This is a genomic window from Kitasatospora sp. NPDC003701 (assembly GCF_053587085.1).
Map to the genome: position 1 here is coordinate 1 of NZ_JBSFNM010000016.1, position 56511 is coordinate 56511.

General features: G+C 73.8%; 49 protein-coding genes, 2 tRNA genes and 1 other RNA gene (1 of these 52 only partly in view). 21 read left to right on the forward strand and 31 right to left on the reverse strand.

The window, feature by feature from the left end; translation table 11 throughout:
- Positions 1–1868 (forward strand): transglycosylase domain-containing protein (locus ACWDRR_RS17215; protein ID WP_449773014.1); only part of this gene is annotated, 1868 nt, incomplete at its 5' end.
- 133 nt (positions 1869–2001) lie between these two features.
- Here the strand turns inward: ACWDRR_RS17215 and ACWDRR_RS17220 are convergent.
- Positions 2002–2457 (reverse strand): GatB/YqeY domain-containing protein, encoded by a 456-nt coding sequence (locus tag ACWDRR_RS17220; protein ID WP_449773015.1) that lies wholly within the window; start codon positions 2455–2457, stop codon positions 2002–2004.
- Between the two features lie 378 nt (positions 2458–2835).
- Between ACWDRR_RS17220 and ACWDRR_RS17225 the strand changes: the two genes are divergently transcribed.
- The 3 genes from ACWDRR_RS17225 (at position 2836) to ACWDRR_RS17235 (ending at position 5041) form a co-directional block, all read left to right on the forward strand.
- Positions 2836–3777 carry a metallophosphoesterase gene (locus ACWDRR_RS17225; RefSeq protein WP_449773016.1) on the forward strand — a complete coding sequence of 314 codons (942 nt, stop codon included), beginning with the start codon at positions 2836–2838 and terminating at the stop codon, positions 3775–3777.
- A 100-nt stretch (positions 3778–3877) separates the two neighbouring features.
- A tRNA-Pro gene (locus tag ACWDRR_RS17230) sits at positions 3878–3951 on the forward strand.
- A 280-nt stretch (positions 3952–4231) separates the two neighbouring features.
- Positions 4232–5041 carry a hypothetical protein gene (locus tag ACWDRR_RS17235; protein ID WP_449773017.1) on the forward strand — a complete coding sequence of 270 codons (810 nt, stop codon included), beginning with the start codon at positions 4232–4234 and terminating at the stop codon, positions 5039–5041.
- 68 nt (positions 5042–5109) lie between these two features.
- Here the strand turns inward: ACWDRR_RS17235 and ACWDRR_RS17240 are convergent, their stop codons facing one another.
- Complete coding sequence (locus ACWDRR_RS17240; protein ID WP_449773018.1) at positions 5110–5541, reverse strand: winged helix-turn-helix transcriptional regulator; 432 nt, start codon at positions 5539–5541, stop codon at positions 5110–5112.
- A gap of 94 nt (positions 5542–5635) precedes the next feature.
- Between ACWDRR_RS17240 and ACWDRR_RS17245 the strand changes: the two genes are divergently transcribed.
- Complete coding sequence (locus tag ACWDRR_RS17245; RefSeq protein WP_449773019.1) at positions 5636–5986, forward strand: DoxX family protein; 351 nt, start codon at positions 5636–5638, stop codon at positions 5984–5986.
- Between the two features lie 358 nt (positions 5987–6344).
- Complete coding sequence (locus tag ACWDRR_RS17250) at positions 6345–6938, forward strand: DUF5994 family protein (protein WP_449773020.1); 594 nt, start codon at positions 6345–6347, stop codon at positions 6936–6938.
- Between the two features lie 43 nt (positions 6939–6981).
- Here ACWDRR_RS17250 and ACWDRR_RS17255 read toward each other — a convergent pair whose 3' ends face one another.
- Both ACWDRR_RS17255 and ACWDRR_RS17260 read right to left on the reverse strand, forming a co-directional pair.
- Positions 6982–8190: a PP2C family protein-serine/threonine phosphatase gene (locus ACWDRR_RS17255; RefSeq protein ID WP_449773021.1), complete on the reverse strand. Its 1209-nt coding sequence runs from the start codon at positions 8188–8190 to the stop codon at positions 6982–6984.
- Positions 8191–8430: 240 nt separating this feature from the next.
- Entirely contained in the window at positions 8431–9387 is a 957-nt protein-coding gene (locus ACWDRR_RS17260) for a ScbA/BarX family gamma-butyrolactone biosynthesis protein (protein WP_449773022.1), read from the reverse strand.
- A gap of 121 nt (positions 9388–9508) precedes the next feature.
- On the opposite strand from ACWDRR_RS17260, the gene ACWDRR_RS17265 reads away from it, so the two are divergent.
- The 4 genes from ACWDRR_RS17265 (at position 9509) to ACWDRR_RS17280 (ending at position 13554) form a co-directional block, all read left to right on the forward strand.
- Positions 9509–10135 carry a ScbR family autoregulator-binding transcription factor gene (locus ACWDRR_RS17265; RefSeq protein WP_449773023.1) on the forward strand — a complete coding sequence of 209 codons (627 nt, stop codon included), beginning with the start codon at positions 9509–9511 and terminating at the stop codon, positions 10133–10135.
- Positions 10132–11121: an NAD-dependent epimerase/dehydratase family protein gene (locus ACWDRR_RS17270; RefSeq protein WP_449773024.1), complete on the forward strand. Its 990-nt coding sequence runs from the start codon at positions 10132–10134 to the stop codon at positions 11119–11121. Before ACWDRR_RS17265 ends, ACWDRR_RS17270 begins: the two co-directional genes overlap by 4 nt.
- Positions 11122–11343: 222 nt before the next feature.
- Positions 11344–12120 carry a TetR family transcriptional regulator gene (locus tag ACWDRR_RS17275; protein ID WP_449773025.1) on the forward strand — a complete coding sequence of 259 codons (777 nt, stop codon included), beginning with the start codon at positions 11344–11346 and terminating at the stop codon, positions 12118–12120.
- 285 nt (positions 12121–12405) lie between these two features.
- The gene (locus tag ACWDRR_RS17280; protein WP_449773026.1) at positions 12406–13554 is read left to right on the forward strand and encodes an IS701 family transposase; all 1149 of its coding nucleotides are present in this window, start codon (positions 12406–12408) and stop codon (positions 13552–13554) included.
- Between the two features lie 26 nt (positions 13555–13580).
- Here the strand turns inward: ACWDRR_RS17280 and ACWDRR_RS17285 are convergent, their stop codons facing one another.
- From ACWDRR_RS17285 to ACWDRR_RS17295, 3 genes are all read right to left on the reverse strand, one after another.
- Positions 13581–13946, reverse strand: a complete 366-nt coding sequence (locus ACWDRR_RS17285; protein ID WP_387880765.1) for a MerR family transcriptional regulator — start codon at positions 13944–13946, stop codon at positions 13581–13583.
- Positions 13947–14197: 251 nt separating this feature from the next.
- Positions 14198–16609, reverse strand: coding sequence for a PKD domain-containing protein (locus tag ACWDRR_RS17290; protein WP_449773027.1), 2412 nt, complete (start codon positions 16607–16609; stop codon positions 14198–14200).
- Between the two features lie 238 nt (positions 16610–16847).
- Positions 16848–19268 (reverse strand): right-handed parallel beta-helix repeat-containing protein, encoded by a 2421-nt coding sequence (locus tag ACWDRR_RS17295; RefSeq protein ID WP_449773028.1) that lies wholly within the window; start codon positions 19266–19268, stop codon positions 16848–16850.
- Between the two features lie 351 nt (positions 19269–19619).
- Here ACWDRR_RS17295 and ACWDRR_RS17300 point away from each other — a divergent pair, with 351 nt between their 5' ends.
- The gene (locus ACWDRR_RS17300) at positions 19620–21497 is read left to right on the forward strand and encodes a prolyl oligopeptidase family serine peptidase (protein ID WP_449773029.1); all 1878 of its coding nucleotides are present in this window, start codon (positions 19620–19622) and stop codon (positions 21495–21497) included.
- Positions 21494–22156: a hypothetical protein gene (locus ACWDRR_RS17305; protein ID WP_449773030.1), complete on the forward strand. Its 663-nt coding sequence runs from the start codon at positions 21494–21496 to the stop codon at positions 22154–22156. Before ACWDRR_RS17300 ends, ACWDRR_RS17305 begins: the two co-directional genes overlap by 4 nt.
- 10 nt (positions 22157–22166) lie before the next feature.
- Here the strand turns inward: ACWDRR_RS17305 and ACWDRR_RS17310 are convergent, their stop codons facing one another.
- The 10 genes from ACWDRR_RS17310 to ffs form a co-directional block, all read right to left on the reverse strand.
- Positions 22167–22958: an SURF1 family protein gene (locus ACWDRR_RS17310; protein ID WP_449773031.1), complete on the reverse strand. Its 792-nt coding sequence runs from the start codon at positions 22956–22958 to the stop codon at positions 22167–22169.
- Positions 22959–23072: 114 nt separating this feature from the next.
- Complete coding sequence (locus ACWDRR_RS17315) at positions 23073–24452, reverse strand: hypothetical protein (protein WP_449773032.1); 1380 nt, start codon at positions 24450–24452, stop codon at positions 23073–23075.
- Entirely contained in the window at positions 24445–24978 is a 534-nt protein-coding gene (locus ACWDRR_RS17320) for a SigE family RNA polymerase sigma factor (protein ID WP_449773146.1), read from the reverse strand. The genes ACWDRR_RS17315 and ACWDRR_RS17320 overlap by 8 nt, the downstream gene beginning before the upstream one ends.
- A gap of 403 nt (positions 24979–25381) precedes the next feature.
- Complete coding sequence (locus ACWDRR_RS17325; RefSeq protein ID WP_449773033.1) at positions 25382–26434, reverse strand: aspartate-semialdehyde dehydrogenase; 1053 nt, start codon at positions 26432–26434, stop codon at positions 25382–25384.
- The gene (locus ACWDRR_RS17330; RefSeq protein ID WP_449773034.1) at positions 26431–27711 is read right to left on the reverse strand and encodes an aspartate kinase; all 1281 of its coding nucleotides are present in this window, start codon (positions 27709–27711) and stop codon (positions 26431–26433) included. Before ACWDRR_RS17330 ends, ACWDRR_RS17325 begins: the two co-directional genes overlap by 4 nt.
- Positions 27712–28021: 310 nt before the next feature.
- On the reverse strand, positions 28022–28732 hold the full coding sequence (locus ACWDRR_RS17335; RefSeq protein WP_360637438.1) for a DUF5063 domain-containing protein: 711 nt from the start codon (positions 28730–28732) through the stop codon (positions 28022–28024).
- Positions 28725–29324 carry a recombination mediator RecR gene (recR, locus tag ACWDRR_RS17340; protein WP_449773035.1) on the reverse strand — a complete coding sequence of 200 codons (600 nt, stop codon included), beginning with the start codon at positions 29322–29324 and terminating at the stop codon, positions 28725–28727. The genes ACWDRR_RS17335 and recR overlap by 8 nt, the downstream gene beginning before the upstream one ends.
- Before the next feature lie 286 nt (positions 29325–29610).
- Positions 29611–29952: a YbaB/EbfC family nucleoid-associated protein gene (locus ACWDRR_RS17345; RefSeq protein ID WP_329488611.1), complete on the reverse strand. Its 342-nt coding sequence runs from the start codon at positions 29950–29952 to the stop codon at positions 29611–29613.
- A gap of 204 nt (positions 29953–30156) precedes the next feature.
- A complete protein-coding gene (locus ACWDRR_RS17350; RefSeq protein WP_449773036.1) occupies positions 30157–32307 on the reverse strand; it encodes a DNA polymerase III subunit gamma and tau in 2151 nt (716 codons plus the stop codon).
- Between the two features lie 69 nt (positions 32308–32376).
- Positions 32377–32473, reverse strand: an RNA gene (ffs, locus tag ACWDRR_RS17355) — signal recognition particle sRNA small type.
- A 142-nt stretch (positions 32474–32615) separates the two neighbouring features.
- On the opposite strand from ffs, the gene ACWDRR_RS17360 reads away from it, so the two are divergent.
- Positions 32616–32700: transfer RNA gene (locus tag ACWDRR_RS17360), tRNA-Ser, on the forward strand.
- Positions 32701–32788: 88 nt separating this feature from the next.
- Here ACWDRR_RS17360 and ACWDRR_RS17365 read toward each other — a convergent pair.
- Positions 32789–33871: an alpha/beta fold hydrolase gene (locus tag ACWDRR_RS17365; protein ID WP_449773037.1), complete on the reverse strand. Its 1083-nt coding sequence runs from the start codon at positions 33869–33871 to the stop codon at positions 32789–32791.
- 100 nt (positions 33872–33971) lie between these two features.
- Here ACWDRR_RS17365 and ACWDRR_RS17370 point away from each other — a divergent pair, with 100 nt between their 5' ends.
- Together ACWDRR_RS17370 and ACWDRR_RS17375 are read left to right on the forward strand one after the other, a co-directional pair.
- A complete protein-coding gene (locus tag ACWDRR_RS17370) occupies positions 33972–34697 on the forward strand; it encodes a TetR/AcrR family transcriptional regulator (RefSeq protein WP_449773038.1) in 726 nt (241 codons plus the stop codon).
- Positions 34698–34854: 157 nt separating this feature from the next.
- The gene (locus ACWDRR_RS17375) at positions 34855–35982 is read left to right on the forward strand and encodes an NADH:flavin oxidoreductase (protein ID WP_449773039.1); all 1128 of its coding nucleotides are present in this window, start codon (positions 34855–34857) and stop codon (positions 35980–35982) included.
- Positions 35983–36106: 124 nt separating this feature from the next.
- Here the strand turns inward: ACWDRR_RS17375 and ACWDRR_RS17380 are convergent, their stop codons facing one another.
- The gene (locus ACWDRR_RS17380) at positions 36107–36796 is read right to left on the reverse strand and encodes a DUF4386 domain-containing protein (RefSeq protein WP_449773040.1); all 690 of its coding nucleotides are present in this window, start codon (positions 36794–36796) and stop codon (positions 36107–36109) included.
- 77 nt (positions 36797–36873) lie between these two features.
- Here ACWDRR_RS17380 and ACWDRR_RS17385 point away from each other — a divergent pair, with 77 nt between their 5' ends.
- Complete coding sequence (locus ACWDRR_RS17385; protein ID WP_449773041.1) at positions 36874–37551, forward strand: TetR/AcrR family transcriptional regulator C-terminal domain-containing protein; 678 nt, start codon at positions 36874–36876, stop codon at positions 37549–37551.
- Positions 37552–37675: 124 nt separating this feature from the next.
- Complete coding sequence (locus ACWDRR_RS17390; protein ID WP_449773042.1) at positions 37676–38944, forward strand: ATP-binding protein; 1269 nt, start codon at positions 37676–37678, stop codon at positions 38942–38944.
- A gap of 47 nt (positions 38945–38991) precedes the next feature.
- Here ACWDRR_RS17390 and ACWDRR_RS17395 read toward each other — a convergent pair whose 3' ends face one another.
- Positions 38992–39927 (reverse strand): AraC family transcriptional regulator, encoded by a 936-nt coding sequence (locus ACWDRR_RS17395; protein WP_449773043.1) that lies wholly within the window; start codon positions 39925–39927, stop codon positions 38992–38994.
- A gap of 62 nt (positions 39928–39989) precedes the next feature.
- Entirely contained in the window at positions 39990–40916 is a 927-nt protein-coding gene (locus tag ACWDRR_RS17400) for an NADP-dependent oxidoreductase (protein WP_449773044.1), read from the reverse strand.
- A 265-nt stretch (positions 40917–41181) separates the two neighbouring features.
- On the opposite strand from ACWDRR_RS17400, the gene ACWDRR_RS17405 reads away from it, so the two are divergent.
- A complete protein-coding gene (locus ACWDRR_RS17405) occupies positions 41182–41691 on the forward strand; it encodes a carboxymuconolactone decarboxylase family protein (RefSeq protein WP_449773045.1) in 510 nt (169 codons plus the stop codon).
- 103 nt (positions 41692–41794) lie between these two features.
- Here ACWDRR_RS17405 and ACWDRR_RS17410 read toward each other — a convergent pair whose 3' ends face one another.
- Entirely contained in the window at positions 41795–43318 is a 1524-nt protein-coding gene (locus ACWDRR_RS17410) for an alpha/beta hydrolase (protein ID WP_449773046.1), read from the reverse strand.
- A gap of 93 nt (positions 43319–43411) precedes the next feature.
- Here ACWDRR_RS17410 and ACWDRR_RS17415 point away from each other — a divergent pair, with 93 nt between their 5' ends.
- Together ACWDRR_RS17415 and ACWDRR_RS17420 are read left to right on the forward strand one after the other, a co-directional pair.
- The gene (locus ACWDRR_RS17415) at positions 43412–44356 is read left to right on the forward strand and encodes a helix-turn-helix domain-containing protein (RefSeq protein ID WP_449773047.1); all 945 of its coding nucleotides are present in this window, start codon (positions 43412–43414) and stop codon (positions 44354–44356) included.
- A 178-nt stretch (positions 44357–44534) separates the two neighbouring features.
- Positions 44535–45251, forward strand: coding sequence for an ArsR/SmtB family transcription factor (locus ACWDRR_RS17420; RefSeq protein WP_449773048.1), 717 nt, complete (start codon positions 44535–44537; stop codon positions 45249–45251).
- Between the two features lie 58 nt (positions 45252–45309).
- Here ACWDRR_RS17420 and ACWDRR_RS17425 read toward each other — a convergent pair whose 3' ends face one another.
- From ACWDRR_RS17425 to ACWDRR_RS17440, 4 genes are all read right to left on the reverse strand, one after another.
- Entirely contained in the window at positions 45310–45801 is a 492-nt protein-coding gene (locus ACWDRR_RS17425) for a DinB family protein (RefSeq protein WP_449773049.1), read from the reverse strand.
- Complete coding sequence (locus ACWDRR_RS17430) at positions 45801–46598, reverse strand: VOC family protein (RefSeq protein WP_449773050.1); 798 nt, start codon at positions 46596–46598, stop codon at positions 45801–45803. Before ACWDRR_RS17430 ends, ACWDRR_RS17425 begins: the two co-directional genes overlap by 1 nt.
- A gap of 204 nt (positions 46599–46802) precedes the next feature.
- Positions 46803–49487, reverse strand: a complete 2685-nt coding sequence (locus ACWDRR_RS17435) for a terpene synthase family protein (protein ID WP_449773051.1) — start codon at positions 49485–49487, stop codon at positions 46803–46805.
- A gap of 242 nt (positions 49488–49729) precedes the next feature.
- Entirely contained in the window at positions 49730–50521 is a 792-nt protein-coding gene (locus ACWDRR_RS17440; RefSeq protein WP_449773052.1) for an SDR family oxidoreductase, read from the reverse strand.
- A gap of 142 nt (positions 50522–50663) precedes the next feature.
- Here ACWDRR_RS17440 and ACWDRR_RS17445 point away from each other — a divergent pair, with 142 nt between their 5' ends.
- Positions 50664–51245: a TetR/AcrR family transcriptional regulator gene (locus tag ACWDRR_RS17445; RefSeq protein ID WP_449773053.1), complete on the forward strand. Its 582-nt coding sequence runs from the start codon at positions 50664–50666 to the stop codon at positions 51243–51245.
- Positions 51246–51313: 68 nt separating this feature from the next.
- Here the strand turns inward: ACWDRR_RS17445 and ACWDRR_RS17450 are convergent, their stop codons facing one another.
- From ACWDRR_RS17450 to ACWDRR_RS17470, 5 genes are all read right to left on the reverse strand, one after another.
- Complete coding sequence (locus ACWDRR_RS17450) at positions 51314–51655, reverse strand: DoxX family protein (protein WP_449773054.1); 342 nt, start codon at positions 51653–51655, stop codon at positions 51314–51316.
- A gap of 111 nt (positions 51656–51766) precedes the next feature.
- Complete coding sequence (locus tag ACWDRR_RS17455) at positions 51767–53290, reverse strand: hypothetical protein (protein ID WP_449773055.1); 1524 nt, start codon at positions 53288–53290, stop codon at positions 51767–51769.
- Complete coding sequence (locus ACWDRR_RS17460) at positions 53287–55263, reverse strand: hypothetical protein (protein ID WP_449773056.1); 1977 nt, start codon at positions 55261–55263, stop codon at positions 53287–53289. The genes ACWDRR_RS17455 and ACWDRR_RS17460 overlap by 4 nt, the downstream gene beginning before the upstream one ends.
- Positions 55260–56081: a TIR domain-containing protein gene (locus ACWDRR_RS17465; protein WP_449773057.1), complete on the reverse strand. Its 822-nt coding sequence runs from the start codon at positions 56079–56081 to the stop codon at positions 55260–55262. Before ACWDRR_RS17465 ends, ACWDRR_RS17460 begins: the two co-directional genes overlap by 4 nt.
- Before the next feature lie 90 nt (positions 56082–56171).
- Positions 56172–56511: the final stretch of a helix-turn-helix domain-containing protein gene (locus ACWDRR_RS17470; protein WP_449773058.1), read on the reverse strand. Its footprint extends 971 nt past the window's final position; 340 of the gene's 1311 nt are visible here — the last part of the coding sequence; its start codon lies off the right edge, out of view; the stop codon is at positions 56172–56174.

Sequence of the window (56511 nt, forward strand, 5' to 3'; positions counted from 1 at the left end):
TGAAGAACGTCAACGTCGAGAAGGCCGGCGACGACCAGGCCGCCGTCCTGGAGGCCCAGCGCAAGACCCTGGGCCGCAAGATCCAGGAGCTGAAGGTCGCGATCAAGCTGGAGGAGGACCTGACCAAGGACCAGATCCTCACCAACTACCTCAACATCACCTTCTACGGCCACCAGGCCTACGGGGTCGAGGCCGCCGCCCAGCGCTACTTCAGCAAGAGCAACAAGGACCTCACCATCGCCGAGGCCGCCACCCTGGCCGGCATGGTGCAGAACCCCTCGTCGTTCGACCCGGTGCGCTACCCGGAGAACACGGTCAAGCGCCGCAACGTCGTGCTCGACAAGATGGTCGAGAACAAGCACATCACCCCGGAGCAGGCCAAGGAGGCCAAGGCCGCCCCGCTGGGTCTGAAGTACAAGGACCCGCAGAACGGCTGCATCACCGCCCAGGCGGGCATGGGCTTCTTCTGCGACTACGTCCGCCACGTGGTCAAGCAGGACCCGGCGTTCGGCAAGAGCACCGCCGAGCGCAAGAAGTTCTGGGACCAGGGCGGCCTGAACATCTACACCACCCTGGACCCGGACAAGCAGGCCGCCGCCCAGAACGCGGTGACCTCCAAGGTGAAGGTCACCGACCCGGTGTCGGCCGCCGCCACCATGATGGAGCCCGGCAGCGGCAAGATCCTGGCGATGGCCCAGACCCGCCCCTACGGCCTGGACCCGAACAAGAACCAGACCGTCGTCAACCTCAACGTCGACGCGGCGATGGGCGGCGGCAACGGCTTCCAGACCGGTTCGACGTTCAAGCCGGTCCTGGCCGCGGCCGCGCTGGAGTCGGGCATGTCGCCCACCCAGCCGTTCCCGTCCGAGAACCGGATCGACTACCCGACGATGTCCACCTGCTCGGGCACCTGGAAGAACACCGCCAAGGGCAAGGACCGCAGCGTCGGCAACGAGTCGCCCAGCGAGGTCGGCCCGTACGAGCTGAAGCAGGCGATGGCGCTCTCGGTCAACACCTACTTCGTGCAGATGGAGCAGCAGGTCGGCCTCTGCGCGATGAAGCAGATGGCCAACAAGCTCGGCATCAGCCAGACGGCCAAGGGCGACCCGTTCGTCGAGGTGCCCTCGATGGTCCTCGGCACCCTGGAGCTCTCCCCGCTGACCATGGCGAACGTCTACGCGACCTTCGCCGCCCGCGGCAAGTACTGCACCCCGATCGCCATCAACAAGATCACCACGGTGGACGGCAAGGACGTCCCGGTCCCGCAGTCGACCTGCAGCCAGGCCTACTCCGAGACCACCGCGGACAACCTCAACACCGTCCTGCTCAACGTGACCGAGAAGGGCACCGGTGCCTCCCTCGGCCTGGAGGGCGGCCGGCAGATCGCCGGCAAGACCGGTACCACCGACGAGAAGAAGGCCGCCTGGTTCAGCGGCTACACCCCGCAGGTCGCCACCTCCGTCTGGCTCGGCGGCCCGGCCGGCGGCGTGAAGATGAAGAACATCAAGATCGGTGACACCTACTACGGCAGCGACGGCGTCTTCGGCGCCACCGGCCCGGGCCCGATCTGGCAGCTGGCGATGAACCAGGCCCTGCGCGGCGCTCCCATGGAGAAGCTGCCCACCCTCGACATCCCGGACCCGGCGCCCAAGCCGGACCCGAACGCCAACCCGTCGGGCACGGCCACACCGCCGAGCGGCGACGCGGCCGCGGCGGGCGGGAACCCGGGCGGCAACCCGGGTGGGAACCCCGGCGGCAACCCGGGTGGCGCCAACAACGCCGGCGGGATGATCGGCGGGGGCTTCACCCTCCCGCCGGGGATCATCGGCGGCGGGAACGGCAACGGGAACGGCGGCGGCCACCACTGACCGGCCCGCACAGCGCACGGCGAGAGGGGCGCCCTCCGAGCGATCTGCTCGGGGGGCGCCCCTCTCGCTGCGTGCGCGGCACTGCGCCGATGCGTGCGCGGCGGCGCGTGCGCGGCGGCGCGTGGGCAGGACGTCAGCCGGTGAGCGCGGCCTTGACCGCAGCGGCCACCCGGCCGCCCTCGGCCAGACCGTCCACCTTCGGCTTCACCAGCTTCATCACGGCGCCCATACCCTGCGGGCCGGTCGCACCGCTCTCGGCGACGGCGGCGGCCACGATCGCCGTCAGCTCCTCGTCGGAGAGCTGCTTGGGCAGGTAGCCGGCCAGCAGCTCGCCCTCGGCCCGCTCCCGGGCGGCCTGCTCCGTCCGGCCCGCGGCGTCGAACGCCTCGGCCGCCTCCCGGCGCTTCTTCGCCTCGCGAGCCAGCACCTTCAGCACCTCGGCGTCCGAAAGCTCCCGCTTCGCCTTGCCGGCGACCTCCTCGCTGGTGATGGCGGAGAGCGTCAGCCGGATGGTGGCCGAGCGCAGCTCGTCCCGATCCCTGATGGCAGCCGTGAGGTCCTCGTGCAACTGCTCCTTGAGCGTGGTCATGGCCCAGAGTCTCCCACCTGCGGCGTTCGACTGCCCGGCATTAAGCACGGAGCCCGCGCGCGCTGCGGCCGCCACGGGAGGGTTCCGCCCCGACCCGGCGACCCCTCGCCGCGGTGACCCGGCCGGTGAACGGGCGATCGGGCCGCCCCCCGGAGTGCGCGCCACGCCCAGCGGCGGCGCCACGGTGCCCCGGTTCCGCCGGGAGCGCCGCAACGGCCCCGGGGAACGCGCCCGGCGGCCCGGCCACCGGCGGGTGGCACCGGGGGCCGTGGTGGCCGGGCCGGCCCCGCACCGGGGGTGCAGATGGACCACAGCAGCGTGTCCCCCCGCACCCACCGGACGTTCACCGGCTGATCCACCGTCTGAGAGCATGGAGCGATGCGACCGCTGTACTCCGTCCCCCTCGGAATCGCCGCCACCGGCGCCGCCTGCCTCGCCTACTCCGCCGGGTACGAGGTCCGTTCCTTCCGGCTCCGCCGGGTCGAGGTCCCCGTCCTGCCCAAGGGCGCCCGCCCCCTCCGGGTGCTGCAGGTCTCGGACATCCACATGGTGAGCGGCCAGGGCAAGAAGCAGCGCTGGCTGCAGAGCCTCGCCGGACTCCGCCCCGACCTGGTGGTCAACACCGGCGACAACCTCTCCGACCCGCTCGGCGTCCCCGCCACGCTCGACGCGCTCGGGCCGCTGATGGACTTCCCCGGCGTCTACGTCTTCGGGTCGAACGACTACTACGGCCCGGCCCGCAAGAACCCGGCCCGCTACCTCCAGGCGATGCGCAGCGGCGTCCACGGGATGAACAACCCCGACGGCACCGCGCGGCGCGGCATCAGCGGCGCCGTGCACAACCCGTGGGAGAAGCTGCGCGACGGCTTCGACGCGGCCGGCTGGCTCGACCTCACCAACACCCGGGGCCGGCTGAACATCGGCGGCCTCGACCTCGAGTTCACCGGCCTGGACGACCCGCACATCCGCCGCGACCGCTACAGCGAGGTCACCGGCGGCCCGTCCGCCGACGCCGACCTCTCGCTCGCCGTCGTGCACGCGCCCTACCTGCGCGTCCTGGACGCCTTCACCGCCGACCGCTACCCGCTGATCCTGGCCGGCCACACCCACGGCGGCCAGCTCTGCGTCCCCTTCTACGGCGCCCTGGTCACCAACTGCGACATCGACTCCAAGCGGGTCAAGGGCCTCTCCACCCACCAGGCCGGCGGCCGCCGCGCCTTCCTCCACGTGTCGGCCGGCTGCGGCACCAACCGCTACACCCCGGTCCGCTTCGCCTGCCCGCCCGAGGCCACCCTCCTCACCCTCACCCCCTCCCGCTGACCTGCGGCGGAGGCCCGCCGGGAATCGGATTTCGTCTCTCGGCAAGCGTCCGGTAGAGTTCTACTCGTTGCGAAGGAGACGGAGCAACAAACCGCAGGACCGGGGTGTGGCGCAGCTTGGTAGCGCGCTTCGTTCGGGACGAAGAGGCCGTGGGTTCAAATCCCGCCACCCCGACCCAGTAAGACCAGCTCAGGGCCGGTCTCCCGCAAGGGAGACCGGCCCTGACTGGTTCTCCCGGTCCGCCAGGGAAATCCTGGGAGGACCGGCCGCAGAGCGGAACTCCCGGCCTCCTGCTGAGGCACCCTCAGCAGGGCGGCCGGAACCGCGACCGGCGAGCCCGGCGACATCCGTCGGCGGACTTCGAGTGACGTGAGCCACATCCGGGTCGACCCCAGGGCCCTGGCGGCTCCGGAGCACAGCAGGATCACGCCGATCCACCGACACGAGGGCTGACATGCGTGTTTCCATCGCCACCGCACCCGGCGGCCCGAACCCCAACGAAGACTGGGTCGGGGCCACGCCGTCGCTCGCTGTCGTACTGGACGGCCTGAGCACGGTCGGCCTGGACACCGGCTGCCGGCACGGTGTGCCGTGGTACGTCGGCCGGCTCGGAGGCCACCTGATGGCCGCGCTGGCCGATCCCGGCCGGACGCTCGCCAACGGGCTCGCCCAGGCCCTCGACCAGGTGGCGGCCCTGCACTCCGACTGCGACCTGGCCAATCCCGGGACACCGTCGGCAACGGTCTCGATCCTCCGCGCCGGCGCCGGGCGATTCGACTACCTGGTGCTCGCCGACTCGCCGATCGTCTTCGAGCGGGGCGGCGAGTACCTGGTGAAGACCGACCTGCGGGTGGACACCGTCGTGCCGGACCTCCGCGCGGAGACCGAGCGCTTTGCCACCGGCACGCCGGAGCACACGGAGAGTGTCCGGCGCATGGTCACGGCTCAACGGCTCACCCGCAACACACCCGGTGGCTACTGGGTGGCCGCCTCCAGCGGCGAAGCGGCCGGCCACGCGCTCACGGGGGCGATCCCACAGGTCGGCGTCAGCGCAGCCGCTGTGATGTCGGACGGCGTGTCGGGGCTGGTCACCGACTACGGCGCGGCGTCCTGGCCGGAGGTCTTCGCGACGCTGAGGACGGCCGGTGCCGACGGGTTGATCTCCCACGTCCGCGACGTGGAAGCCACGGATCCGGACGGCGTGCGCTGGCCCCGCTACAAGGTGAGCGATGATGCGGCTGTCGCGTTCTGCCGGATGCCGTGAACCGGGCCCAGCCCCTGGCCTGCACCTGAGGCAGGCTCACCACGACATCGGTCGCCCACTCCTACCGATCAGAAGCGGTTCGGACTCCCGTCAGCAGGAGAGGCCTTCACCGAGGCCGCCTGATCCACCTCGGTGATCCCGGCAGCCTCGGCCGCTTCCCGGAAGGTGACGACCGCCTCGCCGTTCTCCCGTGCCCATGCGGTGAGCATTCTGATGGGCTCCTCCAGGGTTCGCCCGAGTTCGGTCAGGCAGTACTCCACGCGCGGCGGCGCCTCGGCGTACGCGTGCCGCTCGACGAGCCCGTTGGCCTGGAGCCGGCGCAGCGTCTGGGTCAGCACCTTGCGCGAGATGCCACCGCTCAGCTCGACCAACTCACCGTGGCGCAACGGGCCTTCGGTCAGCGCGAAGAGCGTGACCATCGACCACTTGCTGGCGATGATCTCCATGGCCAGGAGAGCGGGGCAGTCGGCGAGGAAGGAGATTCCGGGTCGCAGGCTCATGCTCGAAAGTTACCTGAAGGTACCTGTCGACTGCCTATCGTCATCGAGGTGCGCACCCCCCTCTACTCGCATCTCGCATGATTGAGGTTCAGCCGTGTTCATCTCCCTTGCCGTCGTCACCGTGGTCATGTCGGCGCTTCTCCTGATATCGGCCGGGGCCAAGTCTCTGCGGACGCGGCACATCACCGAGCAGATGTCCACGCTCGGAGTGCCGCAGAGCATGATGGCTCTCCTGATCGGCGCTCAGGTCGCCGGCGCGGCCGGTGCGATCGCCGGCCTCCGGTGGGGACCCGTCGGAATCGCCGCCGCGATCGGCCTGACGCTCTACTTCGCCGGGGCGGTCGCCTTCCACCTGCGCGTCGGCGACCGCAAGGGCGCGTCCCCGGCGGCGGTCCTCACGCTGGCCTCCGTCGCCCTGATCGCGCTGCACGCTGCCACCCTCTGATCCGCCGGGACGACGCGGACCGGGCGGCATGGACCAGCGGCCGCACCCGCTGCCGAGCGGCTGATGGCGCCTCATGGTCGTCCGTCGGCGCCGTCGTCCTGATCCCTTCCCGCCGCCCGCACCCGCCCGCCCGCCGGCTGCGGGGCCGGATCGCGCACCGGGTGGGGGCGGCGGGGCGGTCGGTGTCCCGTCGTGCGGGAACCGGTGGTCGCGACCGTGCCGGGCCCGGGCGGGACGGGGAGTAGCCTGGACATCACCGAAGGCACTTCGCATGCCGGCACCGGACACTGGCGTCGTCTCCGGCGAACGCTGTGCCGGACCCGGCCCCAGGGTCGGGCCCGGGGACGGGCCCCTGGCCATGACTGTGACCCTCGATCGTGCGACGACCACCACCCCCCTGGAATCCACCGCGCGGCTGCTGCTCGCGCCCGGTGGCGTGCGGCCCGGCCGGCTGGACGGAGCCTGGTGGCCCCGCTCGCGCGATCTTCTCCTCGAACTCCCCGCCCTGGCCGCCGAACTCGACGGGCGGTGGGGCCGGATCATCCGGATCACCGTGAACCCCGCCCAGTGGCCGGTCGTCCCTGCGCGCATCCCCGTCACGGGGCACACCGTCCATGCGGGCTGGTTCGGCATCGAGCAGGACGAGCACACGATCGCGCTGTACTCGTACGCCCCGCTGAGGCTGAGCCTGCTGGTCGTCCCGCCCGGGACGGATGCCGTCGACGCCGCCCGCCTGATGTCCGAGGCGGCCGGTCCCGCCAACGGCCGGACCGCGAGTGAACTGATCGCCGCGTACGGGGACGCCGTGCACGGGGAGGGTGGCGCGGCGGACGGGCAGGACGGTTCGGACTTCCTGCCGTCGGCCCTGACCCCCGCCGACGGCCCCGGCGAGGCCGGCCGGCGCGCGGCCGTCGCCCGGGACCGGGCCGGGTCCTGGCCCGTACCCGCGTAGCCGCGCAGCCGGTGGGCGGACGAGCCGCCGAGCCGGTGGCGGCTCAGCGCCACTCGATCAGGAACAGGGTGGCGTCGTCGCTCGTCAGCCCGCCCCGCTTCTCCTTCAGGAGGTGGGAGAGCGCGCGCACGACCGCCCGCACGCCGTCCTCGGAGCGCTCGGCGCGGTTGACCCAGTCGATCAGTTGCTCCTCGCCGAACTGCTCCCCGCCCGCCTCCCGCTCCTCGACCAGGCCGTCGGTGAAGCAGAGGACCCGGTCCCCGTGCCGCAGCACCCGCTCGCTGATCACCGGCTCCTCGCCGCCGAACCCGACCGGCAGCGTGGTCGCGCTCTCCAGGCGCTCGACGACGACGTGGTCCCGGACGAGGAGCGGAGCGGGATGCCCGGCGTTCACCCACTGCAGGTGGCCGGTGGCGGTGTCCAGGCGCATCATCTGCGCGGTGACGAAGTGGTCGGGCCCGAACTGCTCGGCGATGGCCCGGTCCATGAACGCGTAGATCTCGGCCAGTCCGATGTCGGCGCGCCTGGCGTGCCGGTACGCGCCGATGGCCACGGTCGCCATCGTGGCGGCGTCCAGACCGTGGCCCATCGCGTCGATCGTGGCCACGTGCAGGACGTCGTCGTTGAGCGCGTAGTCGAAGCTGTCGCCGGCCACCTGGTAGGCGGGTTCGAGGATGCCGGCCACGGCGACCTGCGGGAGGGTCATCGCCAGCGGGGGCAGCAGGGACCACTGGATCTCGGCGGCCACGCTCATCGGTTCGAGGCGCCGGGCCTGGACGATCCGGTCGGTGTAGCCGGTCCCGGTCGTCAGCAGCTCCGCGACCAGCCGGGCGAACCGGCGCAGGATCCGGCGGTCGTGGTCGTCGACGGCGTCCAGGGTGAGCACCAGCACGCCCGAGACGTCGCCGCCGCCCAGCAACGGCAGGTGCAGTCGCACCCCGTCGGCCCGCGGCACCTCGACGGGGGCGCCGCTCAGGAAGGCCGCACCCGCGGCGGAGCCGGCGATCGGCTCCGGCTCCCCGGCGAGCAGCCCCGGGCCGGGCAGCGGCATGAGCATCAGCTGGCCGTAGTCCGGCAGGAGGACGGAGACGTCACGGCCGCCGAGCCCGGCCAGCTCCCCGGCGATCGACGGAGCGATCAGCCGGGGCGGCAGTCGGTGGGCCAGGTCCAGCAGCCGCCCCAGGACTCCTTCGCCGAAGCCCTCCGTCCGGTCCGGCTCCGCCGCGTCGGACCGCCGCTCATCCGCGCTCACCGCCGCACCTCTCCCCACCGCGCGGGGAGCACGCGGCGGACCTCGATCGGCCGCGGCGATCACCGTGCGGTTCGCCGGGCCGGTCCCTCCATTACGCCCGACACCGGCGCGGTTCGCTCTCCGCCGGCCCGGACGGCGGGTGCGGGGCGGCGGGTGTGTGCGGCCGGAGCGTGGGGCAGGCGCGGGCGTCCGGGGCGGCCGGCCGTCACCGGCCGGTGGGAGCCGGCCGGGCGCCGGCGGTCACCGGACGGGGTTGTCGGGGTGGGGCACGACGGTGACGACGGTGGAGCAGGACACGGTCTCCGGGCCCTGGTGGAGGGTCACGCCGATGCGGTCGCGGCCGGCCGGGTCGCGGGGCAGCCGGGCGGCCTCGACCAGGCAGGGCTCGTCGAGCTCGACGTAGCTGGTGAAGACGCACTCCATGGCGACCGCCAGGACGGGGGCCGGAGGGCAGAGGGCCTGGGCAGCCTGACGGCAGGCGTCGAGGAGCAGCGCGCCGGGCACGTGGTCGACGGGGTGGTCGAAGTAGACGGGGTGGGACGTGTCGACCCGCAGCTGCCAGCGCCGGGCGTGCTCGGTGGCGGAGAGGGCGACGTCCTGCGAGGTGGCGGCGCCGGGTCTCGCGGCGCGTATCGGGGGCCCCGGCGGCACGGCGCGCGCCATCATCCCGGCGGCGTCGGCACGCTCGCCGCGCAGCCGCCGGTAGATGGCCGGGGCCTGGACGGTGAAGCGGGTCTGGGCGGTGGCGAGCGGCTCGCCGGCCCGGCTGACCATGTAGGACAGGCTGAGGGCGCTGACCCGGTTGCCGCGGCGGACCACGTCCTGGCAGACCACGTCCAGCCGGACGTCGTCCCAGCCCTGCTCCGAGGGCCGGTCGACCAGGAGCAGCTCGGGGACCAGCGCGAAGCTGAAGCGGTCCCAGACGAGGTGGTGCCCCAGCGGGACGTCGAAGGCGGCGTGGGACAGCAACGGGAAGCTCTGCCGGATCGTCTCCACCAGGAGCATCGGGTCGTAGAGCCCGGTTCCACCGCCGAGGGCGGCGCGGACGCGGGGCCAGCGGGCGGTCACCCGGTAGGTGTCCGGCCCGGTGGGCTCCCAGCCCGTGAGCAACACCTCCTCGACCGCGCGCTTGTGGACGAGTTCCTTGGGCACGGTGGTCGCAGCGGTGATGGTGCTGCCGTGGTCTGTGCGATACATGTGTGTACTCCCCCAGAATGGCCACTGGCGTGGTTGGTGGAGCCTCCGTTGTGTACGCCGGGCCCCGCTGCAAATAACGTAGAGGTCGTTCTTTTTGTTTGTCGAGGAGTTTGGAGTCACTGTGACGCGAGCGAAGCAGGACCGAGCCGTACGCACCCGCGGGACGATCCTGCGCGCCGCCGCACACGTCTTCGACGAGTACGGGTTCAGCGGTTCGAGCGTCAACAAGATCATCACACAGGCGGGCACCACCCAGGGGGCAATGTACTTCCACTTCCGGTCCAAGGAGGAGTTGGCCAAGGCGGTGATGGACGAGCAGGCCGCCGACCTCGAACTCCCGGACCGGCCGGCCGGTCTTCGGCAGCTGCTCGACCTCAATCTGTACCTGGCCGACGAACTGCGGGACAACGTCCTGCTGCGCGCGGGCGTCACCCTCGCCGTCGAGCAGGGCCAGCTCGGCCTGCGCGACTTCCGCCCGTACGAGATGTGGGCCGAGCAGTTCTGCGCCGAGCTGGAGGAGGCCCGGAAGGCCGGTGAACTGCTGCCCGACGTCGACTCGGCGGAGTTCTCCCAGGTCCTGGTCGGGGCGTACACCGGCACGCAGGTCATGTCGCACCTGCGCAGCAACCGCGCCGACCTGCCGGAGCGGATCTCCCGGCTCTGGTGGTACCTGCTGCCCGGCATCGCGACCCCGCCGGTCGTGGAGTCGCTGCGGGCCGTCCTCGCGGAGCGCGGACACCGCGCATGACCGGACCGCGCATCCTGCTGACCGGAGCCGGCGGCTTCATCGGCTCGGCGGTGCTCGCCGCGCTGCGCGAGCTGCCCGGGACCGGCCCGGTCCGGGCCCTCGCCCGCTCCGCCGCACCGGCCGGGACGGTCCGGGTCGCCGGGGACCTCGCCGACCCGGCGACGCTGCGCGGCGTGGCCGACGGCACCGACGTCCTGGTCCACCTCGCCGCCGCGGTCTCCGGCGACGAGGAGTCCTGCGCGGCGGTCAACGTGCACGGCACCCGGGCGCTGCTCGCGGAGGCCGCCCGGGCGGGCGTGGGCCGGATCGTCCACCTCTCCACCACCGCCGTGTACGGCCCCGGCCCGCACCGCGGCATCGGCGTGGACGCGGTGACGCCGGCCCCCGTCTCCGCGGCCAGCCGGACCAGGCTGACCGGGGAGCGGGCGGCGCTCGACGCCGGCGCGGTGGTGCTGCGCGCGCCGCTGGTGCTGGGCGCGGGGGACCGCTGGGTGGTGCCCTGCCTGGCCGAACTCACCCGCCGGGTGCCGGCCCGGTGGGACGGCGGCGCCGCCCTGCTCTCGCTGGTCGCGGTGGAGGACCTGGCCCGGCTCGTCGCCGGGCTGGCCGTCGGCCCGGACCCGGCCCCCGGCGGCATCCACCACGCCGGCCACCCCGAACCCGTGAGCAGCGGAGCACTGTTGGACACCCTCGCCGACCACGGGGTACTGGCGCCCGTCTCCGGCCCGGACTGGCCCTGGGAGCGCTGCGTGGCCGAACTGCGGCGGGTGCCCGGGGTGTTCAGCGAGCGGCAGTTCGCGCTGCTGGCGCAGGACCACTGGTACCGCAGCGCGGAGATCTGGCAGCTGGCCGGCACCGACCCCGGACCGGGCCCGCTGCACCGGCTCGCCGCGGCCGCCCCCTGGTACCGGGAGCACCTCGCGCGGACCGGCGCCCCGGCCACCGAACAGACTTCCGGGGAAGTTGCCAAAGCTGCAAGCGGATGACGTGCGTGCAGTGCGTATGCGGCCCGCTCCGCGTAGCGTCGGGACTCCGTCGGATCGGCTCGGACCGACGCAGGGGTCCCGGCCTTTCCGCCCACCCCGCTCCGTCCGCCCGAAGGAGCCACTCCCGCTCATGCGGTTCGTCAGTCCCTCGCTCCAGGCCGTGGAGCCGGTGCCGACGCTCGGCCGGTGTGCCCGAGCGGCCCGCCCCAGCGGCGGTGGGCGATGAAACAGGAACGGGCCCAGCACACCCGACGGGCCCTGCTGCGGGCCGCCGCCGGTGAGTTCGACCGGCACGGCTACGCGGGCACCTCGCTCTCCCGGGTCAGCCGGGCGGCCGGGGTCACGATGGGCGCGCTGACCTTCCACTTCCCCACCAAGGCCAGCCTGGCGGACGCGGTGCGCGCGGACGCCGTCGAGCTCACCCGGGCGGCGGTCGGGGCCCCGGCGTGCGGGGTCCCGGCGGGCGGGGTCCCGGCGGGCGGCGGAGGTGCGGGCAGCGGGGGTACGAGCGGCGGAGATACGGACGGCGCGGACGGCGGCTTCGGCGCCGGGCTCGGCCCCGGCTTCGGCCCCGGCGAAGTGGCGCGGCTGACCGACGTGCTCACCCGGCTGCTCCAGGAGGAGCCCAGCGTCAGCGCGGCGGCCAGGCTCGCCTGGGAACAGCCCGGAGCGGCCGACAACTGGTACGCCAGCTGGATCCCCGTCCTGCGCCGGCACCTGGCGCAGGAGCAGTCCCACGTCCCCTCCCGGCGGGGCGACGGGCCGGGCCCCGAGGCGCACGGCGCGGTCGGACCGGTCTCCGGGGGGTGGGAGGCCTGCGCGTCGGCGGCCGCCGACGCGCAGGACCTCGAAATCCTGGTGCACTGCCTCGTGGTGGGCTCGGAGGCGCTGCGGCGCGGGGTCGTCCCGGTGGGCGGGGAGACCGCCCCCAGCGGGGAGGAGCTCCGGCAGCGGCTGCGCCGGCTCTGGCACCGCACCCTGGCCGGGCCCTCGGCCTGACGCAGGCCGGCCGGCGCCGCGTCTCCCCCTCCGGCCCCGCCGACCCCTCGTAACCCGCCGGTCCTCCCCCGTACCGCGCGGTCGGGCCCGGCACGGGCGCGCGGGGCGGCGCTCCCCGGTGGCGCGCGCTCTGCGATGGCAGGTGCGCGCCGGGGCGTACGCACCCCGGCACACGAACTTGTCAGAATCTTGCCAGGGCCCGCCTCGGAGTCCAAAACAAAGCGATCGTTCGCTATTCTTCTCGGGACGGCCTCGCACGGCACCTCACGATCCCGGGGAGCTCACATGGACGCGCAACACCTGCCGCCGGCCGGCGAAGCAACGGTCTCCCGGTTCGCCGAGCAGGTCTTCGCCCACCTGCCCCGGATAGACCAACGCCGCTGGGCCCACGCGTACCTGCGCGGCCTGCTCGCCGCACCGGGCCGCAAATCGCTGTCGAACATGGCCACCAGCCTGACCACGAGCCGCACGGCCGCGCTCTCGCTCCAGCAGTTCATCAACGGCAGCCCCTGGGACTGGCGTCCGGCCCGCCGCGCGCTGGCCCGCCTCACCACCACCGGGGCGCGGCCGGTGCGGGCCTGGACCGCCACCCTGGCGGTCATCCCCAAACGCGGCGACCAGGCGGTGGGCGTCCACCGCCGCTTCGTCCCGGAGTTCGGCCGGACCATCAAGTGCCAGGCCGCGGCCGGGATGTTCATCGCCACCGACCGGCACGCCGTACCGGTGGACTGGTCGCTGCTGCTGGACGCCGACTGGACGGAGGACCAGGGCCGGCGCGCCCGTGCCCGGATCCCGGACTCCGTCACCCCGCGCCCGGCGGACCGGACGGTGCTCGACATGGTCGACCGGCTGGCCGCCCACCTCCCGGTCGCCCCGCTGGTCGCGGACCTCACGGTGGTCGAGGACCTGCCGCCCCTGATGTCGGCGCTCGCCCGCCGGGGGGTCCCGTACCTGCTGGAGGCCCGGCCCCACCAGGCCGTCCGCCCCGTCCTCCAGGCGACCACCGGGCGGTTCGGCCGGATCCAGCAGGACGCGGTACCGGTCGAGACGCTGTTCCCGCGCCAGCGGCCGCGCACGCCCGGCAGTCCGCAGCCGACGCTGCGCTGCGTCCCGGTCCTGACGCCCGGCGCCCAGGGCGCGTCCGTCCACCGGCTCTGGGTGCAGGACACCCGCGGCGGCAGGCCCCGGCGCTACTGGCTGACCAACCTCACCGAGGACGCGCCCGGCGTCCTCGCCCTGCTCGGCACCGCGACGACCACCCGGGACGCCGTGGACCGGCTGGGCGCCGACTTCGGCCTGCTGGACTTCTCCGGCCGCTCCTACCTCGGCTGGCACCACCACATGACGATGGTCTCGGCCGCGTACGCGCTCGGCCACGACCGGCCGGACCTGACCGGGACGCCGGCGCGGGAGGTCTTCCGGACCTCCGCCTGACCGGCCGGGGCGGCGGGGGGCGGGCCTCAGGCCACCAGGGCCGAGGCCTCCGCCTCCCGTGCCGCCGCGACCATGCCGGCCAGCGCGGCCCGGCTCGCCCCGAGGACCAGCATCTGCCGGTCCAACACGGCCAGCCGGCGTTCGAGCACCTCCAGCACGCACGAGTCCACCGTGGACTCGCCGCTCACACAGGGCAGCACGTCGCGGATGGCACTGGTCGAGAGCCCCGCCCCCAGCAGGGCCCGGATCCGGCGCACGACCACCGGCGCCTCGGCGCCGTACCGGCGGTGCCCGCCGTCGCGCCGCCGGCTCTCCAGCAGCCCCTGCTCCTCGTAGTACCGCAGCAGGCGCACGCTGACCCCGGTCTGCGCCGACAGTTCACCGATCCTCATGTGACCCTCCGAACGCGCGCCCGCGCATCGCACATCGACGGCGATTGTAACGCGACGGGCACGACCGACCACGGGACCGCACTCGGATGCGGCGGCCGATCCCCGTCCACGGGAGGCGATCTGACGATCCGTCCGTCCGGATCCGTGGGCCCGGACGGCGAAGGGCCGGTCGGCCGGCAAGGGACGTCGCTGCCCCTTCCCGGCCGCCCGAAGCCCCGCCGGTCGAGGCGGTCGAGGCGGTCGAGGACCCGTCAGCCGAGGATCTGGAACACCGAATCCGCCTGCCCCGCGTACGCGTTGCTCAGGGCGAAGGTCCGGCTGCTCGGGCGGAAGATCCCGAAGGTCGCCCGGCCCTGGCGGAGCCAGTCGCCGACCACCGGCAGGTCGCCCTTGACGCCGTAGGAGGCGGTGGAGACCGTCCCGTTGTCGTGGCGGAGGATGAACAGGTTCGGGTCACCCGGGTTGCGGCCCGGCCGGAAGACGCCGAACTGGGCGTGGCCCGTGCGGTCCCAGTCGCCGACCAGCGGGATGTCGGTCGGGTCACCGAAGCGCAGCGTGGTCACGCTGCCGTTGTCGTGCCGGACCGCCAGCAGGCTGCTGCTCGGACGGTAGACCGCCAGCTGGTCATGGCCGTTGTGGTCCCACGCACCCACCGCCGGGAGGTCGCCGGGCTCGCCGAACGGCACCGCGGTCACCGAGTAGTCGGCGTGCTTGAGGCCGAAGGTGGCGGTGCTCGACCGGTAGATGCCCGCCTGCTCCGGGTTGCCGGCGTCCCACTGACCGACGGTCGGCAGGTCACCGGGCTCGCCGAAGAGGTAGCTCATGGACGCCCGGCCGGTCGTCTTCTGGTAGGAGACGGCCCACTGGCCGTTGTAGAAGAGACCGACCTGGGAGTTGGGCGCACCGAAGCGACCGGCGACCGGGACCCCGTTGGTCGGGCCGAGGACGTACGGCCTGGTCGTCGCGGCCGCCGAGCGCCCGTGGTCGTCGAGGATGGCCAGGGTGACGTTGAAGAAGCCCGAGGTCGGGTACTCGTGCGTCAGACCGGTCGGCAGGGAGCCGTAGCCGACCGAGGCAGGCGAGCCGTCGCCCCAGTCGACGGTGTACCGGTCCACCGGCCAGGGGCTGCGGCTGCCGTCCGCGATCCCCACCGTGGTGGTGCTGGAGTCCGCCTGCGTGACCCAGAAGGCGGCGTAGAGGTCGTCCACCCGTCGGGTGGTCACGGTGCTGGTGGCCGTGCGGACGACTCCGGCGGTGCTGGTGACGGTGAGCGTCACGGTGTAGGTGCCGACCCCCGCGAAGTCGTGGTCGACCGTGAAGTTGCCCGCACCGAGCGAGGTCAGCGGGGCGCTGCCGTCGCCGAAGTCCAGGGTGGCGCCGGCCAGCGACCACCCCGGGGTGACCGAGCCGGTGACCTGACCGCGCAGCGGGCGGCCGGCCACCGGGGTGTCCGTCGCGTGGACCGAGGCCGAGATCAGGTCGTGCGTGTCGACCGCGCCACGGTCGTGGTACCCGACGCCGGTGCCCTGGTTGGCGATGTTCGGATCGTCGACCCTGGCCAGGCCCCACAGGTCGGTGTCCAGCTGCCCGGGTGCGTCGGCATCCGCCGCGTCCGTCACGCCCTCGGCGGCGGCCGGGACGAAGTACTCCCCGCTCTTCGCCAGCCTGGGGTCGACGGACAGGTCGTGCCCGCCCTGCCCGGTGGCCCGGAACTGGCTCGCGGACGGGTACGCCGTGCCGCCCCAGGAGTAACCGGCGGTGCCCGTCGCTGGGTAGACCACGTTGTAGTCGACGACGGTGCCCGCGACGGAGCCCGCGGAGACCACCAGACCCGTACCGGGAACCGGGCTGCCGCACGTCGTGCTGCGCACGGCGCCGGTGACGATGTTGTTCTCGACCGCGGCGCGCGGGGAGTCCCCGAGCAGGGCGACGCTGTCGCCCTGGCAGTTCAGCGTGACGGTGTTGCCGGTCACCACCGTGCCGGGGGCATCGGTGACGACCAGGCCGCCGGCCTTGTTCTCGGAGAGCTGGCTGGCCGTGACGACCGTGCCGGTCGCCCCGGCCTCGACCACGAGCCCGGCCGTTCCGCTCAGCCTGATCAGACTGCGGCTGACCGTGACGCCCTTGCTGGCCCCGGTGATCCGGACACCCGGCGCCGGGGCGGGGAAGTTCGGCACCCCGTCGGTGACCCGCGGCCGGCCCGCGGCGACGACGTGGTCGCGGTCCAGCACGACGCGCTCGGAGTCCTGGACGAGCACGGCCTCCTGCGGGGACCCGAGGTAGAGCTGGCTGAGCACGATGTCGTGCACGCCGGAGAGCACGAAGGCGTGCGGGAGGTCCCTGGTCTCGGGGGTCTGCCGGCTGGTGCCCACCATCACGCTCGGCTGCGAGATGCCCCAGGCCCCCTTGAAGGTGATCGGCCGGCCCTCCGTGCCCGAGCGCTTGACCGTCACCTGCTCCGAGTAGTCCCCGTTCCCGGCGATCTGCACCGTCTGACCGGGCTGGGCCACGTCGGCCGCGGCCTGGATGGTGCAGTACGGCTGCGCCTGGGTGCCCTCGCCGGCGTCCGAGCAGTGGGCGGAAGCCCGGTTGTCGACGTACAGCACCGACGCCTCGGCCTGGGCCACCGACGGCAGCGCGGTGCCGGCGACGACGGAGCTCACGATGGCAGCGGCGATGCCAACGCGACGGCTTATTGACACAGTTGATTCCTCATGGTCGCAAGGGGTGCCGATCGGAGCGCTCGCTCGCGAACGTCCGGACGATCCGTACCGGCAGAGCGGACAGCAGTATCCACGAGGCCTCCACGGCCCGGTGACGAGGGCGCCCCGGAATCTCCGCACGGGAGCCTCCGGGGCGCCCCGGTCCCACGGCCGCCGCCCGGGAAGGCGGCGGCCGCCGTCAGTACCTGGTGATCCTGAAGACGGAGTCGCCGGCCTGCGCGTAGGCGTTGCTGAGGCTGAAGACCGCCTCGCTCGGGCGGTAGACGCCGAAGGTCGTCCGCCCCCGGCCCAGCCAGTCGCCGACCACCGGGAGGTCGCCCTGGGCGCCGTAGGCGGCCGCGCTCACGCTGCCGTCGTCGTGGCGCAGCGCGAAGGTGCTGCTGCTCGGCCGGTAGATGCCCAACTGGAGGTGGCCGACGCCGTCCCAGTCCCCGACCAGCGGCCGGTCGCCCGGCTCGCCGAAGCGCGCGGTGGTGACACCGCCGTCGTCGTGGCGCACCGCGAAGGTGCCGGTGCTCGGCCGGTAGATCGCCAGCTGCGCGTGCCCGTTGCCGTCCCAGGGGCCGGGCACCGGGAGGTCGCCCTGCTCGCCGAAGGCCACCGCCGTCGCGCTGCCGTCGTCGTGGCGCAGGGCGAAGGTGCCGGTGCTCGGCCGGTAGACGCCCAACTGGTCGTGGCCGCCGTCCCAGTTGCCCGTGACCGGGATGTCGCCGTACTGGCCGAAGGCCGCCGTCACGGCCGGGCGACCGGTGGTGCTGCTCGTGGTGAGCGACCACTGGCCCTCGCGGAAGACCCCGACGTACGACGTCCGGCCGCCGGCCCAACGCCCCGCCACCGGTGTGCCGCTGACCAGTTCGGGCGCGTTGCCGCCGAACTGCCGCAGGCTCGTGTAGTCGAAGGTGCGGCCGTGGTCGTCCGTGAACACCGCGCGCAGCGTGTAGCCGCCACGGCTCGGGTAGTTGTGCTTGATTCCCGCGTTCAGGGTGGCGATGTCGGTGGCCAGCACGGGGGTGCCGTCACCGAAGTCGACCGTCACCCCGGCGAGCGGCCACGGGCTGTCGATTCCCCCCTGCAGGGTGTAGTGGAGCTCGGGGTCGCCCCCGATGAAGCCGAACGTCATCCAAGGACGCGCCATGTCGGGGACGGGGTCGACCCGGGCGTCGATCGCGACCGTCCGGGTGGTGCCGCGGCTGTTGACCGCGGTGACCTCCACCCGGTAGGTGCCCGGCCCCGGGAAGGTGTGGACGATCACGCCGCCGTCGACCGCCTGGCTGGTGCCGTCGCCGAAGGAGATGGTCCTGGTCACCGGCCCCCAGGAGGACAGGTAGCCCGAGTCGAACGCCAGGTCCAGCGGGTGGCCCTTCGGGAGGTACGCCGTGCCCTGGACCTGCCGCAGGTTGACGAAGAGCGGGTCCTGGAACTCGATCGCCCCGCGGTCCCGGTAGGTCACCGCACCGGGGCCGATGTTCGGCAACCACGGGTCGTCGGCGGGCGCGTTGCCCAGCAGGTCGGTGGCGAGTCGGCCGGGCGCGTCGTCGTCGGCGGAGTCCAGTTCGCCGTCCTCGCTCCGGGGCGCGAGGTCGTCGGTGGCGGAACCGGTCAGGTAGTACTGGGGATCGGCGTCGTTGTCGTGCCCGCCCTGGCCGGTCGCCGCCGCGAAGGCGGCGGGAGAGGCAGCGGCCGTCCCGCCCCAGCGGTAGCTCCCGCCGGTCGCCACCGGGCGCACGACGTTGTAGTCCGCCTTCGTGCCCGCGACCGACGCCGGCTCCACGACCAGCTCGACCGTCTCGCCGGGGGCGCAGCCGAGGGCCTTGAGGCCGGTGGCGGTGACGATGTTGTTCTCGATCACCGCGCCGGACGAGGCGCCCGCCAGGGTGATGCCGCTCCCGCAGTTCTCGACGACCGAGTTGCTCGTCACCACGGTGCCGGGGGCGTCGGTCACCAGGATGCCGCCGCCGCGGTTGGCGTTCACCGCGTTGGTGGTGAGGACGGCACCGGAGACACCGGCCTCGACGGCGATACCGGCACCGGCACTGCCGCCGATCCGGTTGCGGCTCACGGTGACCGCCGTGGTCCGGCCGGTCAGCCGGACGCCGGGCGTGGTCGCCCCGTCCGCCGCGACCAGCACGTTGCCGTCGAGGACGATCCGGTCGGCGTCCGCGACCAGCAACGCCTCCTGGTCGGTGGTGAACGCGAGGCCCTGGACGGTGACGTCGTGGACGTGGGCGAGCCGGAACGCGGGCGCCCCCCGGCCGGTCGAACCGACCTTGGCGGCCGGCCGCTTGTCGGCGCCGGGCAGGCCCCGGAAGGTGACGGGGTGGCCGGGGGTGCCGGAGCGGGTCACGGTGACCGCCTCCGGGTACGTCCCACCGGCGATCTGGACCGTCTGCCCCGGCAGTGCCGCGTCGGCGGCGGCCTGGACGGTGCAGTACGGCTGCGCCTGGGTGCCGGTGCCCGCGTCCGAGCACTGCGCCGACGCGTCGTTGTTCACGAAGAGCGTGGTGGTCTCGGCGTGCGCCGCGGCCACCGGCAGGGCTGCCCCGACGACCACGGAGCTCACCAGTGCTGCGGCGAGCCCGATCCGACGTCTTACGGCCATGCTGTGTCCCCCTGGGAGTCGTGCGCCGGAAGCCTGCCGGACGGTGTCGGGCACCGTCCGCGGAGCAGGCGATGAGCTGATGATCATGATGGCGCGCAGAGCAGTATCCACGAGCCCTCCCCACGGGCACCATCGAGTTCTCGGCGCCCTTCCGGCCGTCCGTGCCGCGGGCCCGGCCGCACCGTCGGAAGTGGCCCGGGAGGCCGGTGCGTGGGGCGGCGCCGAGCTCCGGGGCAGGCCTGGTGGAGGCGATGGCCGGACGGCCCGGGCGCGGGCCCGGCGGGGCGGGTGGGCCGGTCCCGGTCCGCCCGCCCGTTCCGTTCACTCCCCCCGATCGGGTTGGATGGGTGGATGAGCGAGGAGAAGAGCGCCGTACCGGCGTGGGAGCAGCGGTTCAGGGCGGCCCGGGTTTCCCTTCCGGACTGGGCGGAGGACGCCCCCGACCGGGCGCTGTACGTGTCCAACGCCACCGGTACCTACGAGGTGTACGCCTGGGACCGCGCCACCGACAGCCACCGGCAGGTGACCGACCGGCCGAACGGCACCACCGACGCGGAGCTGTCGCCCGACGGCGCGTGGGTCTGGTGGTTCGACGACAACGACGGCGACGAGTTCGGGATCTGGCGCCGCCAGCCGTTCGCGGGCCGCCCCGAGGGCGCCACCGGCCCCGACGAGGAGGCCGTGCCCGGCCTGGCCGCCTCCTACTCGGCGGGCCTCGCCCTCGGCCGGGACGGCACGATGGTGGTCGGCCGCTCCACCGACGAGCACGGCACCACCCTGCACCTGCGCCGCCCGGGCGCGGCCGAGGCGGTGGAGATCTACCGCCACGAGGAGTACGGCGGCGTCGGCGACCTCGGCTACGACGGTGCGCTGCTCGCCATCGACCACACCGAGCACGGCGACGCGATGCACTCGGCGATCCGGGTCGTCCGGCTCTCCGACGGCGCGACCGTCGCCGAGCTGGACGAGGTCACCGGCCGCCCGGAACCGCGCGGGGTCGCCTGCCTCGGCTTCGCGCCGGTCGACGGCGACACCCGGCTGCTCGTGGCCCACCAGCGGACCGGCCGCTGGGAGCCGATGATCTGGGACGTGGCCACCGGGACCGAGACCGCGCTGCCGCTGCGCGACGAGCAGGGCCGCGAGCTGCCCGGCGACGTCTCCGCGCAGTGGCGCCCCGGCGCCCGCGCACTGCTGGTCGAGCACGAGTACGAGGCGCGCAGCGAGCTGTTCTCGTACGCCCTGGACACCGGGGTGCTGACCCGGCTGGAGACCCCGCGCGGCACCGTCGGCGGCGCGACCGCCCGCCCGGACGGCACGGTGGAGTTCCTCTGGTCCTCCGCCGCCGAGCCGTCCGCCGTCCGCTCCACCGCCGGCACGGTCGTCCTGCGGGCGCCGGGCGCGGTGCCGCCGGGCTCGGTGCCGGTCGAGGACGTCTGGGTGGACGGCCCCGGCGGCCGGGTGCACGCGCTGGTCCAGCGCCCGGCCGGGGACGGCCCGTTCCCGACCGTCTTCGACATCCACGGCGGGCCGACCCACCACGACAGCGACTCCTTCGCCGCCGGCCCCGCCGCCTGGCTGGACCACGGCTTCGCGGTGGTCCGGGTCAACTACCGCGGCTCCACCGGCTACGGCCAGGCCTGGACGGACGCGCTGCGCGAGCGGGTCGGGCTGATCGAGCTGGAGGACATCGCCGCGGTCCGCGCGTGGGCGGTGGCGAGCGGGCTCGCCGATCCGGAGCGGCTGGTGCTCACCGGCGGCTCCTGGGGCGGCTACCTCACGCTGCTCGGCCTCGGCGTGCAGCCGGAGAACTGGACCCTCGGCGTCGCCGCCGTCCCGGTCGCCGACTACCTGACGGCGTACGACGACGAGATGGAGGCGCTGAAGTCGCTGGACCGCACGCTCTTCGGCGGCACGCCCGCCGAGGTGCCCGAGCGCTGGACCGCCTCCTCGCCGCTGACCTACGTCGAGCAGGTGCGGGTGCCGGTCTACATCAGCGCCGGGGTGAACGACCCGCGCTGCCCGATCCGGCAGATCGAGAACTACGTGGAGCGGCTGGAGCAGCTGGGCAGGCCGCACGAGGTCTACCGGTACGACGCCGGGCACGGCTCGCTGGTGGTGGAGGAGCGGATCAAGCAGCTCCGGCTGGAGATCGACTTCGTCCGGCGGCACCTGGGAGAGGCACCCGCCGGGCAGGACCGGGCCGACTCGGGCGACGGGGGGACCGGGTGAGACGACTGCTGACGCTCCTGGGGGTGGGGGTGGCCGGCGCACTCGTGCTCACCGGCTGCTCGGGTCAGGACAGCAGCGACGCGGCCTGCCCGCCGCCCCTGTCGCCGTCCACGCAGCCGACGGCCACGGCGACGACCACGTCGAGCCCGACGGGGGCGGGGAGCGGCGGCGCCGGCTCCGCCGCGGGGAGCCCGGCCGTCCGGGCGGGCCTGCGCACCACCGGGACGGCCGGGACCGCCGAGGTCATCGGGACCACCGGGGCCATCACGACCACCGAGGCCGTCGGGACCACCGAGGCCGTCGGGACCGCCGGGACCGTCGGGACCGCCGCGTTCGCGGAGACCGGTGACGGGGCGGCCCTGTTCGCCGCGTCCAAGTCGTCCGGGTCCAAGTCCTCCGGCTCCAAGTCCTCCGGGTCCAAGGGGTCGAAGGGCTCCAAGGGCGGGCGCACCACGCGCCACCACACCGACACCTACAACTCGGACGACGACGGCAGCGGGAACGGCGGCAGCCGGTGCGGCAACCCGCCGCCGACGGTCTCCCCGTCCCCGTCCGGTACGCCCCAACCGCTGCCGACGGCGACCGCCCCGGCGGTGCCGACGGCGCCCGCGCCGCCGTCCAAGCCGGCCGTCCCCCCGCCGGCGAAGCCGTCGCGCTGAGCCCCGGGGGCTACTCCAGGACCGGGTCCAGCCCGAGGGCCCGGTCCTGCTCGGCCTCCGCCTCGCGACGCACCAGGCGGAACCACATGAAGACGACGAAGCCGCCGAAGACGAACCACTCCAGGGTGTACCCGAGGTTCTGGAACGCGCGCAGGGTGAGGCCGTTGCCGCCCTGCGGCTGCACGGTCGGCACCGGGGTCAGCCCGGCCGGCACGGCGTCCGCGGACACCCAGCCGTCGTACCAGCCCTCGTAGGACAGCTTGTTGACGAGCGCGGCCCTGTTGATCGTGCCCAGCTGGCCGGCCGGCAGCCCGCCGGCCACCGCGCCGCCGCTGCCGCTGGTCTCGCCCGCCTGCAACCGCCCCGCCACCGTGACCTCACCGGCCGGCGGCAGCGCCGCGGCGGACGCGCCCTCGGCGGGCGCTCCGGGCGCCCAGCCGCGGACGACGGCGACGGTACGGCCGTCGTCGGTGCGCAGCGGGGTGAGTACGTAGTAGCCCTGCTTGCCGTCCAACTCGCGGTTGGGGACGAGCAGCTGGTGCTCCTGGTCGAAGGTCCCGGACACCGTCACGGCCCGGCCGACGGTGTCGGTGGTGACCTGGGGCCGGTCGGGGCCGAGCAGTTCACCGAGCGGCGCGGCCGCGCCGGCGTCGCCCACCGACCTGCTGATCTCCTGGTGCGAGGAGACCTTGTCCTCGAACCGGCCGAGCTGCCAGGAGCCGAGCCAGACGCACACCGCCACGGCCGCAACGGCCAGCGCGGTGCCGCTCAGCCAGCGCGGAGTGAGGAGGAACCGGTACACACCCCCCACGGTAACCACTCCTCACACCTCCCCCGACCACAGGGGCCCCCGCCGCGCCCTCGCGGGCCGGCGACCGGTGCCCGCCCGGGGGCCGGCCGACCGCCCCTGCGGGGTTCAGCCGGCCGACGGGGAGGCGGAGGGCGCCGCGGTCGTGGTCGCGGTCGGCGCCGGGACGGGCTGCGGCACCGTGCGGTAGACGGTGCCCGAGCAGGCGCCCGGCAGGACGGCGGAGGCGGCGGCCGGGCTGCCCGGCGCCGGGGTGTGCGCGAGGGTGACGGCGGGCGGCGGCGCACTGGGGCCGGTGGTCGGCGTGGCCGAGGGGCTCGGCACGGAGGTCGGGCCCGTCGTCGGCGTGGCGGACGCCGGGGGCGCCGCGGTCGGCGCCGCCGAGGCACCGGCCGCCGGGGGGACGGCTCCCGGACCGGAGCCCGAGGCCGAACCGCCGGGGCCGCCGGACTGCATCGCCAGCGAGGTGCCCGCCCCGGAGCCGCCCGACCCGCTCTGGCCGGCCGTCGCACTGGGCGAGGCACCGCCCGGCGCCCGGCAGCCGGCGTCCGGCACCCAGCCGAAGTCCACCCGGTACGCGGCCTGCGGTGCCAGGAGCAGTCCGGGGCCGTCCCCGGCCCCGGGGCGCGGGGCGGGCAGCTCCGTCGCCGGATCGCCCGCCGTGTGGTCGGCCACCCGGATCCGGGCGGGATCCGTCCCGGTGGTTCCGGTGACGGCGACCGAGCCCGGCCCGCCGAGCCGGCAGGCGTGTGCGGAGGTGTTGACCACCGTGAAGTACCCGTAGATCCGCCCGTCGCCGTCGGCCTCGCCGACCCTGGACGCCCCCTGCCCGAGGTCGCCCCGGAGGCAGAGCGGCACGGGTGCGCCGTCGCCGCCGGTACTGGACGCGGCGGCCGGGGCGGACGGTGCTCCGCCCGCCCCGGCGCTGCTGGCGCCCGGGTGGGGCGGGGCGCTCACGGAGCCGGAGGGGCTGCCGGTGCCGGTGGTGCCGCTCGTGCCGGGGTGCGACGGCCAGTTCGGGCCCACGACGTCGCTGCCGGCCGTGCCGCCCTCGGCGGTGGCCGAGGGCGTGGCACCGGACGCGCCGGGTGTGCCGGGGCCGCCGGAGAGCCCGAGGTGGTCGCTGTCGTGCAGGGCCGGCAGGGCGATCGCCACCGCGACCGCGAGTGCGGCGGCGCCGGTCCAGGCACCGCGCCGGGCGGCCCGCCGTCGGGGCACGGCGCGGCGGATCCGGTGCAGGCCGGCGGGGTCGGGCTGCACCTCGGCCACGGCGCGCTGCAGCAGCACGCGGACCAGTTGCTCGTCGGGGTCGAGCCCGTCGGTGTTCGGCCCGTCGGTGCCCGGTCCACCCGGGCGCGGCCCGCCGATGCCGGGTGCACCCGAGGGCGGCCCGCCGATGCCCGGCCCGCCCGCCCGTCCGGCGCCGTCGAAGTCGGCCCGGTCGCCCGGTCCGCCCGTCCCCCCCGCGCCGATCAGGTCGTCAGCCATGCCCGGCCTCCATCTGGACCCGCAGCGCGGCGATCCCTCGCGAGCCGTACGCCTTCACCGAGCCGAGCGAGATGCCCAGGGTCTCCGCGACCTGCGCCTCCGTCATGTCCACGAAGTAACGGAGCACCAGAACCTCCCGCTGACGGCGTTGCAGACCACGCAGCGCGGCCTTCAACTGGTCGCGCTCCAGCGCATCGTAGGCTCCTTCTTCTGCACTGGCCATGTCAGGCATCGGCTTCGGCAGCAGCCTCAGGCCGAGGATCCGTCGCCGCAGCGTGGAGCGGGACAGGTTGACCACGGTCTGCCGCAGATAGGCGAGCGTCTTCTCCGGCTCGCGCACCCGGCGGCGTGCCGAGTGCACCCGGATGAACGCCTCCTGGACCACGTCCTCGCAGGTCGAGAGGTCGTCGAGGAGCAGCGCCGCCAGCCGCAACAGGGAGCGGTAGTGGGCCTGATAGGTCTCGGTGAGCAGATCCTCGCTGGTACCGGCGCCGGAGTCCGCCGTGCCGGGTGCGACCGCCGTCATCTGGCTGTCTTCCGGCCTATCCGCAGGCCGCTGGGCGCGCGGCGAGAACGTCACCGCGGCCGTTGCCGAGATGCCCGCCCCTGCCCCCACCATCACGTTCGCCACGCCCGTTGGACACTCGATCCCCTGTCATGGTTGCCCCAACCCGGGGAACATTCTCCCGTACGGGTGGCGGCCCGCTCCAGGGGATTCCGGCGGATTGGGCAAGTGGGCCCCGAAGCCGCGCAGAAGGCGCACGGAATCTCACGACGCCTCACGGTTCTCGCGGATCTCACGGTCCGCACGGCTCTCCCGGTCCGCACGGCTCCCCCGGTCCCGGCGATCCCGCGGACCCCGGCGATCTCGCGGACCCCGGCGATCCCGTGGGCCCCGGCGATCCCGTGGGCCCCGGGCTCACGACGCGTCAGGCGAACAGCTCGCCCGCGACCAGCTCGGCGATCTGCACGGCGTTGAGCGCCGCGCCCTTGCGCAGGTTGTCGCCGCAGAGGAAGAGGTCCAGCGCCGCCGGGTCGTCCAGCGCCCGGCGCACCCGCCCGACCCAGACCGGGTCGGTGCCGACCACGTCGTTCGGGGTGGGGAACTCCCCCGCCGCCGGGTCGTCGTACAGCACCACACCGGGGGCGTCCCGGAGGATCTGCTGGGCGTGCTCCTGGGTGACCTCGCGCTCGAAGACCGCGTGCACGGCCAGCGCGTGGGTGCGCACCACCGGGATCCGGACGCAGGTCGCGGAGACCCGCAGGGAGGGCAGGCCGAGGACCTTGCGCGACTCGTTGCGGAGCTTCAGCTCCTCGGACGACCAGCCGCCGTCCATCAGCGAGCCCACCCACGGCACCGCGTTGAGCGCCAGCGGAGCGGCGAACGGGCCGTTGTCGGCGATCACCGCGCGCAGGTCGCCGGTCTGCTCGCCGACCTCGGTGTCCGCCACCAGCGCGACCTGCGCGCGCAGCGCGTCCACGCCGGAGCGGCCCTCGCCGGAGGCCGCCTGGTAGGAGGCGACCACCAGCTCGCTGAGCCCGTACTCGGCGTGCAGCGCGCCGATCGCGGCGATCATCGCCAGCGTGGAGCAGTTGGGGCCGGCCACGATGCCGCGCGGACGCATCCGGACCGCGGCCGCGTTGACCTCGGGGACGACCAGCGGGACGTCCTCGTCCATCCGGAACGCCCCGGAGTTGTCGACCACCACGATGCCCTTGGCGGCAACGATCGGCGCCCAGCGGGCGGAGACCTCGTCGGGCACGTCGAACAGCGCGACGTCGATCCCGTCGAAGGCCTCCTCGGTGAGCGGCAGCACCTCGACGGACTCCCCGCGCACGGCCAGCTTGCGGCCGGCCGAGCGCGGGGAGGCGACGAGGCGCACCTCGCCCCAGATGTCCTGACGGAGGGAGAGCAGGCCGAGCAGCACCTCGCCGACCGCGCCGGTGGCGCCGACGACGGCGAGGTTCGGCCGCCGGGTCATCGCCCGGTGCCTCCGTAGACGACCGCCTCGTCCGACTCGCTGTCCAGCCCGAAGGCGCTGTGGACGGCGCGCACGGCCTCGTTGACGTCGTCGGCCCGGGTGACGACCGAGATGCGGATCTCCGAGGTGGAGATCAGCTCGATGTTGACGCCGGCCTCGGAGAGCGCCTCGAAGAAGGTCGCGGTGACCCCCGGGTTGGAGCGCATGCCGGCGCCGACCAGGGAGATCTTGCCGATCGCGTCGTCGTAGCGCAGCGACTCGTAGCCGATGCCCTCCTTGACCCGGCCGAGCGCGTCGATGGCCTTCTGGCCCTCGGTCTTCGGCAGCGTGAAGGAGATGTCGGTCAGGCCCGTCGCCGCGGCGGAGACGTTCTGCACCACCATGTCGATGTTGACCTCGGCGTCGGCGATGGCGCGGAAGATGCGCGCCGCCTCGCCCGGCTTGTCCGGCACGCCGACGACCGTGACCTTGGCCTCGGAAGTGTCGTGGGCGACTCCGGAGATGATGGCCTGCTCCATCTCGCCCCCTTCGGGCTGGTTCGGGTTGTCGTTGCTGACGATCGTCCCGGGAAGGCCCGAGAAGGACGAGCGTACGTGAATCGGGATGTTGTAGCGCCGCGCGTACTCCACGCAGCGGTCGAGCAGCACCTTGGAACCGGACGAGGCCAGCTCCAGCATGTCCTCGTAGGCGATCCAGTCGATCTTGCGGGCCTTCTTCACCACGCGCGGGTCGGCGGTGAACACGCCGTCCACGTCGGTGTAGATCTCGCAGACCTCGGCCCTGAGGGCCGCCGCGAGGGCGACGGCGGTGGTGTCCGAGCCGCCGCGACCCAGCGTGGTGATGTCCTTGCTGGTCTGCGAGACACCCTGGAAGCCGGCCACGATCGCGATGTTGCCCTCGTCCAGGGCGGTGCGGATGCGGCCCGGCGTCACGTCGATGATGCGCGCCTTGTTGTGGACGGAGTCGGTGATGACACCGGCCTGGCTGCCCGTGAAGGACTGGGCCTCGTGACCCAGGGATTTGATCGCCATGGCCAGCAGCGCCATGGAGATGCGCTCTCCAGCGGTCAGCAGCATGTCGAACTCACGGCCGGCAGGGATGGGTGACACCTGCTCCGCGAGTTCGATGAGCTCGTCCGTCGTGTCGCCCATCGCGGACACCACGACGACGACCTCATGGCCGGCCTTCTTGGCGTCAACGATTCGACGGGCCACGCGCTTGATGCCCTCGGCATCCGCAACGGATGAGCCGCCGTACTTCTGCACGACAAGGCCCACGTGCGCTCCTCGACTTGTGTCGTTTCCGGGGGCTCTGGGCCCCCGCACCCCCGGGTGGCGGGGGTTGTGCGGTCCGCGCCAGTCTACCGAGCGGGGGTGCCGCGACCGTCGCTTTCCATATGATGAGACGCCCGTTTCAGCAGGTGGGCGGCGGTCCGGGGGTCGCGACCGGCAGGTCTGCGGGGCATCCGGTGCGGCCCCGAAGAATCGGCGGACGAACGGACGGCGGCCCCGGGGTTTTCCCTTCCACCGGAATCCCTGAGGCGTCCGTCACAGTCCGCCCCCGGCTCCGGGGCAGCCCGTCACCGTCCTACCGGCCCAGGCCCAGCTCGGCCGCCATCAGGTCGCCGGCCTGCTGCTCCAGCTGCTCGTCGGTGAGCCCGTCGTCGTCGGTGTCCGCACCGTCCGGCACGGCCCCGATCGGGCTGTCCAGCCGGACGTGGGCGATCAGCGACTGCAGCGCCCGGAGCACCGCCGAGCAGGTCGTGCCCCAGTTGGAGAGGTACGAGAACTGCCACCACCAGAGCGCCTCGCTGACCCGCCCGTCGCGGTAGTGGGTGAGGCCGTGCTGGAGCTCGCTGACCACGCCGGCCAGGTCGTCCGAGATCCGGAAGGCGTTCGGCTTCTCCGGCGGCCCGTACGGGTCGAAGACCTCGTGGTAGACGTCGATCGGCGCGAGCAGCTCGGCCAGCCGCTCGCGCAGCTGCTCGCTGTCCGGCTCCGGACCGGTGTCGGGCTCGAAGCGGTCCTCGGGGACGACGTCCTCGATCGCGCCGAGCCGGCCGCCGGCCAGCAGCAGCTGCGAGACCTCCAGGAGGAGCAGCGAGACGGCGCTGCCGGGCTCGTCACCCTTGGCGACCTCGGTGACGGCGAGCACGAAGCTCTCCACCGAGTCCGCGATCTGCACCGCGAAGTCGTCCGGCTCCGAGCCGTGCGCATGGATGTGCGGGGCGGGCCGGTCCTGCTGCGGGCCTGCCTGGTGGGGCGTGTGGGGCTGCTGGTTGATCGTCCGGTCAGACATCGAGCAGTCGTCTCCCTTCGAAGGCGCGACCGAGGGTGACCTCGTCCGCGTACTCCAGATCCCCGCCGACGGGCAGACCGCTCGCCAGGCGGGTCACCTTCAGGCCCATCGGCTTGCAGAGCCGGGCCAGATAGGTGGCGGTCGCCTCCCCCTCCAGGTTGGGGTCGGTGGCCAGGATCAGCTCGGTGACCGTGCCGTCCGCGAGGCGCGCCAGCAGCTCGCGGATCCGCAGGTCGTCCGGGCCGACGCCCTCGATCGGGCTGATCGCGCCGCCCAGCACGTGGTACCGGCCGCGGAACTCGCGGGTGCGCTCGATCGCGACGACGTCCTTGGGCTCCTCGACCACGCAGATCACCGCGAGGTCGCGGCGCGGGTCGAGGCAGACGCGGCACTGCTCGGCCTCCGCGACATTGCCGCAGACGGCGCAGAACCGGACCTTGTCCTTGACCTCCAGCAGCGAGTGCGCCAGCCGGCGGACGTCGGTGGGGTCGGCCTGCAGGATGTGGAAGGCGATCCGCTGCGCGCTCTTGGGCCCGACGCCGGGCAGCCTGCCCAGTTCGTCGATCAGGTCCTGAACCACGCCCTCGTACACGTCGCGCCTTCCCTCAGGGGTCAGTGGTGCACCGGTTTCCCGATGCCCCGGTGCCATCATCCAACGAATCGGGCGCCGGGCACACCGCCCGACGCCCTACTCCCGCATAAATCACACAGGTCCGTTGTACGAACTTCAGACCTTCATGACTTCGGGCTTCCCGTGCCGGCCCCGGCCCGCCTCGGCCCTGCTGGGGTCCTGTTCGGGCCCTGCTGGGGTCCTGCGCCGGTCCCGCTTGGGTCCTGCTTGGGTCCTGCGCCGGTCCTGCTTCGGAGAACCGACCAGGTCAGAACGGCAGACCGGGGATGCCGCCGCCGCCCAGGCCCTGGGTCAGCGGGCCCATCCGCTCGGCCTGCAGCTTCTGCGCGGCCTGGTTCGCGTCCCGGACGGCCGCGAGGATCAGGTCGGCCAGGGTCTCGGTGTCCTCCGGGTCGACGGCGGCCGGAGCGATGGCCAGGGCCACCAGCTCACCGGCACCGGTCACGGTGGCCTCGACCAGGCCACCGCCCGCCGAACCGTTCACCTTCGTCTCGGCCAGCTCCTGCTGTGCCTGGGCGAGGTCCTGCTGCATCTTCTGCGCCTGCTTGAGCAGCTGCTGCATGTTGGGCTGGCCACCACCGGGGAACACGGCTCACTCCTTGCGTTCTGCGTCCGTCGTGCTTCGTATCGTCCTGCTCCGCATGCTCCGTCCGCGCCGCCGGCCGTGCTCGACCCTGCGTTGCGTACGTCGCCGCGTCGTCGTACCGAGCCTACGTGCCGCCGGAACCGGCCGTCCGACCAGCCGCCGCGCGGGTGCCGTGCGGCGGCTGCCGCGTCGGCGCCCGGTCGCGGCTCAGTTGCCGCCGTGCCGGATCTCCTCCAGCACCGTCGCGCCCAGCTCGCGGATGATCAACTCCTGGCCGGAGAACGTCTCCTCCTTGAGCTCGGGATCGTCCTCCTCCGGGATGTCGTCCTCCAGCGCGACCGACTGCGCCGGACGCCCGGCCGGGGCCGCCGGCTGGGCCTGCACCGGCGGGGCCACCGGCGCGACCGACTGCGCCGGGGGCGCGGCCATCGGAGCGGGCGCCGGTACGGGCGCGGGCGCAGCGGCCTGTACCGGACTCGCGGGCGCCGCCGGACGCGCTGCCGGCGCACCCCAAGCGCCGGTGGAGGCGCCGGAGCCGCTGGGGCTGCTGCCGCCGGAGTTGCCCCCACCGGTGCCACCGGAGCCGCCCGACGGGTCGACGATGCACTCGATCCGCCAGTCCACGCCGAGCGCGTCCGCCAGCGCTTGGCGCAGCACGTCGTCGCTGTTGCTGCTGACGAAGCTGTCCCGTGCACCCGCGTTGATGAACGAGACCTGGAGCACGCTGCCGTCGAACCCGGCCACCTGGCCGTTCTGGCTGAGCAGGATCCAGGTGAAGCGGCGGCGGTTCTTCACCGCCTCCAGGATCTGCGGCCACATCTGCCGGACCTGCCCGGCCCCCTGCTGTGCGGCGCCCGACGGCTGCCCGCCGCCCGGCGCGGCGGCCGGAGCGGGAGCCGGGGCGGCGACCGGGGCCGCCTGGACGGGCGCGGGCGCCTGCTGCACGGGCGGCGCCGCCACCGGCGCGGGCGCGCCCCCGCCCGGGGAGAAGCTGCGCGGGATCGGCCACGCGCCGGGCGCGGGCCCGGCCGGCGCCGCGGGGGCGGGGGCCTGGACCGGGGCCTGCTGCATCGGAGGCGCCTGCACGGACTCCACCGGTGCCTGCGCCGGAGCGCTCTGCACCGGGGCGACCTGCACCGGGGCGACCTGCATCGCGGGGGCCTGCATCGGAGCCTGCATCGGGGCCGCGAACCCGCCGGAGGCCGCCCGGCGCTCCAGCTTGTCCAGCCGCGCCTGCAACGACAGCTCGTCGCTGTACGCGCCCGGCAGCATCACCCGGGCGCAGATCAGCTCCAGCTGCAGCCGGGGCGCCGCGTTCCCGCGCATCTCGGTCAGCCCGGTGTTGACGATGTCCGCCGCCCGGCTGAGCTCGGCCGCCCCGAACGCGTCCGCCTGCGCCTGCATCACCGCGACCCGGTCCGCCGGGGCGTCGATCAGCCCCTTCTCGCCCGCGTCCGGCACCGTGGCCAGGATCACCAAGTCCCGCAGCCGCTCCAGCAGGTCCGTCACGAACCGGCGCGGGTCGTGCCCGCCCTCGACCACCCGGTCGATCACCTGGAACACCGTCGCCCCGTCCTGCACGGCGAAGGCGTCCACCACCTCGTCCAGCAGCGCGGAGTCCGTGTACCCGAGCAGCGCGGTCGCCATCTGGTACGTCACCCCGCCCTCGGTGGCGCCCGCGAGCAGCTGGTCCATCACCGACATCGAGTCACGCACCGACCCGGCCCCGGCCCGGACCACCAGCGGGAAGACGGAGTCCTCGACCTGGATCTGCTCCCGGCCGCAGACCTCCGCCAGGTAGTCGCGCAGCGTGCCGGGCGGCACCAGCCGGAACGGGTAGTGGTGCGTGCGGGAGCGGATCGTCCCGATCACCTTCTCCGGCTCCGTGGTCGCGAAGATGAACTTGAGGTGCTCCGGCGGCTCCTCCACCACCTTCAGCAGCGCGTTGAAGCCGGCCGAGGTCACCATGTGCGCCTCGTCCAGGATGAAGATCTTGTACCTGCTGTGCACCGGCGCGAAGAACGCCCGCTCCCGCAGCTCACGGGCGTCGTCCACACCACCGTGCGAGGCAGCGTCGATCTCGATCACGTCGATCGAACCGGGCCCGCCCGTCGCGAGGTCCCGGCAGGACTGGCACTCACCGCACGGGGTCGGCGTCGGCCCCTGCTCGCAGTTCAGGCAACGGGCCAGGATGCGCGCGCTCGTCGTCTTCCCGCAGCCGCGCGGGCCGCTGAACAGGTAGGCGTGGTTGACCCTGTTGTTGCGCAGGGCCTGCTGGAGCGGAGCGGTCACGTGCTCCTGCCCGATGACCTCGGCGAAAGTCTCGGGGCGATAGCGGCGGTACAGGGCTAGGGACACACCACCGACGATATCGGGACGAGCCGACAAACGCGTCGCCCTCGACCGGGCCCCACCCGGCCCCGGGAACGCAAAGACCCCCCGCGCACCCGCCAGAGCCCTCTTACCCTTGCTGCCTTCCGGCCCTGGGGGGGTTCAGAGAGATAACGCCACACGAGGGGCTGAGCCCCACAGTACCGGATCCCCGGCCCCCACCTCCACCACCCCGCCCTCCTCACCCCCGCTCCGCGATCCGCAGGCCACACCCCCGGACCACCCTCGACATACGTGGTCGCAACCACCCCCGAACATGTACTAAGCTCTCCCACGGAGGATTCGCCTAGAGGCCTAGGGCGCACGCTTGGAAAGCGTGTTGGGAGCAATCCCTCACGAGTTCGAATCTCGTATCCTCCGCCGGCAGAAGGCCCGGACCGTTTCGACGGTCCGGGCCTTCGTCGTTCCCGGCTCCGGGACGGTCCGGCGGCGGCGCCCGGCGCGGCGGCTACCGGGCGACGGCGTGCGTCCGGCCGGTGACCACGGGCCGGACCCTGGTCAGCATCAGGTGCAGGAACCGGTCGGGACGGCGGAAGGACGCGAAGTGGCCGGCGTCCTCGATCAGGGCGAACTCCTTGACCGGGGCCTGGACGTCGTCGAAGAAGCGCTTGGCGCGGTCGGTCGGGGTGAGCACGTCCCGGTCGCCCTGGAAGAGGAAGAACGGCAGCTCGAAGCGGGTGCCGTCGGCCCGGTCGTCGAAGGCGGCGGTGGCGGGGAGGATCGACTCGGAGAGCTTCATGCCCTTGCCGAGGGTGCCCAGCTCGCCGAGGGTGTGCAGCGGGGAGAACCAGAGCGACTTCATGACGACGGACTTCATGGTGGAGAAGGTCAGCGGGTCGGTGGTGGCGGCGATCCTGGCGTAGGCGCCGTGCTGTTCGGCGGTCCAGGCGCGCGGGTCGGGACCGATCTCCTCGACGGCGGCGAGCTCCTTGCGCTTGCCGGCGGCGCGCAGCCGGGCCAGCAGGGCGAGGTGGTCGGTGGTGTCACGCCCGGCGTCGTGGATCTTCTGGTCGGTGCCGACGTAGGCGGAGTAGCGGTCGGGGTACTGACGGGCCAGGCGCAGTCCGAAGGTGCTGCCGAAGGAGTTGGCGACCAGGACGACGCGCTCGACGCCGAGCCGGGTGCGCACGTGGTCGGTGAGCTCGACGGCGTCCTCGTACATCCGGTCGAAGTCCAGCTCACCCTGGCCGTCGGCGCCGCTGCGGCCGAGGGTCTTGCCGGCGCCGCGCATGTCCCAGCGGACGATCGTGAAGTGCTTCTCCCAGGACCGGGTGCGCGGTCCGTAGACCGCGTTGGAGGCGCCCGGACCGCCGTGGATCTCCAGGATCACCGGGTTGTCGAGGTCCTCGCCGCGGACGGAGATCCACTGCTCGATCCCGCCGATGCGGACGAAGCGCTGCTCGTCGATGCCGTTGGGGGTGTCGATCCGCATCAGCCGGGCGCCGGTGGCCTGCTTGACGCGGCGGTGGCCGAGGGCGGCGGCGACGGGGGCGGCGAGGGCGGCGGCGGTGGCGACGAGGGCGGTGATCACAGGAACTCCCCTTAACTGTGTATCGGATAAGCAATTGAGTGTATGTTATACACAGTTCTGAGAGAGCGTCAATCACCACCGAGGTCCCAAGGAGCAGCGGATGGCCGCGAGCAGGGAGAAGAAGCGCGACCCGAAGGCGAGCCTGGCGCTGCTGTGGGGGGAGCAGGAGCAGCCCCGCCGGGGCCCGAAGCCCTCACTGACCGCCGAGCGCATCGTCACCGGCGCCATCGCGATCGCCGACGCCGAGGGCCTGGACGCGGTCTCCATGCAGCGGGTCGCCGCCGAGCTCGGCGTCACCACCATGGCGCTGTACCGGTATTTCCCCGGCAAGGCCGAACTGGTCGACCTGATGGTCGACTCCGCCCTCGGCGCACCCCCCGAGGCCATCGGCCTCCTGGACGGCTGGCGTCCGCAGCTGACCGAATGGGCCCGCGAGTGCTGGGCGCTCTACCGCCGCCACCCGTGGATCCTGACCGCCACCGCCGTGCGACGCCAGCTCATGGGCCCCCACCAGCTCGCCTGGCTCGACGCCGCGCTGGCCGCCCTGGCCCCGACCGGGCTCACGGCCGCCCAGCAGCACGACACCTTCCTGTTGATCATCGGCCACATCCGCAACCTCGCCCAGCAACTCGTCGACGCGGACGACGAGGGCGCCGCGGAGTGGAACCGGCTCGCCGCCGACGTGCTGGAGCGCCACGGACACCGGTTCCCCGCCCTCACCGCCGCCATCGCCGCCGGGGCCTTCGCACCCCAGGACCGGGACCCGCTGGACTTCGGCCTGGAACGCATCCTCGACGGGGTCGCCCCGCTGGTCGACCGGCACTGACGCCGGGCCGCGCGGCCCCGGCCGCCCCGGCTCCGTGCGCGTGACCCGGATCACAGGGCGGGTGGGCCGGTGGGCGAAATGCTCCGGCCGACGGAACGGTTGCCACCTCCAGGCAATCAATGCACGTGCATCTATCGTCTGGTAACGAGGGACACCCATGACCACCACCGCGTCCGCCGCCTCCCGCGCGGCCGAGATCCTCTCCCGGCCCCTCGCGCTGAACGGCCTGACCGTCCCGAACCGCATCGTGATGGCGCCGATGACGCGCATGTTCTCCCCGGGCGGCGTCCCCGGCGAGGACGTGCAGGGGTACTACGCCCGGCGCGCCGCCGCGGGCGTGGGCCTGATCATCACGGAGGGGACGTACGTCGGCCACGAGTCGGCCGGGCAGAGTGACCGGATACCGCGGTTCCACGGCGAGGAGCAGCTGGCCGGCTGGGCGAAGGTCGCCGAAGCGGTTCACGCGGCGGGCGGCACGATCATGCCGCAGCTGTGGCACATCGGCATGGTGCGCAAGCAGGGCGAGCCGCCCTTCGCCGACGCCCCCGCCGTCGGCCCCTCCGGCCTTCGCATCGACGGCACCGAGGGCACCGGCCGGGCGATGACCCGGAGCGACCTGGACGACGTCATCGGCGCCTTCGCCGAGGCCGCCGCGGCCGCCGAGCGAACCGGCTTCGACGGCGTCGAGCTGCACGGCGCCCACGGCTACCTCCTCGACCAGTTCCTGTGGGCCGGGACCAACCGGCGGACCGACGCCTACGGCGGCGACCACGTGGACCGCACGAAGTTCGCGGCCGAGATCGTGGCCGCCGTCCGGGAGGCCGTCTCGCCCGGGTTCCCGGTGGTCTTCCGCTACTCGCAGTGGAAGCAGGAGGCCTACGACGCGAGGCTCGCCGAGACCCCGGAGGAGCTGGAGGCCGTCCTGGCGCCGCTCGCGGCGGCCGGCGTCGACGTCTTCCACGCCTCCACCCGCCGCTACTGGGAGCCGGAGTTCGAGGGCTCGGACCTCAACCTGGCGGGCTGGACGAAGAAGCTCACCGGCCGGCCCACCATCACCGTCGGCTCGGTCGGCCTCGACGGCGACGTCATCGCCGCCTTCGCGGGCGAGGGCTCCGAGGTCCAGGGCATCGACAACCTCCTCGACCGCCTGGAGCGCGACGAGTTCGACCTGGTCGCCGTCGGTCGCGCCCTGCTCCAGGACCCGCAGTGGGCGGCGAAGGTCCTGGCCGGCCGGTACGACGAGCTGAAGCCGTACGACGCGGCGGCCCTGAAGACCCTGAGCTAGCGGAACCCGCGTCGGGGGGAAGCACCGCCGGCAGCAGGCCCGGACCGTTCCGACGGTCCGGGCCTTCGTCGTCCCACGGGCGGTGCGGTGCGCCCGGCGACGGGCAGCGGCGGCCGGTGACGGGTCAGCGGGCGCCGTCGGCCGCTCCGCGGAAGCCGCGGAGGAGGAGCCAGCCGGCGAGCGACAGCTCCCAGGCGAAGACCGGCAGGGCCGCGGCCGCGCCGGGACCGGAGAGCTGCCCGTAGAGACCGAACCACACGGCCACGGCGGAGGCGCAGATCAACGGCCCGCCCACCAGCCCGAGGGCGGTGATCGTGCGCGGCACGACCCCGGCCCGGTGGAGGAGCAGCGCCAGCAGCAGGGTGTTGACGCCGAGGATCAGGTTGGGTCCGAGCAGGAACGTCCAGTCGTGGACCGCGACGAGTGCCCGGGCCGCCACGGCGTAGGACGAAGCGCCCGCGTCGGACGGCGCCGCCGCCGCGTCCCGGCGGAGCGTCACCACCGCGAGCACGGCGACCAGGCCGAGGACGATCACGACCGCCTCCAGCAGCCGGGCGCAGACGTAGCCGAGGGCGATCCCCTCGTGCCGGCGCCGCAGCACCGGAAAGAGCATCACCCCGGTGCCCGCCACCGCCAGGGCCAGCACCACTTCGCACAGCGCCCCGAGCAGCACCCGGCCGTCGGCGCCCGCGCCGAGCACGTAGTCCGTGCCGTCCAGCACCGGGCGGTACAGCGCCACTCCGGCGACGGCGGCGACCTCGGTCACCAGGAACAGCACGCCCGCCGCCATGCCGTTGCGTCTGTCTGCGTTCATCCAGAGCTCCCCACCCAGTCAAGGTGTACGGCGTACACCTGACGTCGACGATAGGCGTACGCCGTACACTCGTCAAGATGAACCAGTCAGCGGACGGAGCGCGGCGGGCGCCGCTCAGCCGGGAACGAGTCCTGCGGGCGGCGGTGTCGTTCGCCGACGGCGCCGGGACGGACGCGATCAGCATGCGCAAGCTCGCCCAGGAGCTGGGCGTGGTGCCGATGGCGCTCTACAAGCACGTGGCCAACAAGGACGAACTCCTCGACGGCATGGTGGAGCTCGTCGTCGGCGAGATCGGCCCGCCCGGCGCGGGCGAGTGGCAGCGCACGATGCGGGAGCACATCCTCGCCGCCCGCCGGGTGCTGCTGCGCCACCCCTGGGCCGCCGGCGTGATCCAGTCCCGCACCAGCCCGACCCCGGCCGTGCTCGGCCACCTCGACGCCATGGCCGGCCTGTTCCGGACCGGAGGCTTCTCCGTCGCCCTCACCCACCACGCGATGCACGCCATGGGCAGCCGACTGCTGGGCTTCAGTCAGGAACTGTTCGACGACACCGGCGCCGCCCCCGACCCGGCGGTCCTGCGGCAGCTGGCGCTCGCCTACCCGCACATCGCGGAGCTGGCCGGAGCGGCCGACCACGACGGGACGTCGACCGTCGGCACCTGCGACGACCAGGCCGAGTTCGAGTTCGCGCTGGACCTGCTGCTGGACGGACTGGAGCGCCTGCGGGCGGCTGGGGGGACCGAGCACCAGAGGTAGCCGCGGGGGCGCCGGCACCTGGTGACCGACCCGTCGGCCGAGGGCCCCCGCCCCTCCGGGCGGGCGGGTGGGCGGTGGACGGACGATGATGGAAGCCCCGGAAGCGAGACGTTCGAGGCTCGGTATGGCGGTGTGGCACGTTCGGGACTTCACTCCGGACGATCTCGAAGCGGTGGTGCGGCTCGACGGTGAGAGCGCCACCACGGACCGGCCCGCCGTCTTCCGGCTCTCGGAGCTCGTCGCCGCGCTGCAGGCGCAGAATCCGAGCGTCGTCGCGGTGGCCGACGGACACCTGGTGGGCGCGGCGGTGGGCCGGGTGGACGGGGACCGGGCCTGGGTGCTGCGGATCGCGCTGCACCCCGCCTGGCGCAACCTCGGGCTGGGGACGGCCCTGCTGTCCGCGCTGGAGCACCGGCTGCAGGACGCCGGGGCCAGGGTCGTCGCGGCCCTGCTGCCCGAGGAGGAGACCGGGGCCTCGGCGCTGGGCAACTCCGGGTTCCGCCCCCACCGGGGGCTCACCTACTTCGAGAAGCCGGAGGCGGTGAGCGCCCAGGGCGCGACGGTGCTGGCCTCGCTGGGGGCGGTGGTGCCCGAGGCCCGCCTCTGGGGGCAGCTCACGGGGATGGCCGACGAGAAGCGGCTCATCGAACGACGCCTGGTGCTGCCGCTGGCCAACCCCGAACTCGCGGACGCCCACGGGGTGGAGCCGCCGCGCGCGGTCGTGCTGTTCGGCCCGCCGGGCACGGGCAAGAGCACCTTCGCCAAGGCCGTGGCCGGCCGGCTCGGCTGGCCGTTCGTCGAGCTCTTCCCCTCGCGGCTCGCGTCGGAGGACGGGCTGGCCTCGGGGCTCGGCCGCCGTTTCGAGGAGATGGCGCAGCTGGACCACGTGCTGGTCTTCATCGACGAGGTCGAGGAGGTCGCCGGTACCCGCAGCCTCGCCGACCCCGCGTCGGTCGGCGTGGTCAACGAGCTCCTCAAGTCGATCGTGCGGTTCCGCGACCGGGAGGGCCGGCTGCTCGTCTGCGCCACCAACTCGGTGGCCGCCCTGGACCCGGCGTTCCTGCGCCACGGCCGGTTCGACTACGTCCTGCCGGTGGGGCCGCCGGACCACGAGGCCCGCAACGCGCTCTGGGTCGGCTACACCGCCAGGACGGGCACGGCGGCCGACACGGCCGTCCTGGCCGACGCCAGCAGCGGCTTCACCCCCGCCGACATCAGGCAGGTCGCCATGGCGGTCGCCCAGGCCGTCTTCGAGCACACCCTCGACACGGGGGAGCGGACCGAGCCCGGCACCGAGGACTACCTGGACGCCATCCGGCGCACCCGGCCGACCGTGACCGAGGAGATGGCCCGGGAGTTCGCCGAGCAGGCCGTCCGCTTCGGGCGCACCTGAGGCGGCGCGGGCCCTGTCCTACTCAGGCGGCGCGGGCCCGGTCGTCCTCAGGCGGCCCGGGCGGCGCGGCGGTAACTGCCGGGCGGCCGGCCGTACTCCCGCTTGAAGGCCTTGGCGAAGGCGTACTCGGAGCCGTAGCCGGTCCGGGCGGCGACCGTGGTCAGCGGGGCCTCGGACTCGCGCAGGAGGGTGGCGGCGGTGGTCAGTCGCCAGCGGGTCAGATAGGCCATCGGCGGTTCACCGACGAGCGTGGTGAAGCGGCGGGCGAAGGCCGCGCGGGAGAGCCCGGCCCGGCCGGCCAGGGCTTCGACGGTCCACGGCGCCGACGGGGCCTCGTGGATGGCGGTCAGCGCGGGGGCGACGGCGGAGTCGCCGAGCGCGGCGGCCCAGCCGGCGGCGGCCGCGGGGGGCTGGTCCTCGAACCAGGCGCGCAGGATGTAGAGGAGCAGCGAGTCGATCAGGGCGGGGACGATGCCGGCCGAGCCGATCCTGGGCTTCTCCAGCTCCGTGCCGAGGAGTTGGACCGCCGCGCTCAGCTCGGGGTGGCGGCCGTGCCGGGTGGGCAGGTGGATGACCTCGGGCAGCTGGCGGACCAGCGGGTGCGGCCGGCCCTGGTCCAGGTGGTAGTTGCCGCACAGCAGGCTGGTGCGGGGGCCGTCGCCGCCGAGGGTGACCAGGCCGATCGGCGAGCCCGGCCGGTACTGGTCGGGCCGCTCCTCCTCGGCCGGGGTGGCGGGATGGTCGGCGAGGATGTGGCCGCGGCCGTCGCGCAGGAAGATCACGTCGCCGGGGCTGAGCGCGATCGGCTCGGCGCCGGGCGCGTCCTCCAGCGGGACCAGCCAGCACGTCCCGTACAGCACCACGTGGAACCCGGCTCCGGCGACCGGGGGGAGGCGCAGGCCCCAGGGGGCACGGCCCTCGGTGCGGACGGACGTGGGCTGCCCCGTCCGCATCGAGCTCAGCGCCTCGGTCAGGATGTCCATCGCCTTCCCCCCGCTCCGGTGTTCGGTCCTCCACCTTAGGGCCGCGCACCTTAGGACCGCGCTCAGCCGACGGTCAGGACGACCTTGCCCTGCACCCGGCCGGATCCGACCAGCTCATGGGCCTTGGCGGCCTCGGCCAGCGGGAAGGTCCCGCTGACGTGCGGGCGGATGCGGCCCGCGTCGACGAGGGCGGCGATGGCCTCCAGCGAGGCGTAGTCGGGCTCGACCGAGATGCCCGCGAAGTGCCGGCCGGCGGCCTCGATCCGGGCGGCGAGCTCCTGGTTCCAGTGCTCCATGATGCTGACGAGGGTGCCGCCGGGGCGCAGGACCGCCAGGGCGCGCTCGCCCTCGGAGGAGGAGTCGAAGACCACGTCGACGTCGCGGACCGCCTCGGTGTAGTCGGTGGTCCGGTAGTCGATCACCTCGTCGGCGCCCAGGCCGCGCACGAACGCGTGCTTGGCCTCGCTCGCCAGGGCGATGACGTGGGCGCCGCGGGCCTTCGCGATCTGCACGGCGAAGTGGCCGACGCCGCCCGCCGCGCGGTGGACCAGCACCCGCTGCCCCTCGCTCACCCGGGCCGCGTCGACCAGCCCCTGCCAGGCGGTGAGGGCGGCGAGCGGAACGGCGGCGGCGTGCACGTGGTCGAGCGTGGCGGGCTTGCGGGCCACCTGCCGCGAGGGGACCGCGACGTACTCGGCGTAGCCGGTGGCGGCGCGGGGGAAGAACGGCATGCCGTACACCTCGTCGCCCGGCTTGAAGCGGGCCCCCGGGCCGGCCTCCTCCACGACGCCCGAGATGTCCCAGCCGACGCCGAAGGGCGGCTCGCCGAGCAGCGGGTAGGCGCCCGAACGGACGGCCACGTCCACCGGGTTGACGGCGCTCGCGTGGACCCGGACCAGGACCTCGCCGCCGAGCGGGGTCGGGCGCTCGATCTCGACGGTCTCCAGGACCTCGGGGCCGCCGAAGGACCGCTGGGTGACTGCGCGCATGGGAGGACTGCCTTCCTGGCTCGTCCGGCTCTCGTTCGGCCGGTTCCTGTTGTCCTCAACCCTAGGAAGGTCCAACGAGCCGATGAATATCCTTCAGTCTTCGAAAGATGTCCCAGCGTCTTGCGGGGTGGGTGCCCCGCTCCCCCGGGCCGCCGACTGCGACCTCGCCACCGGCAGCGACGCAACCGTCACCCCGGCCCGGAAATTGACCCAGGGAAATGCCGCTGAAGTGCACTTCCGCACAGGTCTCCCTCCCTCTAAATTCATGATCATGACGAACGCCACCGCACCCGCCACCGCACCCGCCGCCCCTGCCCGGACTCCCCGGATCAACTTCGCCAAGGCCGCCCCCGCCGCCTTCAAGGCCCTGATCGGCTTCGACGCCGCCGCCCGCGAGGGCCTCGACCCGACGCTCGTCGAGCTGGTCCAGATCCGCGCCTCGCAGCTCAACGGGTGCGCGTACTGCCTGCACCTGCACACCTCGGACGCGCGCAAGGCCGGCGAGAGCGAGGAGCGGCTGCACATGGTCGCCGTCTGGCAGGACGCCGCGCACTTCTTCACCGAGCAGGAGCAGGCCGCCCTCGCGCTGACCGAGGCCGTCACCCTGATCGGGCAGGCCGGCCTGCCCGACGACGTCTACGCCCGGGCCGCCGCGCAGTTCACCGAGGAGGAGCTGGCCCGCCTGCTGGCCCTGGTCCTCACCATCAACACCTGGAACCGGATCGCCCTCAGCACCGCCAAGGTCCCCGGCACCGACGAGCGCGCGGCGCACTGACGCGACCGCGCGGGGCGGCGCACACCCCCCGTCGGGCCGAGGACCCGGCGCCACCCCCGTGGGGCCGGGTCCTCGGCCGTGCCCGGTGCGGGGCCCGGGCGGATCAGGGGCGCAGGTGGCCGAGGACGGAGCGGAAGGCCCGCTCGATGGCCCCGCGCGACTCGTCCGTCGGGTCGAGGGTCTCGAAGCCGTGGTGGCCGTTCGGGACGTCGATCACTTCGAGGTCCGTCCGCCGCGCCTCGGCGGCGGCCACGAACGCCTCGACCGTCGCGGCGATCTCGGGGACCTCCAGGCCCGCCCGGGTCAGCACGACCGGCAGCCGGCCGGCCCCGGCCAGGGCCTCCGCGGGGCGGAACCGGCTGTCCACGGCGTGCCAGCCGGGCAGCGGGGCGAGGATGGGGTAGCTCGCGGCGAGGCAGCGCAGCCAGGACGGGGGCGCGGACAGCCAGTCCGCCGAGAGCGGACCGCCGCCGGAGAAGAACCAGACGGCGATGCGGTCGCCGTCGACGCGCGGGTCGGCGCGGAGCAGTTCGACGGCGTCGGCGACGTCCTGCGCGGCGACCGGGTAGTCGGCGAGGGAGTGCAGCCGGTGGTCCAGGGTCGCGCCGATCACGCCCTGGCTCGCCGCGTACCGGCCGTAGCCGACGTACGTCGTCCAGTCCCGCGGGGTGGGCCGCAGGGTCTCGGGGACGGGGCCGCCGTGGACGAACAGCACCGCCGGACGCGGCGCGCCCGCCTCGGCCGGGCCCGCCGGCAGGTAGAGGTCGACCGGGCCGACGCGCTCGCGGGCCTGCTCGGGCACGTCCAGCGCGAACGGGCGGAGGTAGCCGGGCTGTTCGTCGACGGCCGGCGCGGTCAGCCGGTGGCCCTCGCCGGCGGCGGCGCGGAGCAGGATGTCGGCCAGGTCGTCGGGGCGGGAGAGCATCGGCCAGTGGCCGGTGTCGAGGTCGAAGAAGCCCACCCGGGGGTCGGCGAGGGCCTTGAGCTGGGGCATGCCCAGCGACATCAGGCCCTCCAGCTTGGCGACGCTCATCCCGCTCGCGGTGCAGAAGATGCCGGAGGTCGGCACGGCGGCGAGCGCCCCGGACAGCCGGAGCGGCTGGGTGAAGGTGGCGCTCGGCTGCGGCGAGGCGAGGTCGGTCAGCCGGGCCAGCGCCTCCTCGGACAGCCCGTCGGTGCTGCCCCAGCGCTGCCACCCGTCGGCGGCCGGCGGGGCGACCCGCCAGTCGTCCCCGTCCGGCCCCGCCTGGCTCAGCACCAGGGCCCGCACCTCCTCGTCGGGGACGAGCTGGAGGGCGACGTCGCCGTCCTGCGGCATGCCGGCGTCCAGGTAGACGATCCGGGTGATCCGCTCCGGGCGCCGGTCGGCCGCGCCCAGCACGGGGTGGATGCCGTAGTCGTGGCCGACGATCACCAGTTCCGCCGCGTCCACCTCGTCGATCAGCCGCACCACGTCGTCGACGTGCGTCTCCAGCCCCGTGTCCGGACCGGCCAGGTGACGGCGGTCCCCCAGGCCGGTGAGCGTCACCGGGTGGACCTCGGCCCCGGACTCCCGCAGCCTCCCGGCGACCTCCTGCCAGACCTGACCACCGGTGAAGGGCCCCGACACCAACACGAACGCCGTCATGATCGTCTCCTTGACTCGTCTCCCACCGGACGGCCTCCCGGCCGCCCCTGCACACCGGTACGGTAGGAACTCCCCCTGAGGGAGGTTCAAGTCTTGTCACCCGACGTCATGTGGAGCATCGGGGAGCTGGCCGAGCGCGCGGGCGCCACGGTCAAGTTCGTCCGCTTCTACTCCGACCGCGGACTGCTGCCCGAAGCCGGCCGGAGCTCCGGCGGGCACCGCCGGTACGGTCCGGAGGCGCTCGACCGCCTCCGGCTGATCCGCTCCCTGCGCACCCTCGACCTCCCCGTCCCCGAGGTGGGCCGGGCCCTGGAGCACGAGTCGGCCCTGGAGGACGCCGTCGCCCGGCAGTTGCGCGAGGTCGGGTCGCAACTGGCCGCCCTGCGCTGGCGCGAGGCCGCCCTCCAACTGCTCCAGGACTGCACCCCCGCCGAGCGCGCCGAGCGGCTGCACCTGATCGGCGTGGTGGCCGGCCCGCCCGACACCACCGTGATGGCCCGGTTCTGGCGCCGCGTGCTGCCCCCGCGGCTCCCCGCCGAGCTGCTCTCGGCGGTCGTCGACGCGGCCGTCCCGGCGCCCCCCGACGACCCGACCCCGGCCCAGGTGCTGGCCTTCGCCCGGATGCACGCGCTCACCGCCCCGGGCAGGCTCAGCGTCGCCCCCTGCCGGCCCGACCTCCGCGCACCCGACGAGGGCTACCGACCGGCGGTGCTCTACTCCGGCCTCGGCCGGGCGTACGAGCTGGCGGCGACGGAGATGGCGCAAGGAGCGCCGCAGGCGGGCGAGTCCCTCGACTGCTTCGTCGCCGCGCACGCCGACTCCGGTGGTCTGCGCGACACTTCGGAGTTCCGCCGGCGCCTCGGGTACGTCCTCGACCAGACCGCCGACCCGCTGGTCGACCGCTACTGGCAGCTCGCCACCGAGCTCGCCACCCCGGCCGACGGGCCGCCCGCCATCACACCCGGCGCCGCCCACGCGTGGCTGCGCGCCTCCCTGGACGCCCAGCTCGCCGACGACGTCGGCGCCGTCGCCGCCTGACCCGCGCCACGACCGCTCGCGGCGGCGGGCAGGTCCAGCCCGGTGGCCCTCGTGCAACCCCGCGACCAGGGCGTATCCGGCGGGCCGGGCGCCGCCGTCGCGGAGGGCCACCGCCGTCCCGACCGCGGCCCGGGACGTTTCGGCCCCCGCCGAACCGTGCCCGGGGCACCATGGAGGCATGTCGCTCGCCCAGCTCGCCGGACTGCTCGCCGACCCCACCCGCGCCGCGTTCTGCACCGCCCTGCTCGACGGGCGGGCCTGGACCGCCGGCGAACTGGCCCGGCACGCCGGCGTCGCGCCGTCCACCGCGAGCGAGCACCTGTCCCGGCTCGTCGCCGGTGGTCTGCTGGCCGAGGAGCGCCAGGGGCGGCACCGGTACGTCCGGCTGGCCGACCCGGCGGCCGCGGCGCTGATCGAGGACCTCTCCGCCTACGCGGCGGCCACCGGCCCGACGCCGCCCCGGCCGCGCAACCTGCGCGAGTCCACCCGGCTGAGCGCCGAGGCCAGGGCCCGGACCTGCTACGACCACCTGGCCGGCCGGCTCGGGGTAGCGGTCACCGAGGCCGTCCTGGCGCGCGGGCTGGTGGCGGACGACGCCGGCCTCGCGGTCACCGCGCGGGGCCGGGAGTGGCTGGCCGGCCTGGGCGGCGAGCTGCCGGCCCGGGCCGGGCGCGCGGGCGGCCGACCGCTGGTTCGGGGCTGCCTGGACTGGACGGAGCGCCGCAGCCACCTGGGTGGTGTCTTCGGCGCGGTGCTCTGCCGGACGGCGCTGGACCGGGCCTGGGTGGAGCGGATCGGCTCCGGCCGGGCCCTGCGGGTGACGGCGGACGGCGACCGGGCACTGCGCGAACTGCTCGGGGTGGCCCCTGAGCAGCTCGACCGGGCGGCGGCGTGACCGGCCGGAGCCGCCCCGTCCGCCGCCGGCGCCACCGAAGACCGGCCGCCGACGGCCCTCACCCCATCGTCTTCGCCCCGTCCAGCGACTCCCGGATGATGTCCGCGTGCCCGGCGTGCTGCGCGGTCTCGGCGATGACGTGCAGCAGCACCCGCCGCACCGACCAGCCGGCGCCCGGCTCGAACCACGGCGCCTCCGGCAACAGGTGGACGAGGTCCAGGTCGGGCAGGGTCGAGATCAGCTCGTCCGTCTCGTGCGCCACCCGCTCGTAGCCGGCGAGCAGCTCGGCCAAGGTCTCGCCGTCGGCCATCCGGAACTGGCCCTCCCAGTCGATGGCCGCCCGCTGCATCGCCTCCGCGCCGCCGACCGCGAACCGCATCCAGCGCTCCTCGACGCCCATCACGTGCTTGATCAGGCCGCCCAGGCACAGCTCGCTCGCCGTGGTGCGCCGGGCGGCCTGCTCGTCGTCGAGGTCGCGGACGGTGTACCGGAGGAAGCCGCGGTGCTTGTCCAGCGTCTGCAGCAGGTCGGCCCGCTCCCCGCCGCTCATCAGGCGTCCGCCATCACGGGCATGTCTCCGGAGGTCGTTCCGAGGTCGATGACGCCGAAGGCCGCGCCCTGCGGGTCGCCGACCGCCGCGAACCGGCCGAACGGGCTGTCCATCGGCCCGAAGTAGAGCTGTCCGCCGTGCTCGGTGACCTTGGCGACGGCGGCGTCGCAGTCGTCCACCGCGAAGTAGACGCTCACGTACGACGGCGCCTCGGGCGGGAGGTCCTCCGGGCCCACCTTCATCCGGCCGAGAGCGGGCCGGTCGGCGACCTGGAAGATCTTGTAGTCGACCTGGTCGGCCTCCATCCGCTGGGTGCGGTACGGGAAGACGGCGGGGAAGAAGGCGTCGGCCTTGCCCGGCTCACGGGTGAGCACCTCGGCCCAGGTGTACGAGCCCGGCTCGCCCTGCTTCTCGAAGCCCTCGTGGTTGCCGGCCTGCCAGACGCCGAAGGTGACGCCGCCCGGGTCCTTGGCGATCGCCATCGAACCGAAGTCGCCGACCTGCATCGGGCCCATCAGCACCTCGCCGCCCGCGGCGCGGATCCTCTCGACGGTGGCGGCGGTGTCCGGCGAGGCGAGGTACAGGCACCAGGCGGAGTTCACCTCGTCCCCGGGCATCGGCGGGACGACGGCGGCCACCGCCTTGCCGTCCGAGTACGCCGTCGTGTAGTTGCCGAACTCCGACGCGCTCTCGCCGAAGGTCCAGCCCAGCACGGCCCCGTAGAAGGCCTTCGCGCCGTCCAGGTCCTTGAACATCGCGTCGGCCCAACAGGGCGTGCCCTCAGGTAGCACGGCCATGATCATGCCCTCCATGTGACGATGTGCCCCGATTCGCCACAGTAGCCAGTCCCCCGCCGGACCGCGCCCCGAGCCCGCACCCGGAGCCCGCACCCGGACACGCCGACGGCCCGCCGGAGCACCCGGCGGGCCGTCACCGATCCTGGTCGCCGATCCTGGTCGCCGAACCCGGTCGCGGGAACCGGTCGCGGGAACCGGCCGCCGCTACTCGCTCGCCCCGGCTCCCTTGCCTCCCGGCAGCGCCGCCACGAGCGGCGGCCGCGCACCCGCCGTCCCGAAGCCGACCGGCCCCGTCGGTACGAGCCCCGGGCGCGGCGCCTCCTCCGCCCTGCCCGCGGCCGCCTGCACCGGCGCCGCCGCGAGGGCGAGCCGCGCCGCCGACGTCCCCAGCCCGGGCGCACCGAACGGCAGCGCACCGAACGGCAGCGCGCCGGACGGGAGCGCGCCGGACGGGAGCGCACCGGACGGCAGCGCACCGCCCACGCCGACGGACACCGGCCCCGCGCCCTCGGCCGCCGCCCCGCCCGCCGGCTCAGCGGGAAGCCCGTCCGGCAGTCGGTCCGCCGGCCCGCCCGAAGCCCCTGCCGGCACCGCACCGACCACCGGCACCGCACCGACCACCGGCGCCGCCTCCGCCGCGGCCCCTCGCCCGAAGTGCCGCCGCAGGTCCGCCTCGCCGTACCGGTGGCAGTCCCGGTGCCAGATGTAGATGCCCGCGAGCCAGTTCTCCAGCTCCTTCACGTAGCCGTCCAGCAGCGCCCGGGCCTCCGACCCCAGCTCGAAGTCGTCGTACAGCACCGGGAACTCGTTCTGCGCCACGTGCTCGAACTGCTTCAGCCGCGAGTGCATCAGGTCGTCGACGATGCGGACGGCCGCCGGGTAGTCGCAGTTGAAGAAGTTCTGCACCACCAGGACCGCGTTGTGCACCTCGCCCTCGTACTCGACCTCCTTCTGGTACGAGAAGAGGTCGTTCATCATGCACGCGTAGTCGGCGGCCGCGTTCTCCAGCGAGCGCATCGGCCCGCTGCCGTAGATCGCCTCCGGGACGGCCTGGCCGTGGGCCAGCCGGCACAGGCTCATGGTGAGGTCGGAGCCGAAGGTCTTGCGGCGCATCTCGATGTAGTCCACCGGGTCGGGGACCCGGTGCTGCGCCTGGTTGTTGAGCTCCCAGACCCAGCTCAGGACCATGTCCTCGACGGCGGTGCGGAACTTCCGCCGCGCGTCCACCGTCATCGGGGCGCTGGTCCGCTCCCAGAGGTCGGCCAGACCTCGCTCCAGGGCGTTCACCGGCACCGGCGGCGGGCTGCCGTCGACGGGCATGAAGGCCGAGAAGCGCTCGGTGATGAGCTTGGCCCCGACCAGGTCGCGGGTCCGCCCGTAGACCACCGGGTAGTAGTCGTCGCCGTACGTCCCCCACGTCAACCAGGCCGAGGTGAGGTCGAGTTGCTCGGCGGTGGCGTCCGGGTGGATGCCCGCCGAGCAGAGCGGGAAGTCGTAGTCGGCGACCTTCTCGGCCGTCCAGATGTCCGAGCCCGGGACGCCCGGCTGCGCCTCCAGCATGCCCATCCGCGCGGCCCACTCCGCGGTGTTGTGCCGGGAGGTGTCCAGGTGCGGGCTGAGCTGCACGGTGTACGGGAGCTTGAACTCCGGCAGCCGGGACGGCCCGACCTGCTGGAACGGCACATGGCTGTGCGACCGCGCCCGCCGCACCGCCGGGTCGACGCCGCCCGTCGAGCCGGGCGTGCCGTCCAGCGTGTTCACCCCGCTCAGCGAGCCCAACTCGCCCGCCCCGCCGGGCAGTCCGCGCCCGGCGCCGACCCGGAGCACGTCCAGCGCGGACGTCCCGATCCCGCCGATCGCGTACTGGTCCCACCAGTTGGCCGAACTCGCGGCCGCGCCGCCGCCGTTCATGTACCGGCTGGACCGCATGTGCCACTCGTGGCCGCCGGACTGCCAGTCCTGAAGGCCCTTGACGTACGCCAGCACCCGGGCGACGCCCTCCGGGTCGAGCCCGGTCTCGGTGAACAGCCACGGCAGCTCGGTGAACACGGTGTTCTCGAACTGCTGGAGCCGCGAGGTGAGCAGGTCGTTGACCGCCTCCGCGGCCTCCTGCGTCGTGCAGCCGAGGAAGGTCTCCAGCACGAGGATGCCGTTGCTCAGCTCGCCCTCGTCCTCGACCTCCCGCTGGTAGGAGAAGATGTCGTTGCGCAGGTGGACGCCGTCCGAGAAGGCGTCCATCAGCACGCGCAGCGGCCGCGAGCCCGAAACCGCCTTCGGCACCTCGGCGTTGGCCGCGTACTCGATCAGCCCGGCCGACCAGGGCGCGCCGCCGACCTTGCGGCGCATCTCGATGTACTCGACCGGGTTGGCGATCCGGCCGGCGTTGATGTTGGCGAGCTCCCAGAGCGACTCGTTGAGCAGGTTCCGGGTGCTCTCGGCGAAGCGGATCCGCCAGTCCTCGCCCATCGAGGGGACGGTGCGCCGCCAGAGGTCGGCCAGACCCGCCTCGACCGGGTTGGTGGGCTCGGGCATCGGGGTGGCCGGGTCGGCCGGCATGAAGAGCGGCAGCCGGTCCAGGTAGGCCTTGCCGCCCTCGCGGTCGTTGCTGCGCTTGTAGATCTCCAGGAAGTGGTCGTCGAAGAAGAAGACCCACACGTACCAGTCGGTGACCAGCGACAGCGCCTCGGCGGAGGCGTCGGGGTGGGTGTAGGCGCAGAGCAGGCCGTAGTCGTGGGCCTCCAGATCGGCCTGGTCCCAGATGCCCGACCCTTCCAGCATCCCCATCTCCCGTGCCCACGCGGTGGAGTGGGCACGGGCCCCTTCGAGATGCGGGTTCAGGCGGGCCGGGTGCGGCACGTAGAAGGAGGGCAGTTCGAACGGCTGAGTCACCGGGCGAGCCTTTCTGGACGCGTCGAGGAGGCCTACCGGCGCGGCGGAGCAGAGCCTTCGGTCCGCCGCGTCCACCACCCGGTCGGCTCAGCATTACCCGTGGCCGACGATCTCCACCGAACAACCGCAACAGTCGTATGAGATAACCCGCCTGGGTCGAACTCCTGCCCGATAGAACGGACGGTTCTGGTTCATCTGTACGGGTGCGGGCGCCGATCCCGCCACCCTCCTCCGCCGTTCGGTCAGACCGTCTTCACCGCACCGCCGTCGATCAGGTGGTCCGCCCCCGTGATGCTGCCCGCGAGCGGCGAGGCCAGGTGCACGACCAGGGCCGCCACCTCCGCCGGCTCGACCAGCCGGCCGGTGGTCATCCCGACCGTCCCCGGCAGAGCGGCCAGCAACTGCGACTGCTCCAGCCCCAACGCGCCCGCCAGCGCGGCCCCGTATCCGTCCGGCGACTCCCACATCGCGGTCCGCACCGGGCCGGGCGAGACGGTGTTGACCCGCACGCCGCTCGGTCCGAACTCCTCGGCCAGCGCCTTGCCGAAGGCCGTCAGCGCCGCCTTCGCCACCGTGTACGGAACGGGCCCGGCATGCGGCATCCGGGCGCCGTTGGACGAGATGTTGACGATCGCGCCGCGCCGCCGGACCAGGCCGGGCAGCGCCGCCCGGGTGGCCCGGACGGCGGCCATCAGGTTGAGGTCGAAGGACTGCCGCCACTGCTCGTCGGTGAACGAGAGGAACCCGCCGACCTGGTCCGCGCCGGCATCGCCGCCACCCACGTTGTTCACCAACAGGTCTAGGTCACCCCCGAGTTCGGAGGTCGCCACCGCCATCAGCCGGGCCGGTCCGTCCGGCGTCGACAGGTCGACCGGGACGGCGACCGCGCCGGTGCGCACCAGCTCCGGCGTCACCGTCCGGGCGCCCGCCACCACCCGCACCCCCTCGGCCGCCAGCGCGGCCACCACGGCCAGCCCGATCCCCCGGCTCGCACCGGTCACCACAGCGGCCCTGCCGTTCAGCTGCATGTCCATGTTGCACCCCTCCATGCCCATAACTTGCATCATCGGTGATGCAAGAAAAGTAGAACATGCATCATCAATGTCGCAACTAAGAGCAGAGCGGCAACTTCGCTGTATCCTTTCGGGAGTCACGACAGAAAGAAGGCGCGCCACGATGCCAACCCAGCCGCCGCAGCCGCGCCGACCCCTGCGCGCCGACGCCGAGCGCACCGTCCGGGCGATCCTGGAGGCCGCCGAGCGCGTCCTGAGCGCCAACCCGGCCGCGACCCTGGAGCAGATCGCCGAGGCGGCCGGCGTCGCCCGGACCACCGTCCACCGCCGCTTCGCCACCCGCGAGGCGCTGCTCGCCGCACTCACCGCCTGGGCCACCCGGCAGTTCCACGCCGCGGTCGAGGCCGTCAGCGACAGCACCCCGCCGCTGGTCGCCCTGCACCAGGTCACCGCCAACGTGCTCCAGGTCAAGATCGGCTGGGGCTTCGCGATGAGCACGCCCTCCCCGGGGGACCCGGAGGTCGCCCGGATCCACGCCGAGGTGCTGACCCGCTGCGACCGGCTCTTCGAACGCGCCCGCGACGCCGGAGTCCTGCGCGCCGACGCCGACCTCGCCTGGGTCCGCCGCGTCTACTACGCCCTGATCCACGAGGCGGCCCAGCCCCACCCCGGCACCTCGGACACCCCCGAGGCGCTCGCCGCCCTGGTCGTCGACACCCTGCTCAGCGGCCTCGGCCCGCGCTGACACCCGCCCGGGAACACCGAGCGGGGCGAGCGGTGACCGCTCGCCCCGCCGCCGTGCCGGCCTGCCGCTCAGCCGAGCAGCACCAGTGAGGCGGCGGCCGGCGCCAGGTAGATCAGCGGGAACGGAATGTGCGCGTAGGAGCGGGCCCGGACGACGGTGACCACCGCACCCGCGAAGTACAGCACCAGCCCGATCGCCGCCAGCACCCCGACCACCGGCACGAACAGACCCGCCACCAGGCCCACCGCCCCCGCCGCCTTCGCCACCCCCAGCCAGTTCCACCAGGCCTGCGGCACCCCGTACTCGGCGAGCGGCTCCACCACGAACGTGGCCCGGACGAAGATCGCCCCACCCGAGAACCCCGCCATGAAAGCGGCCAGCGCGGTGACGACGACATAAGTGGTGGACATCAGCGTTCTCCCCATCGGAATCGGGCGGGTCTCGCGTGCACTTCCACCCCTCTGACCCGCCGCACGTCCCGGGTGTGACAGAACGGCCGAAGAAATTTTCAGCGGTCCTTCTCAGACCCCGGCGACGTCCGGAGGTTCCTCCGGCCCGCCGCCGTTGACGGAGTCCCTGAGCACCTCCCAGGCCGAGACGACCGGCCCCTCCTCGTCCGGTTCCCCGTCGGCAACGCCGTCGACGGGCTCGCGGACCAGCTGCTCGGCGTCGGGTCGCACCGGCCCCGGCACGAACCCGACCGGCGCTGCCACCCCGGCCCCTCCCCCCGACTCGGACTCCTCCAGACTCGCCTTGATCAGGTCCGCTCCTTCCGACCTGCCCATCGCCTCGGTGAGTCGGGCGATCCTGTGCGCGTAGACGGTCCGCTCGTCCTCCCCGCTGATGTCGACGTCGTCCATCAGATCGTTGAGCGGCCCGACCACCACCGGCCCCCTCCTCGGCCCGTCCGGCTCCGCGCTCGGCGCCGGGATCGGCGTCGACCACGGGCCGGGTGCCGACCAGGGGAAAGCCGGCTCCGCACGGGACAACGGATCGTCCTCCGCTCCCGGCTCCGCACCGGTCGCCCGGTCGGTAGCCGCCGCGGCCGCACCGCCCGTCTCCCCCGAGAACAGCTGCGCCGCCGCCTCTGCCACGTCCGCCCCGGCCACCATGTGCCGGTACAGCACGTCCACCGCCTGGTCGTTGGCGGCCGCGGACAACTGCGCCAGCGGGCCGATCATGTCGACCGTCTGCTGCACCTCCTCCGAGTTCCGGGCCAGCCACCAGACCACGGCGCTGCCGGTCGACTTGAGCACGTCCTCGCCGAGATATGCCCGTCGGGTCCGCTCGTGCCGCAGTTCGAGTTCCCAGAGCTCCTCTGTCTTGCGCGCCTCGGCCAGCTGGTCGAGGCGCGCCCGGTCGGCATCCGGAATGCGGAGCCCGACCTGCTCGGCCATCGCCTCCACCAGCCCGGACGCGTCCCGGTCCGTCAGCCCGAGCACCCCGGCCAGCCGGTACCAGACGAGGTCCGGCCTGGCCGGGTGTTCCCGCTCGGTCACCGCCCTGGCGCGGGCAAGCACGGTGTCGACGGCCAGTCCGCCCAGGTTGGTGTGGACCAGGCCGCCCGCCTGCGGCAGCGGCCGCCACCGAACGGTTGCCGAGAACACGAAGTCATAGTCCGGCACTCCGCTCGGCAGCGCCACGTTCTCCACCCGGGCTTCCTGGTAAGGGACTTCGACCGGAGCGGCAGGCGTCTGCGGCAGCCACGACGCGTCCGCGCGACCGGGATCGGAAGCAGAGGCGCCAGCCGTCGGCGGCGCAGTTGTGTACACGGTCGACTGGGCGAACGTCTGCGCCGCCGACGGAACCGGCCCCGGCCGGTCCCACGGGTACGCCTGGGACGGATCCGGAACCGACTGTGGGGCAGGCCGCTCCCCGGTGCCACGCCCGACCAGTTGCAGCACCACCAGGACGACGAAACCCGCCGCCACCGCCCACACCCAGGCCGGCCAGCCCAGGGCCAGCCCCAGGGCGACGGGCAACAGCCCGGCCGCTGCGGCGAGGCCGCCGACGCGGGCCCTGCTCATGGAGTTCATGGAGTTCACCGATACCTCTCCTCGATCCGGCCCGCGCGGGGCGGGTCGGACAACTCGATGCCCTGTGCGGAATCGATCTCCTGCCAGAACCGGGCCGCGACATCGGCCCGGCCGATCTGCTCCTCCGGCTGCCCGCCTGCCGCCGCCCAGTCGCGGGCGACCAGGTAGAGCCGGGAGAGAAGGTCCCCGCGACCCCGGGCGGCGCTGACCAGCACCTTCATCAACCGCCGCGCCGTCGGACCCGGTGCCGACGCGGCCGCCGAGAGCCACTGCCCGACCGTCGGCTCCCACCAGTGCGGCGGTACCGCCGCCAGCACCCCGGCCCAGCCCCGTGTCAGCGCATCGGAGGGGACCCACGACGTCGGCGGAGGGTTCACCAACCCGAGGAAGAGCCGGATGTCCGGGGTGGCGTCCCGCCGGGACTCCAGGCCGTCCCAGAGCCGGGCCAGCAGTTTCACGTACAGCCGCCGGTCGTGCCGGGCCAGCTCGAACAGCGCCTCCCGCACGTCGGACTCGCTGCTCCCCCTGGTCCTCCGCGCGAGGTGGTGGAGCCGGACGAGTGCCTGGTCCGGGTGGGTCCGGGCCATCACCTCACCGCAGGCCCGGGCAAGCACCCGGGCCAGGTTCGGCTGGACGGGCCCGGCAGGGGTCGCCCATTCGTAGATCTTGGCCCGGAAGCCCGCGGCGTGGCGCTCGTGGGAGAGGCCGAGTTCGAGTACCGCCAGTGCCTCGTTCGCCCGGTGGGGGTCCGCAGCCCACTCCCCCGCCAACCGGTGCAGCAGCGACCACTCCGAGGTACGCAGGCTCTGCTCGGTGAAGCGTTCGACGAGCCTGCGCCGCTCCTGCAACCCGAGCGCCGGGTGCGGCTTGTCCACCGCGTCCTCGACCCACGCACCGAACCGGTCGCGCAACCCTGGGAAGTACGTCCAGAAGTGGGCTCGGACCGCCCCGTCGTAGGCCAGCGAGGTGAACCGGATCCTGCCGTGCCCGTCCACCTCCACCGGCAGGGCCTTCAACCGCTCCGCCAGATCGGCACGCTCCAACTGCGGCTTCTCATCCGGCGTGTGCTCGACCAGCCTCAGCAGGCGGTCGGTGTGCAGGAAGACGGCATCGGCAGGCGCCCCGGCCATCATCGACGCCACGAACAGCAGCGCGCGCTGCGGGCCGGAGTCGAGGGCGGCCACCTCCTTGGTCACCTCGGCGCTGCGGTTGCTGAGCGCGCCGAGCGCCTGCCGGATCCAGCCGGCCATCCCACCGGACGGATCCGCCGTCCTCGCCTGGGCCACCAGGTTGGCGAAGCGCTGGATGTCCCGCATCGCGAACGTGTCCAGCGCCCGCAGTTCCCCCTCCTCCAGCGCGCCCGGGTCCCAGTGAATGCGGTCGCAGTCAAGATGCCGACGCAGGACGGCCATGGCCCGCGGCCGACCGATCGCGGCGACCAGCTGCCGAAGTCTGGGGTGCAGCAACTCCTCGTCGCTGGAGGGAAGTACGGCCACCAACCGGGCGTTCGCAGCCTCCACCTTGCCCCAGAAGGAGTACAGCAGCTCCTGCGCGCGCGGGTAGGCCTCCTCGGAGACGGCGGAGAGGTCCAGCAGCAGCCGGTCACCCTCCTCCGGGTCCGGGACGTCGTCGTTCTCCTTGTCCATCGAGAACGACATCTCGATGAAGGGGGTGTCCTCGTCGTCGGGGCCGTGCAGCAGCATCACCGCTGCGGTCCGCCGGCCGCTGCCGGCCGGGCCGGCCAGCAGGACGGTAGTGCCGACCCTGGCCAACCGCTGCTGCGCGTCACCGAAGCCCGCCGGAGCCACGAACCGCTGCTTCAGCCAGCTGCGCTGCTCCAGCGCCACCCGCCACGGGTCCACCTTGGGGCGGGCCATCGGCGGTTGATCGGATCCGTAGAAGTGGTTGTGCTGGGCTCCGGGCCCGGTGTGCGCGGCTCCCCGGATCTCCTCGATCCGGGCGCCGCCCCCGGCGTCGGTCACCGCTGCCGGCCCTCGCGGCGGCGGCGCTCCTCGCGCTCGTCCCGCTCCTCGCGACCCCGGCGGCTGCCGAACTCCTGCTGCACGCTCCCGCGCTCGAGGTAGTTCGCGCCCTCCCCGGTGAGCTGCACGCCCCCGTTGCGGATCTCGTTGTGCTGCGCGCCGCTGCCCGTGTGCATCGGCCCGTTCGCCGTGTTGATGAACGTGCCCACGTCGCCGCCCACGTTGCCGATGCCCCCGCTCTGCCGGTGCGTGTAGTCCCCGGCCTGGACGACGCTGCCGTCGACCCGGCCCACCCGGTTCCGAACCTCCGGCCGATCGGCGTCGCTCCTCGCGAGCTGCCGCTCTGCCTCGGCGAGCTGGGGCAGCGCCTCGGCCAGGTCGTCACCGATCCGGGCCAGGTCGGCCTCCGCGTTACGGGTCTCCAGCCGGCGGTACTGGCAGTCGGCCAACTCGCCCAGCTCGGCCGGGAGGTCGCGCCGGTTCAGCCGGGTGGCGCGGCCGATCAGCACCGGCACGACCAGCGCACCGCTCTCGAAGGCCTCGACGATCTCCCGCCGGGTCCAGTCCTCGGGATCGTCGAGCGCGCGCCGGCCGTCCGCGGTACGGGCTTCGGCCCAGCGTTCGCCGATGACGGCGATCAGCACGCTGCTGCGGCGCACGGCGGTCAGCAGCTCCTGCGGGAAGCGCCGGCCGACCTTGATCGATTTGCTGGCGCGGAACACCCGCTCGCTACCGAACCTCCGGGACAGCTCGCGCTCGATCAGGGTGGCACCGGTGTCCTCGTCGGTGGTGCGGTAGTTCACGAAGATGTCGGGCATGACGGATCACCTCTCGAAGGAATGACGGGGGCAGGAACCGGGCCGGGGAAAGGCAGGTCAGGAAGCGAGGAGTGGCCGGGCGGGCCGGGCCTACGGGTGGAGCGCCTCGGCGAGCGCGGGCTGGAGGTCGAGCACCGCCCGGTTGGCCCGGAACCGGGCCAGCTCGCGGGCGAGCCGCTCCACGTCGGTGGTGATGGTCGCCGACCGCAGCGCCGGGACGAGCGGCAGCAGTTCGGCCGCCAGCGCGCAGGCGTGCTCGATCTCCCCGGCGGCCGCGTGCGCGAGGGCGCGTCGCAGGCCGTACCGGGCGCGGCTGCGGGTGGCGTGCGCGGGGATCCGCAGGAATTCGCGGTCGAGGACCTCGGCGGCCTGCGCGGGGCGGCCGAGGTCGTGCAGACACCAGCCGGTGACCATGGCGGCGGGGTCGGTG

Coding starts and splice junctions, on each gene's coding strand:
- ACWDRR_RS17405 (WP_449773045.1), top strand. CDS start 41,182: ATGATCATGACGAACGCCACCGCACCCGCCACCGCACCCGCCGCCCCT.
- ACWDRR_RS17325 (WP_449773033.1), bottom strand. CDS start 26,434: ATGACCCGGCGGCCGAACCTCGCCGTCGTCGGCGCCACCGGCGCGGTC.
- ACWDRR_RS17235 (WP_449773017.1), top strand. CDS start 4,232: ATGCGTGTTTCCATCGCCACCGCACCCGGCGGCCCGAACCCCAACGAA.
- ACWDRR_RS17390 (WP_449773042.1), top strand. CDS start 37,676: ATGGCGGTGTGGCACGTTCGGGACTTCACTCCGGACGATCTCGAAGCG.
- ACWDRR_RS17395 (WP_449773043.1), bottom strand. CDS start 39,927: ATGGACATCCTGACCGAGGCGCTGAGCTCGATGCGGACGGGGCAGCCC.
- ACWDRR_RS17335 (WP_360637438.1), bottom strand. CDS start 28,732: ATGTCTGACCGGACGATCAACCAGCAGCCCCACACGCCCCACCAGGCA.
- ACWDRR_RS17370 (WP_449773038.1), top strand. CDS start 33,972: ATGGCCGCGAGCAGGGAGAAGAAGCGCGACCCGAAGGCGAGCCTGGCG.
- ACWDRR_RS17420 (WP_449773048.1), top strand. CDS start 44,535: ATGTCGCTCGCCCAGCTCGCCGGACTGCTCGCCGACCCCACCCGCGCC.
- ACWDRR_RS17260 (WP_449773022.1), bottom strand. CDS start 9,387: ATGTATCGCACAGACCACGGCAGCACCATCACCGCTGCGACCACCGTG.
- ACWDRR_RS17430 (WP_449773050.1), bottom strand. CDS start 46,598: ATGGCCGTGCTACCTGAGGGCACGCCCTGTTGGGCCGACGCGATGTTC.
- ACWDRR_RS17445 (WP_449773053.1), top strand. CDS start 50,664: ATGCCAACCCAGCCGCCGCAGCCGCGCCGACCCCTGCGCGCCGACGCC.
- ACWDRR_RS17410 (WP_449773046.1), bottom strand. CDS start 43,318: ATGACGGCGTTCGTGTTGGTGTCGGGGCCCTTCACCGGTGGTCAGGTC.
- ACWDRR_RS17275 (WP_449773025.1), top strand. CDS start 11,344: ATGAAACAGGAACGGGCCCAGCACACCCGACGGGCCCTGCTGCGGGCC.
- ACWDRR_RS17285 (WP_387880765.1), bottom strand. CDS start 13,946: ATGAGGATCGGTGAACTGTCGGCGCAGACCGGGGTCAGCGTGCGCCTG.
- ACWDRR_RS17375 (WP_449773039.1), top strand. CDS start 34,855: ATGACCACCACCGCGTCCGCCGCCTCCCGCGCGGCCGAGATCCTCTCC.
- ACWDRR_RS17465 (WP_449773057.1), bottom strand. CDS start 56,081: ATGCCCGACATCTTCGTGAACTACCGCACCACCGACGAGGACACCGGT.
- ACWDRR_RS17270 (WP_449773024.1), top strand. CDS start 10,132: ATGACCGGACCGCGCATCCTGCTGACCGGAGCCGGCGGCTTCATCGGC.
- ACWDRR_RS17320 (WP_449773146.1), bottom strand. CDS start 24,978: ATGACGGCGGTCGCACCCGGCACGGCGGACTCCGGCGCCGGTACCAGC.
- ACWDRR_RS17300 (WP_449773029.1), top strand. CDS start 19,620: ATGAGCGAGGAGAAGAGCGCCGTACCGGCGTGGGAGCAGCGGTTCAGG.
- ACWDRR_RS17385 (WP_449773041.1), top strand. CDS start 36,874: ATGAACCAGTCAGCGGACGGAGCGCGGCGGGCGCCGCTCAGCCGGGAA.
- ACWDRR_RS17240 (WP_449773018.1), bottom strand. CDS start 5,541: ATGAGCCTGCGACCCGGAATCTCCTTCCTCGCCGACTGCCCCGCTCTC.
- ACWDRR_RS17450 (WP_449773054.1), bottom strand. CDS start 51,655: ATGTCCACCACTTATGTCGTCGTCACCGCGCTGGCCGCTTTCATGGCG.
- ACWDRR_RS17295 (WP_449773028.1), bottom strand. CDS start 19,268: ATGGCCGTAAGACGTCGGATCGGGCTCGCCGCAGCACTGGTGAGCTCC.
- ACWDRR_RS17425 (WP_449773049.1), bottom strand. CDS start 45,801: ATGAGCGGCGGGGAGCGGGCCGACCTGCTGCAGACGCTGGACAAGCAC.
- ACWDRR_RS17400 (WP_449773044.1), bottom strand. CDS start 40,916: ATGCGCGCAGTCACCCAGCGGTCCTTCGGCGGCCCCGAGGTCCTGGAG.
- ACWDRR_RS17220 (WP_449773015.1), bottom strand. CDS start 2,457: ATGACCACGCTCAAGGAGCAGTTGCACGAGGACCTCACGGCTGCCATC.
- ACWDRR_RS17250 (WP_449773020.1), top strand. CDS start 6,345: ATGACTGTGACCCTCGATCGTGCGACGACCACCACCCCCCTGGAATCC.
- ACWDRR_RS17280 (WP_449773026.1), top strand. CDS start 12,406: ATGGACGCGCAACACCTGCCGCCGGCCGGCGAAGCAACGGTCTCCCGG.
- ACWDRR_RS17315 (WP_449773032.1), bottom strand. CDS start 24,452: ATGGCTGACGACCTGATCGGCGCGGGGGGGACGGGCGGACCGGGCGAC.
- ACWDRR_RS17440 (WP_449773052.1), bottom strand. CDS start 50,521: ATGGACATGCAGCTGAACGGCAGGGCCGCTGTGGTGACCGGTGCGAGC.
- ACWDRR_RS17225 (WP_449773016.1), top strand. CDS start 2,836: ATGCGACCGCTGTACTCCGTCCCCCTCGGAATCGCCGCCACCGGCGCC.
- ACWDRR_RS17380 (WP_449773040.1), bottom strand. CDS start 36,796: ATGAACGCAGACAGACGCAACGGCATGGCGGCGGGCGTGCTGTTCCTG.